This is a genomic window from Micromonospora sp. I033 (assembly GCF_053890995.1).
The window spans coordinates 1-43149 of sequence record NZ_JBSSLX010000030.1 but is presented as its reverse complement, the minus strand read 5'-3'; the positions used below and the strand labels follow the sequence as shown (position 1 = coordinate 43149).

Below are 43149 nucleotides of genomic sequence, written 5' to 3'. Positions count from 1 at the left end.
GAGTCGGTGGCGGCTCCCGGTGCCACCGGCGGCGCGGTCAGCGTGGTCACCGACCTCGGCCGGCGCTGGGTGCTGGCCGGCGCCGAGGTGCCCGGCATGCTCGGCTACGCCGGCGTGCACCCGGTCCGGCTGCCGGCGGGCCTGGTCAGCCTGGTGCCGGCCGGCAGCCCGCTCGACCCGGCCGCCGCCCGCACGGTGGCCGCCCCGGCCTGATCCCGCACTCCGGCGCGGTGCCGGGAGGGATCAGGCGGCCGGCTTGCGGAGCACGGTCACCGCGAACTCCGCGTCGTCGTGCCAGGGGCGCAGGTCCCAGGTGGCGAAGCGGTGTTCGAGGCGCAGCCCGGCGGCCACCGCGTCGGCGTCCAGCTCGGTGACCGGATAGCCGCGGTCGGTGCCGAAGCCGACCACCACCAGGCCGTCCGGCCGGACGTGCGCGGCGATCCGGGTCAGCACCGCGCGCTCGGTGCCGGGGGCGACGAACACCATCACGTTGCCGGCCACCACGGCCGCGTCGAACGGCTCCGGTTCCCCCTGCGCGGCCAGGTCCAGCTCGGCCAGGTCGGCCACGAGGAAGCGCGGGCCGGGGTGATCGGCGCGGGCGGCGTCGACGAGCACCGGGTCGGCGTCAACGCCCACCACGGTGTGGCCGCGGGCGGCCAGCGCGGCAGCCACCCGGCCGGTGCCGCAGCCGGCGTCCAGGAGGCGCGCGCCCGGCGGGACGAGCGTGTCCACCAGCCGGGCCTCGCCGGCCAGGTCCGCCCCCTCGGCGGCGAGCCGGCGGAACCGGTCGACGTACCACTGCGAGTGGCCCGGCCTGGTCTCGGTCACCCAACGGGTCGGCTTGCCCATGCCGCCACGTTAGCTGATCTTGCGCGGCCCGGGCCGGGGAACCTCAGCCGAGGACGAGGAAGGCGCCGGTGGCGAGCGGGGCGCCGGTGACGACGCCGGCCACCACCTGCGGCCAGGTGTGGTCCCGCAGCACCACCCGGGACCAGCCGACCGCGGCCACCAGCAGCCAGCCGACGTGCAGCGCCGGGCCGAACAGCAGCACCAGCACGGCCGTGGTGGCGGCCGCCACCGCCGCGTGGATGCTCAGCTTCCACCAGTGGTTCACCAGGGTGCAGGCCGCCCCGACCACGAAGATCACCACGATCACGGCGAAGAGTTCGGCGGGCGCGCGCAGCGCGGCCAGCAGGGCCGTCCCGACCGCCACCGAGGCCAGGCCGGTCAGCAGCGGTCGGGCCCGCTGGGTGCGGTCGCCGACGTGCCGGTCGGTGAGCCGGCCGCGGCGTACCCCGTGGAGGATCACGCCGACCGGGATCACCGCGCAGAACACGAGCGCCGTGCCGGCCCAGAGCAGGAACTGCTGCGGGGACCTGCTGACCCGGGCGGCCGCCACCAGCGGCAGGGCGGTCACCAGGACGCCCGGCGCGAGCACCTCGGTGATCAGCCGGGCCAGCCGCCCGTTGGCCGTCCGTTCCCGAGTCGCCCGCACCGGGCCATCCTGGTGGAGCCGTCCGCCAAGGTCAATCAGCCCTTCTCCGCGCCGCTCGTCAGGCCCTCGGTGAGCAGCCGCTCGCTGGCGAAGAAGAGCACCACGATCGGCAGGGTGAGGATCACCGAGCCGGCCATGAGCACCGTCTTCGGCACCTCGACGCCGTCGGAGAGCAGCGACAGGCCCAGCGAGACGGTCCACCGGTTGGGCCGGTCGACCAGGAAGAGCAGCGCGAAGAGGAACTCGTTCCAGGCGATCATGAAGTCGTAGAGGGCGACCGCCATGACCGACGGCGCGGCGAGCGGCAGGCTGACCCGGCGGATGATGCCGAGCCGGCCGGCGCCGTCGATCGCCGCGGACTCCTCCAGGCTGACCGGGATGGTCTCGAAGTAGTTCTTCAGCATGTAGACCGAGACCGGCAGGGTCTGCGAGATGTAGACCAGCACCAGCCCGACCAGCGACCCGCGCAGCCCGGCCCGGGTGAAGACCACGAAGAGCGGGATCGCGATGACGATCGACGGGAACAGGTAGACCGCCAGGAACAGCGCGCTGACCTGCCGCCGGCCGAAGAACCGCAGCCGGGACACCGCGTACGCGCCGGGGATGGCGATCACCAGGGTGAGCGCCGTGGCGGCCAGCGCCACGATGCCGCTGTTGCGGATGAAGGCGAGGAAGCCCTGCCCGCCGTCCTCGACGGACTTGAGCACCTCGGCGTAGGTGGCGAAGGTCAGCTCGCCGAACGGCACGAGCAGCGAGCCGGGGTCGAGCAGCAGCCGCTCGATGGGGCGTACCGAGAGCACCAGCATGTACCAGAACGGCAGCAGGGTGACCACCAGGAAGCCGGCGATCACCAGCCGGCGCAGCCAGCGCAGGCTCACCGTCTCGATCCGGTCCCGGTCCATCACGCCTCCTCCCGTCGGCCGCTGAAGAAGCGCAGGTAGATCGCGACGAAGACGATCAGCACCACGGCCAGCACGACCGCCTGTGCGGCCGCCGCGCCGATGTCGGTCCGCGCCGTGAGGAACTGGTAGACCCGGACGCTGACCACCTCGGTGCCGGCCGAGCCGCCGGTGAGCAGGTAGACGTCGTCGAACTTGTTGAAGGTCATGATGAACCGGAGCACGCCGATCAGGGCGATCACCGGCATGAGCTGGGGCAGCAGGATGTGCCGGAAGCGCTGGGTCGGGGTGGCGCCGTCGACCCGGGCGGCCTCCTCCAGCTCGCCGGGCACGGCCTGGAGCCGGGCCAGCAGGAACAGGAAGGCGAACGGGAAGTAGCGCCACGCCTCGAACGCGATGACCGTCCAGAGCGCGGTGGAGTCCTGGGACAGGAACGGGATCGGCGCGTCCCAGCCGAGGAACCGCCGGCCCCAGTCGTTGACGAAGCCGATCTGCGGGTCGAGCATCACCTGCCAGACGAACGTCATGGCGACCACCGGCGCCACGTACGGCAGCAGCATGGAGGCGCGGACGACGGTGCGGCCCCGGAACGGCCGGCGGACCACCAGCGCCGCCACCAGGCCGACCAGGATGGATCCGACGGTCCCACCGGCGCTGTAGACGACGGTGGTCCAGAGCGTGTCGGCGAAGCCGGGGGTGTGCAGCACCCGGTCGACGTTGTCCAGGGTCAGCTCGCCGAAGAGACCGGTCCGGCGCAGGGTCGCCAGGCGTACCCGCTGGAAGGCCAGCACCACGGTCCAGACGATGGGGATGCCGATCACCGCGACCACGACGAGCAGGGTCGGGGTGACCAGCGCGAGCCCGGCGCGGGACTCGCGGCGGCGCAGGGTGAGCGGGCGTCGTCCGCCGGGCCGGCGCGGTGGTGGTCAATTCACGCCCTTGGCGATCGCGTCGACGTCCTTCTTCGCCCGCTCGGCGGCGGCCCGGGCGTCGGACTTCCCGCCGATCACGTCGGCGAGCGCCTTGGGCACCGGCAGCTCGCCGAGGATCGCGCCGACCAGCTTCCCCTGGCCCTGGGTCAGCCCCCAGCGCTGGAAGGTGTCCGGGCTCTTGCGCAGGGTGGCGAGCACGTCCTCGCCGTAGACCGCCGACAGCGGCTGCTTGCGGTCCACCCCGGCCTGGCTGGTGTTCCAGGCGGTGAGGAACTTCTGCTTGTCCTCCCCGGTGCCGGTACGCACCGGGAAGCGCCCCTCGGGGGACATGCCGAACCAGCGCGGGTAGCCGTCGGAGAGCATGTACTCCACGAAGGACGACGCCGAGTCGCTCGCTCCGTCGAGCACCGCCCAGGAGCTGATCTCGCCGTACTGGGCCGGCTCGGCGCCGTTCGGGCCCTTGATGGCGGTGACGAAGCCGCTGTTCTTCGCCAGCCAGGCCGGGTCGGACTGGCACTGCGGGCAGGTCGGCTTGGCGTCGTTGCGCAGCCCGGCCAACTCGTCGAGGATGAACGGCGACCAGATCAGCATGGCCGCCTTGCCGGCGAAGTAGGTGGCCCGGGTGGTGTCCACGTCCTGCGCGCCCTTGACCGAGTTGTTCCGCATCAGGTCGCCGTAGAAGCGGAACGCCTCGACGCACTCGGGTGAGTCGAGCGCGACCTTGCCGGCGTCGTCGGTGAGCTGGCAGTTGTTGGCCAGCGCGAGGTGTTCGAAGGTCTGCTGGGTGAAGACGTCGCCGGGCGCGGTCGCCGCGGTGATGCCGGCGACGCCGCCGGTGTTCAGCTTCGCCGCCGCGGCGGCGATCTTCTCGTACGTGTCGGGGGCGGGCAGGCCGGCGGCGGTGAACAGATCCTTGCGGTAGACCAGCAGCTGGCCCCACCCGTCGCTGGGGACGGCGAGCTGCCGACCGTCCTCGCCGGTCAGTTCGAGGGCGCGGGGGGAGAAGGTGTCCCGGCCGAGCTTCTCGACGATCCGCTTGTTGGCGTCCGGCTCCAGCAGGTCGTTGCCGGCCAGGGTGCGCACGCCGGCCAGGGAGACCGAGCCGACCACGTCGGGCAGGTCGCCGGCGGCGGCGCTGGAGGCGATGAGGGAGGGGAACTGGTCCTCGTTGACGGTGACCAGGTTGACCTTGACGCCCGTCTTGGCGGTGTAGTCGGCGATGATCGCCTTGGTGGCGTTCACCCGGTCCGCCACGTCTTCCAGGCTCCACACGGTTATCTGGGAACTGTCGGATTTCGGCTCGTCGTCACCGCAGGCCACCAGGGTTGTCCCGGCAAGTGCCATGATCAGGGTGGAGACGAGGATCCGCATCGAGGGTGATGGCATCGGTGGCACTCCTCTCGAAGGGTACATCAGGGATTTAACGCCCTCGATTGATCGTTTACAAGACATTTACCAATATTTCGGTTTAGAATTGGGCCCGGCACTTTCCTCGGAGCGACGCCATGGGCAATTGGGTTGTCTCTCTGGCCGGGCCCCGGCGCGTGAGCCTGGAGCCCTGCCCCCCGGACCCGCTCGGCCCGGGCCAGGTCCGTGTCCGCACCTGCTACTCCGGCATCTCCGCCGGCACCGAGCTGACCCTCTACCGGGGCAGCAACCCCCGACTCAGCAAGGACTGGGACGACGCCACCCGGATGTTCGTGCCCCGGCAGGCCGCGCCCGCGTACCCGGTGGTGGGCTTCGGCTACGAGGAGGTCGGCGAGGTCGTCGAGGTCGCACCCGACGTCGCCGACCGCCTCCCCGGCCAGGTGGTCTGGGGCATCTGGGGGCACCGCGCGGAGGCCGTGCTGCCGGCCGGCGCGGTCACCCCGCTCGCCCCCGGGCTCGCCCCCCTGGCCGCCGTCTTCGCCCGCCCCGGCGCCATCGCGCTGACCGCCGTGCTCGCCGGCGACCTGCACCTCGGCGACTGGGTCGGTGTCTTCGGCCAGGGGGTCATCGGGCTGCTCGGCACCCGCCTGGCCGTCCTCTCCGGAGCCCGGGTGGTGGCCGTCGACCGGGTGCCGGACCGGCTCGCACACGCCACCCGGCTGGGCGCGCGCCGGGTGGTCGACGCCGCCGTCGACTCCGCCGCCGCCGCGCTGCACGCGGCCACCGGCGGCCGCGGCGCGGACGTCTGCCTGGAGCTGTCCGGGTCGTACCCGGCGCTGCACGAGGCGATCCGCGCCACCGCCCACGCCGGCCGCGTCGTGGCCGCCGGCTTCTACCAGGGGTACGCCCACGGGCTGGGACTCGGCGAGGAGTTCCACCACAACCGGATCCAGCTGGTGGCGGCGCAGATCTCCGGGGCCGCCCCGGCACCCGGCACGGCCGGCCGGTGGACCGGGACCCGGATCGCCCACACCTTCATGGAGCTGGTGGCCGAGGGCAGCGTCGACCCGCTGCCGCTGGTGAGCCACGTCGTCGACGCGGGCGCGGTGGCCGACGCGCTGGCGTTGCTCGACCGCGGTGACGGTGACGTCCTCCAAGTCGTGCTGAGGTTCTGACGATGACCATCCCAATCGCCTGCCAGGAGCAGTTGCTCCCCGGCGCCGGCCTGTCCGAGAAGTACGCCCTCGCCGTCTCGCTCGGCTTCCAGGGCATCGAGCTGCGCGGCCGGGGCGACCTGGCCCTCGCCCGGCGGCTGCCGGAGCTGCGCCGGGCCCGCGCCGAGGGCGTGGTCATGCCGACCGTCTGCGTCGAGATGGACCACTTCATCGGCGACTTCGACCCCGAGCGGTCCCGGGACGCGGTGCGCAACCTGCGCTCCCAGCTCTCGGTGATCGCCGAGCTGGGCGGGATCGGCGCCATGACCCCGGCCGCCTGGGGGATGTTCTCCCGCCGGCTGCCGCCGTTCGAGCCGCCCCGCCCGCCCGAGGGTGACCGGCAGGTGCTGGTCGACGCCCTGGGCGAGCTGGGCGAGCACGCCCGCGCCGAGGGGGTCACCCTCTTCCTGGAACCCCTGAACCGGTACGAGGACCACATGGTCAACCGGCTCGACGAGGCGGTCGCCCTGTGCCGCGCCGTCGGCCTGCCCTCGGTCCGGGTGGTCGCCGACACCTACCACATGAACATCGAGGAGGACGACGTCCACGCCGCGCTCCGCGCGGCCGCGCCGTACCTGGGGCACGTGCAGGTCAGCGACTCCAACCGGTACCAGCCGGGGGCCGGGCACCTCGACTGGCCGGCGCTGCTGGCCACTCTGGAGGAGATCGGCTACCCGGGCTGGCTGGCGCTGGAGTGCCGGCTGCGCGGCGAGCCGGTCGTCGCCCTGCGCCAGGCCGCCACCGTCCTCGCCCAGGCCCGGCCGCGGTGGGCGGCGGCGTGAGCATCCCCGGCGGCGCGGCCGGTGTCCGGGCCGGCCGCGCCGACGCCGAGCGGGCCGCCCGGCTGCGCCGGCTGGCGCTGACCACGCTGGACGCCAACTGGGAGCACGACCACACCGTCCCGTCCCGCACCCTCTACCCGCACCAGTGGAGCTGGGACTCCGCGTTCATCGCGATAGGGCTGGTGCACGCCCGCCCCGACCGGGCCTGGCGGGAGCTGCGCACCCTGTTCGCCGCGCAGTGGGCCGACGGGCGGGTGCCGCACATCGTGTTCAACCCCGCGCTGCGGGTCGGCGCGTACTTCCCCGGGCCCGAGTTCTGGGACTCGGCCCGGGCCGAGGGCGCTCCGGCGGCGGCCACCTCGGGCATCATCCAGCCGCCGGTGCACGCCCCGGCCGCCTGGCTGGTGCACCGCCGCGCCCCCTCCGAGCCGTCGGTGGCGGCGCTGCGCTGGCTCTATCCGCGGCTGGTCGCCCAGCAGCGCTACCTGACCGGCCGGCGGGACGTCGGCGGGGGCGGGCTGGCCGCCATCGTGCACCCGTGGGAGTCCGGCCTGGACAACAGCCCCGCCTGGGACGCCCCGCTGGCCGCGGTGCCGGCCGACGAGGCGGTGATGCGCGCGTACCGCCGGCACGACACCGCGCACGCCGCCGCGGCGCACCGCCCCACCGACCTGGACTACGCGCGCTACGTCGCGCTCGTGGCCGCCTACCGGGCGGACCGCTACCGGGACGAGAGGTTGCGTGACCGGCACCCGTTCCTGGTGGAGTGCCCGCTGGTCAACGCGGCGCTCGGGGTCTCCGAGCAGGCCCTCGCCCGGATCGCCGCCGTGGTCGGCGCCGACCCGGGGCCGCACCGGGACCGCGCGGCCCGGATCACGCAGGCCCTGGTCGAGCGGCTCTTCGACCCGGTCAGCGGGACCTTCCGCCCGCGTGACGTCCGGGCCGACCGGCTCGTCCCGGCCCGTACGGTGCTCGGGCTGATGCCGCTGATCCTGCCCGACCTGCCGCCGGAGCAGGTGCGGGCGGTGCTGGCCGAGGCGTGCTCGCCCCGGTTCGGCCTGGCCGCCCGGATGGACCGCCCGCTGCCCACCCACGACCGCACCGCGCCGGACTTCGAGCCGTTGCGCTACTGGCGCGGCCCGAGCTGGCTGAACACCGGCTGGCTGCTGTGGCGGGGGCTGCGCAGCCACCGCCGCGCCGACCTGGCCGCCGGGCTGCGCCGGTCCATGCTGGACCTGGTGGACACGGCCGGCTGCCACGAGTACTTCCACCCGGACACCGGGGCCGGGCTCGGCTCACCGGCGTTCAGCTGGACCGCCGCCCTGGTGCTGGACGCCCTCGCCGAGGAGTGAGCCGCCGGAGGTGCCGAGTCAGCCCGCCGGCACCGTCGCCGGGTCGGCGGGTGCGGCCGGAGCCGGCACGGTCGCCGCGTCCGCGGGTGGCTCGGGCGTCAGCAGCTCGGCCGGCACCGGCTCGACCTCGACCCGGCAGTCGTGGAACGTCGGTGCCTCGCCCAGGTCGGTGTCGCGCACCGCGGTGACCGCGTTGACGGTGGCCCGGCCCGGGCTCAACCGCGCCCAGTAGGCCTTGTAGGTGAAGGCCAGCCCCGGCCGGGTCGCCTCGTCCACCGCCACCGCCGCAAGGAACGCGCCCCGGTCGTTGCGCACGCGTACCGCGTCGCCGTCGGCGAGGCCGCGTGCCGCCGCGTCGTCCGGGTGCAGGTGCACCCGGGGCGGCCCGGTGCGCCGGGTGTGCCAGGGCAGCGAGGCGAAGGTGGAGTTCATGAGGAACCGGCCGGCCGGGGCGAGCAGCACCAGCGGGAACCGGCGGGCCAGCTCGGCGTCGGCCGCCTCCACCGGCGGGGTGTGGCCGGGCAGCGGGTCCACCCCGAGCCGGGCCAGCGCCGGGTCGTGCAGCCGGGCCCGGCCGTCCGGGGTGCGGAACCCGCCCGCGGCGAACGGGGCGGCGCCGACCGGCACCCCGGTGGTCCGGGCGTACGTGCGCTCGCGCAGCTCCTCGAAGCTGACCGGCGTGCCGGCCAGCAGCTGCCGGGCCAGATCCTCGTCGGTGTCGGCGAACCGGGGGTGGTCGATGCCGAGCGCGGCGGCGATCCGCCGGAAGATCTCCGTGTTCGGCAGCGCCTCCCCGGGCGCCCGGGTGACCGGCAGGTTCAGCGTCGTGTAGTGGTGGCCGTAGGAGGAGTGCAGGTCGAGGTGCTCCGGCTGCATGGTGGCCGGCAGCACCACGTCGGCGTGGTCGCAGGTGTCGGTCCAGCGCTGCTCCAGCACGACGGTGAACAGGTCGGGCCGGCGCAGGCCGGCGAGGAGCCGGTTCTGGTCCGGGGCGGTGGCCGCCGGGTTGGCGTTGAACACCACCAGCGAGGTCACCGGCGGGTCGGCCTCCCCGGTGAGCACGGTCGCCAGCCGGCTCATGTTCACCGACCGGGCCGGCGGGGCCGGCATGCCGGGCGGCCGCACCACCGGGTCCTCCTCGATCGGGTGGTGCCCGCTGGTCGACACCAGGGCGCCGCCGCCCGGATAGCGGAAGTCGCCGGTGACCAGCGGGAGCGCACAGATCGCCCGGATCGCCTGGCCGGCGCCGCGGTGCCGTTGCAGGCCCAGGCCGACCCGGACGGCGGTGGGCCGGGTGGCGGCGATCCGGTCGCCGAGCCGGCGGACCACCTCGACGGGCAGGCCGCACTCGGCGGCGGCCCGCTCCAGCGGCCACTCGTCGAGCCGGGCGGCCAGCTCGGGCCAGCCCGTGGTGTGCGCGGCCAGCCACTCCTCGTCGGCCGCCCCAACGTCGCGCACGTGCCGCATCAGGCCGAGGGCCAGGGCCGCGTCGGTGCCGGGCAGCGGCGCGACGTGCTCGTCGCTGCGGGCCGCGGTGTCGGTGCGCAGCGGGTCGATGGTGACCACGTACGCGCCGCGCTCCCGGGCCTGCTGCACGAACGGCCACAGGTGCAGGTTGGTGGCGAGCGGGTTGGCGCCCCAGAGCACGATGAGCTTCGCCGCCACGATCGACTCCGGCTCGAAGCCGACCGAGCCGCCGTAGATCGAGCGCAGGGCCGCCCGGGCCGCGCCGGTGCAGATGGTGGTGTCCAGCCGGGACGCGCCCAGATACGCGAAGAGCCGCTGGCCCATCGTCCAGCCCTGCACGTGCCCCATGGTGCCGGCGAAGTAGTAGGGCAGCACCGCCTCGGGGCCGTCCCGCTCGATGCTGGCGCGCAGCCCGGCGGCCACCCGGTCGACCGCCTCCGCCCAGTTCGCCGGCCGGTAGGCGACCCGCCCGACGCCCTTCGGGCCGGTGCGTACGTAGGGCGTGGTCAGGCGGTCGGGGCCGTTGACCGCGTCGAGGTAGCGGTTGACCTTGCCGCAGAGCGCGCCCCGGGTGAACGGGTGTTCGCGGTCGCCGCGCAGCGCGACGGCCCGGCCGTCCTCCACGGTGAGCTGCCAGACGCAGGTGTCCGGGCAGTCCAGCGGGCAGGCGCCGGGGTGGGTGGTGCGGGCCATGCGGCGAGCCTACCGAGCCGGGGCACCCGCCCGGTTCCCGCCGAGGCCGGAGGACGGATCAGAGGATCGGCCGCCAGTCCGGCCCGTCGGGTCGTCCGGTCGAGGTAAGCGCGGCCAGCATCACGTCCTCGACCTGCTGGGGCGTCAGGTGCTCCCGGCGGTCGGCGCCTGGTACGTAGGCGCCCCACGCCCGCCCGTCCGGCTCCTGCATCACGACCCCGACCGGGTCGCGCTGGTCGCTCACCGCGGCGATCACTCCCCACGGCCGGCGGATGTGCACCTGCTGCCGGAGATCCGGGTCGAGGTCCCGCAACCACCGCCGGACGGTCTCCCGGTCGTCCAGCCCGACCGTCTCGGTCGTGGTGTGGAAGAGGTGGTGGGTGCTCAGCCGCTCGACGACGTCCTGCCCCGGCGCTGGCGGGCCGAACAGGTTCCGCAGCCATCCCATGCCGGCTCCTCGTCTCGCCCCGCGACCCGCCGTTCTCGACCGACGGCCGTCCGGCGGAGAGTGCCCCGTCGGCGGGTGGCGGCAAACCGCCGCCGCCGGACCTAGAGTGGGGCGTCACCACGAGCCCGAGGAGCATCGTGTCCGAGATCGACAAGGTCGCCTGGATCCGGATCGAGGACGGGCGGGTGCTCAGCACCCGGTCCCGGGGCAGAGCGGTCTGGTACCTGCCCGGCGGCAAGCGGGAGCCCGGCGAGACCGATCTGGCGACCCTGGTCCGGGAGATCGCCGAGGAGCTGGCCGTCGCGGTGCTGCCCGGGTCGGCCGTGCCCGTGGGCGTGTTCACCGCCCAGGCCGACGGTCACCCGGCGGGCACGCTGGTGCGGATGACCTGTTACGCCGCCGACTACCGGGGCACGCTGCGGCCGGCCAGCGAGATCGCCGAGCTGGCCTGGCTCGGCTACGCCGACCGCGACCGCGTCTCACCGGTGGACCGGCTCATCTTCGACCATTTCCGCTCGCTCGGCGCGCTCCGCTGATCTCCGCTCGGCCGGGCGGCGGCCGGGTCAGCGCGCTGCCGCCGTTTGCCGCCGCCGGAGGCGGGTAACCGCGCGCGACGCTCCGGGGTCGGACACCCGGCGGCGGCCGGCGACGACAGGAGTGCGGCTGTGCGGTTTCCCCGATTCGTCGAGGCGGTGTCCCGCCGTGCCGAGCTGCCCACCGAGCAGGCCGCCACGATCTCCCGGGCGGTGCTGCAGACCCTCGCCGAGCGGATCACCGCCACCGAGGCGGCCGACCTGGCCGCGCAGTTGCCGGACGACGTCGCCAGCTACCTCGCCGCGCCGGGCGCTGGCGGCACGACCGGCGGCGCGGTCAGCTTCCTGTACCGGGTCGCGGAGCGGGCCGGGGTGGATCCGGCGGTGGCCGAGGTGGGTGCCCGCGCGGTGCTCGGCACTCTGCGCGAGACGGTCACGGTCGGGGAGTTCCAGGATCTCGTCGCGCAGCTCCCCAAGGGATTCGACGCGATGGTCGACCCGATCCCGCGCCCACCGTACGATGTGTAGAGAGCTCCCCGAAATCCCGGGTTGAGCTGCGGCAAAGGGGCCGTGACGGTGAAGATTCCACGGTCCGGAAGTATTTTCACCGTAAAATAACTCGCGAGTAGACGCTTACGCGGTAAATCGTCTACGCGCTAGAGGGATGATCGGACGATTTCCTCCGTCCGAGATTCCACCTGCCGTCATCCCTTCGGCCTGACCTGCATCAATGCCCTCCCCATCGAGAGATTGAGCTTTATTCTGACTCCAATGTGAAGTCCTGGGGGGGATCATGATCACATTCGCTGAACGCTGCGCGCCTGTCATCCATGGGGAACCATCGATCCGCTGACATGGCACAGCCGATGATCATCAATCGTTTCGGTGAGGTCGCGGCGCGTCACGGTGACCGTCCGGCCCTGCTCGGTGAGACCCACGAGGTCGGTTACGCCGAGCTGGCCGGGGCGGCCGGGGGGCACGCGGCCGCGCTCATCGCCGCCGGCGTCCGACCCGGCGACCGGATCGCCCTGCTCACCGCGCACGGCGCCCCGACCGTCGCGGCGCTGCTCGGCGCCCTGGCCGCCGGGTGCGCGTACGTGCCGCTGGACCCGGGCTTCCCGGTCGACCGGCTGCGCCACATGCTCGCCGCCGCCGGGGTCACCGCCGTCGCCTGCGCCGCCGAGCACCGCGAGCTGGCCCGGGAACTCGCCGACGGGCGGAGCGTGGTGCCGCTGGACCACGTGCCGCCCGCCCCGTTGCGGCCCGTCCCGGTCGACCCGGACGCCCTGGCGTACGTGCTGTTCACCTCGGGCTCCACCGGGGTGCCCAAGGCCGTCGGGCAGACCCACCGCAACCTGGCGCACGTCGTCGACAACCAGATCGCCGCGCTCGCCGTCGGGCCGACCGACCGGCTCAGCCTGCTCGCCTCGTTCAGCTTCGACGCCGCCATCCCCGACCTCTATCCCGCGCTGCTCACCGGCGCCGCGGTGGTCCCGGTCGACCTGCGCCGGCAGGGGCTCGCCCACGCCGTCGAGCAGCTCGACCGGCACCGGGCCACGGTGCTGCACTGCACGCCCACCGTCTACCGCCACCTGCTGGACACCCTCGACGGCCGGCGCCTCGACGCCGTCCGGGTGGTGCTGCTCGGCGGCGAGCAGGCCACGTACGCCGACGCGGCCCGCGGCCGGGACCGGTTCGCCCCCGACTGCCGGCTGGTCAACGGCTACGGCGCCACCGAGATGACCTTCGTGGCCCGGCACGCCCTGCCGATGGCCGACGTGGACCCGGCCGCCACCGGCCCGCTGCCGATCGGCACCGCGTTCCCCGGCTACCAGGTGGACCTCGCCCCGGACACCGGCGAGCTGGTGGTCCGCAGCCGGCACCTCGCCCCCGGCTACCTCAACCAGGACAGCGACCGGTTCACCGTGGACGCCGACGGGGTGCGGTCCTACCGCACCGGCGACCTCGGCCGGCGCCTGCCGGGCGGCGAGCTGGTCTGCCTCGGCCGGCTCGACCGGCAGGTCAAGGTGCGGGGGCACCGGGTCGAGCTGACCGAGATCGAGGCCGTGCTCGCCGCCCAGCCCGGTGTGGCCGCGGCACGCGCCATCGCCCGCGCCGGCGAGCTGCTGGCGTACGCCCGCCCGGCCGGCGCCCGTCCCGACCCGGCCGCGCTGCGCGCCGCGCTGGCCGCCGCGCTGCCCGGGTACGCGCTGCCCCGCGCCGTGGTGCTGCTCGACGAGTTCCCGCTCACCGTCACCGGCAAGGTCGACGAGCGGGCGCTGCCCGACCCCGCGGTCGAGGTGCCGGCCGGGGAGGCTCCCGCCACCGACACCGAGCGGGCCGTGCACGACATCTGGTGCGCCGTGCTCGGCCGCCCGGCGGTCGGCCGCACCGCCAGCTTCTTCGACGTCGGCGGGCAGTCCCTGCTGCTGGGTCAGGTGCAGCAGCGGCTCGCCGAGCGGTTCGGCGTACGCCTTCCGCTGCTGCGCCTCTTCGACCACCCCACGGTGGCCGCGCAGGCGGCGCTGCTCGACGCCCCGCCCGAGGCGGTCCGCGCCCCGGTGCTGCCCGCGCCGGCCGCGCCCGCCGCGGCGGCCCGCGAGTACACCGGCGACGAGATCGCCGTGGTCGGCCTCGCCGGCCGCTTCCCCGGCGCGCCGGACGTGGCCACCTTCTGGTGGAACCTGTGCACCGGGGTGGACTCGATCCACGAGCACACCGACGAGGAGCTGGCCGCCCTCGGCGTCGGGCCGGGGCTGCGCGCGGACCCCCGGCACGTGCGGGCCGTCGGCCGGCTCGACGGGGTCGCCGACTTCGACGCCGGGTTCTTCTCCTTCGCCGCCGACGAGGCCGCCCGGACCGACCCGCAGCACCGGCTCTTCCTGGAGGCCGCCTGGGAGGCCCTGGAGGACGCCGGGCACGACCCGGAGCGCTTCCCGGGCCTGGTCGGGGTCTACTCGGCCACGTCCGCCAACCGCTACTTCCTGTTCCACCTCATGGACAACCCGGCCGTCGTCGGCGACGTCGACCCGGACGACTGGGAGGCCCGGCTGATCGGCCGGCAGTTCCCCGACCACCTGCCCGGGCAGGTCGCCTACCGGCTCGGGCTGACCGGGCCCGCACTGGCCGTGCAGAGCGCCTGCTCCAGCTCGCTGGTCGCGGTCTGCCTCGCGGCGCAGAGCCTCGCCGACTACCAGTGCGACCTCGCCCTGGCCGGCGGGGTGACCGTCACCTGGCCCCGCCACCGGCACACCCCGGGCGGGCTGGCCTCCCCGGACGGCCGGTGCCGCGCCTTCGACGAGGGCGCCAACGGCTCCGGCTTCGGCTCCGGCGTCGGGGTGGTCGCGCTGCGCCGGCTCGCCGACGCGCAGGCCGACGGCGACCGGATCTACGCGATCCTGCCCGGCTGGGCGGTCACCAACGACGGCGCCGAACGCGCCGGTTTCGCCGTGCCCGGCCCGGCCGGGCAGGCCGCCGCGGTGGCCAACGCGCTGGCCACCGCGGAGGTCGCGCCCGGCGAGGTCGGCCTCGTCGAGGGGCACGGCAGCGGCACGCCGCTGGGCGACGCCATCGAGGTCGCCGCGCTGCACGAGGTGTACGCCGGCGCCGCCCCCGCCGAGAGCTGCGCGCTCGGCTCGGTGAAGACCAACATCGGCCACCTCGACGCCGCCGCCGGGATCGCCGGGCTGATCAAGGCGGTGCTCGCCGTGCGGCACGGGGTGATCCCGCCGAACCTGCACTTCACCCGCCCGCACCCGGAGATCGACCTGGCCGCCGGCCCGTTCTACGTGCCCACCAAGGCGCGGGACTGGCCCGAGGGGCCGCGCCGGGTGGCCGGCGTCAGCGCCTTCGGGCTCGGCGGCACCAACGCGCACGTCGTGGTGGAGCAGCCGCCGCCGGCCGACCCGGCCGACCCGGCCGGCGACGGGTCGTGGCCGCTGCCGGTCTCCGCGCGCACCCCGGCGGCGTTGCGGGCCGCGCTGGCCCGGCTGCGGGCCCACCTGGGCGGCGACGCCCCGGCCCTGCCCGAGGTGGCCGCCACCCTGGCGCTGGGCCGGCGGGCCTTCGCCCACCGGGCCGCGGTGGTCGCCGCCGACCTGCCCAGCGCACTCGCCGGACTGGACGCGCTGCTCCACACCGACGCCCGGATCGCGGGTGCGGATGGCCCGCTGCGCGAACTGGCGGCCGACTGGGTCGCCGGGCGGGACGTCGACTGGGACGTCCTGCACCCCGAGGGCACGGTCCGGCGCACCGGCCTGCCCACCTACCCGTTCCAGCGCCGGCGGTACTGGATCGACCCCGTCCAGAAAGGTCCGCGGTGAACTGGTTCGTCTCCGCCGGAAGCCGACCCCAGGCGCCGGTGCGGTTGTTCTGCCTGCCCTACGCCGGTGCCGGCGCGAGCGCGTTCCGGCGCTGGCAGGAGGGGATCGGTCCGGACGTCGAGGTGCTGCCGGTGCAGCTGCCCGGCCGGGAGAACCGGATCAACGAGGATCCGCGCTTCGACGTCGCCGAGGTGGCCGACGCCGTCGCCGCCCGGGCCGACCGACCGTACGCCCTCTACGGCCACTCGATGGGCGGCCGGCTCGGCTTCGAGGTGGTCCGCGAGCTGCGCCGGACCGGCCGGCCGCTGCCGCTGCGGCTCTACGTCGGCGGCGCCCGCGCCCCGCACGTCACCGCGCCCGGCGTCTTCGACGGGCTGTCCCGCGCCGACGACGAGGAGCTGCTGCGCCGGCTGAACGACGGCGGCGGCCTCCCCGCCGAGCTGTTCGACCACCCGGAGCTGGTGGAGCTGCTGCTGCCGCTGCTGCGGGCCGACTTCGGCCGGGTGGACGACTACCGGTACGTGCCCGGCGAGCCGCTGCCGGTGCCGATCGTCGCGTTCAGCGGCCGGGACGACCGGGCCGTCACCCACGAGCAGAACGCCGCCTGGGCCGAGCACACCGCCGCCGGGTTCACCCTGCACGAGCTGGCCGGCGGCCACTTCTTCCTGCACGACCGGCTCACCGACCTGCTCGCGCTGATCCGCGCCGACCTGACCGGGGCGGTCGGCGCCGGGACCACCCGCGCCGACGTGCCGGCCACGGGCACGGCCCCGGTGCGCGCCGCCGGCCGCGGGACCGCCGGCAGCGCGCACCGGGTGCCGCTCGGCGACACCGCCTGGTCGGTGTGGCGCGACGCCATCCTGCGGACCACCGGCTTCCCGGCCGACGGCCTGGACCTGTTCACCGCGCCCCGGGCCGCCGCGGCCGCCGACGAGCTGCTCGCCGCCGGCACCGGCGAGGACCGGTTCGACAAGGAGTTCGACGAGGCCGCCCGCGCCGCCGCCCAGCGGCTCAGCGAGCTGGCCGCCGACCCGCTGCTGCGCGAGGCGGTCACCTGGCAGAACCGGGGCGCCCTGGTGGCGTTGGACGGGCTGGCCCGGGGCGGCGCGGACGCGCCCCGCAACGTGCGGCGCCGGGACCGGGAGCGGGCGCTGCTCAAGTACTGGCAGCGCTACGGCGGCAAGAACGAGACGGTCGGCTTCTTCGGCCCGAGCTGCTGGGTGACCGTCGACCCCGACCAGCCGGAGACGGCCCGGATCCGCCCCGGCGCCGGGCTCACCCGCCGGCGCTGGGTCTGGTTCGAGTCCTGGGCGCTGGCCGCGTACGCCGAGCGGATCGGCGCCGACCTGGCCGTCCGCCGGTGGTGGCCGCCGGTGCTGCGCCCGCACCTCGCGGTCCGCGACCGGACCGTGCTGCGCCCCGGCCGGCCGCCGGTGGTGCTCACCCCGGTGGAGGCGGCGCTGCTCGCCGCCGCCGACGGCCACCGCTGCGCCGCCGACCTGGTGGCCGATCCGGCCATCGGGCTGCGCCGCCCCGAGGACGGGTACGCGCTGCTCGACCGGCTGGTGGAGCGGGAGCTGGTCAGCTGGGACGCGGCCCTGCCGGTCAGCCCGGACGCCGAGCGGGTGCTGCGGGAGCGGATCGCGGCCATCGGCGACGAGGCCGCCCGCACCACCGCCCGGGCCGGGTTCGACCAACTCTGCACCGCCCGCGACGCGGTGGCCGGGGCGGCCGGCGACCCGGATCGGCTGAGGGCCGCCCTGGACGCCCTCGACGCCACCTTCACCGAGCTGACCGGCGTCCCGGCCGTCCGCCGCGCCGGCCAGATGTACGCCGGCCGGACCATCTGCTACGAGGACAGCGCCCGCGACCTGGACGTGGTCTTCGGCGCGCCGCTGCTGGCCGAGCTCGCCGCCCCGCTGGACGTGCTGCTGCGCGCCGCCCGGTGGATGGCGAACGCCCTCGCCGAGGCGTACGACGAGGTGTTGCGGGGGCTCCACGAGGAGCTGCGCGCCGAGGCCGGCGGCGGTCCGGTGGCCCTGGCGGACCTGTGGTTCCTGGCCCAGGGCCTGTTCTGGGGCGGGGGCGAGCGGCCGGTCGACGCGGTCGCCGCCGACTTCGCCGCCCGCTGGGCCGGGCTGTTCGGGCTGGACGCGCTGCCGCCCGGCGCCACCGACGTGCGGCTACGGGTGGCCGACCTGGCCGACCGGGTCGACGCGGTGTTCCCCGGCACCCGGCCGACCTGGTCCAACGCCGTCATGCACAGCCCCGACCTGCAGATCTGCGCCACCGACGCGGCGGCGCTGGCCCGGGGCGAGTACACCGTGGTGCTCGGCGAGCTGCACGCCGCCTGGTCCTCGTTCGACTGCGCGGTCTTCACCCCGTCGCACCCGGAGGTGGAGCGGCTGCGCGCCGCGCTGGCCGCGGACATGGGCGAGCGGCGGATCCGGCTGCTCTTCCCGAGCGAGTGGCCCCGCCGGACCAGCCGTACCTCGGAGTCGCTGACCGGGCCCACGGACCGGCACCTGGCCTTCCAGGACGCGCCGGGCGCGGAGCCGGCCCGGGTGCTGCCCACCGTGGACCTCACCGTCACCGACGTCGACGGCCGGCTCGTCGCCACCGCCTCCGACGGGCAACGCTGGCCGCTCACCGAGGTCTTCGCGGAGCTGTTCAGCGCGCACGCGGTCGACGGCTTCAAGCTGGTGGCCGCCGCGCCGTACACCCCCCGGATCACGCTGGACCGGCTGGTGGTGGCCCGGCAGACCTGGCGGACCACGGTGGGGGAGAGCGGCCTGGCCCTGGCCACCGGTGAGCGGCAGCGCTTCCTGGCCGTCCGGGACTGGCGGCGCCGGCTCGGCCTGCCCGAGCAGGTCTACGTCAAGCTCGGCACCGAGACCAAGCCCTGCTTCGTGGACCTGGCCAGCCCGGCCTTCGCCAACATGTTCTGCGCCATGGTCCGGGCCGCCCGGGTCGACGGCGGCGACGGCGTCTCGCTCACGGTCAGCGAGATGCTGCCCACCACCGACCAGGCGTGGGTGCCCGACGGCGCCGGCCGTCGCTACTTCAGCGAGCTGCGGCTGCACATCGTGGACACCCAGGGGACGGAGAACCGATGAGCCACCTGCTGCCACTGGGGGAGACCGGCTGGTCGGTCTGGCGGGACGTGGTGCTGCGCACCGCCGGGTTCCCGGCGGACGGGCTCGACCGGTTCGCCGCGCCGGAGGCGGCCGCGGTCGCCGACGCGGTGCTGGCCGGCACGGGCAGCCCGGAACTGCTCAACAAGACGCTGCGCGAGGCGTTCGCCGGATCCAGCGCCGTGGTCAACGAGATCGCCGCCGACCCGCTGCTGCGCGAGGCGGTCACCTGGCAGAACCCGGACATGCTTATCGCGCTCGACGGCCTGCTGCGCACCGATCCCGAGGTGCGCAACGTCCGCCGGCGCAAGCGCGAGCTGAGCCTGCTGCGCTACTGGCAGCGCTACTGCGGCAAGGCGGAGACGATCGGCTTCTTCGGCCCGGTCTGCTGGGGGACCTTCGACCCGGACGAGCCGGGGGTCCGGTTGTCGCCCGGCCCGGCGCTGGTCGACCGCCGGCAGGTGGTCTTCGAGGCGTGGGCGCTGATCGCGTATGCCGACCGGCTGGGTGACGACCTGGCGGTACGCCGCTGGTGGGCGCCCGCGCTGCAGCCCCACCTGACCGTCGAGGGGCGCCAGCTGCGCTGGCCGCTGCACCCGCCGATCGCGCTGACCCCGACGGAGGCCCGGCTGCTCGCCGCCTGCGACGGGCGGACCCCCGCCGTCGAGCTGGCCGAGCGGATGCGCGCCGACGGCGCCGTGCACCAGGCCGACGACGTCTACCTGCTGCTCGACCGGTGGGTCGACCGGGGTCAGCTCAGCTGGAGCGCCAACCTGCCGGTCAGCCCGGAGGCCGAGCAGGTGCTCGCCGAGCGGATCGCCGCGATCGGCGACGAGGACGTCCGGGCCCGCGTGGCGGCCGACTTCGACCGCCTCCGCGCGGCCCGGGACGCGGTCGCGGCCGCCGCCGGCGACCCCGACCGGCTCGGTGCCGCCCTGGCCGCCCTCAACACCGAGTTCACCGCCGTCACCGGCCGCCCGGCCACCCGCCACAGCGGCCAGATGTACGTCGGCCGCACCGTCTGCTACGAGGAGACCGGCCGGGACCTGGAGTTCATCGTCGGCGCGGCCGTCCTGGACGCGCTGGCCGCCCCGCTGGCCGTGATGCTCCAGACCGCCCGCTGGTTCACCGCGGAGGTCGGCGCCGGCTGCGAGGAGGTCCTCGGGGAGCTGCACGACGAGCTGGCCGCCGACGGCCGGGTGCGGCTGGCCGACGTCTGGTCGCTGGCCCAGGGGACCCTGGTGGCCCCCGACGGCCCGATCGCCCGGGCCGGCGCCGCGTTCACCCGGCGCTGGGCGGAGCTGTGCGGCCTGCGTGACCTGCCCGCCGGCCAGACGGAGCTGCGGCTGCGCGCCGAGGACCTGGCCGAGCCGGTCCGGCGACTCTTCCCCGCGACGCGGCCCGGCTGGCCGTCGGCCCGGCTGCACAACCCGGACGTGCAGCTCGCCGCGGCCTCACCCGAGGCGGTCGCGCGCGGCGAGTTCCTGCTTGTCCTCGGCGAGCTGCACCCGGCCCACCCCGCCTACGACAGTGCCGTGCTCAGTCCGTTCCACCCCGACCCGCCGGCGCTGCGGGCGGCCTTCGACACCGACCTCGGCCCCGCCCGGCTGCGGATGCTCTGGCCGGAGAGCTACCCCCGGCGGACCACCCGCACCACGTACGCCCTGACCGGGCCCGCGGACCGCCAGCTCGGCATCGACACCGCCCACGGCGCCGACGTCGACCGGCTGGTGCCGGCCACCGCGGTCACCGTCGAGCGGGACGGCGACCGGCTCGTCGCGGTCTTCCCGGACGGCCGGCGCTGGTCCCTCATGGAGGTCTTCGCCAGCCTGCTCGACGCGCTGCTGCTGGACGCCTTCAAGCTGCTGGACCCGGCCCCGCACATGCCCCGGATCACCATCGACCGGGTGGTGGTGGCCCGGCGCACCTGGCGCACCACGGCGGGCGAGTGCGGCCTGGCCGGCCACGCCGACGAGACCGCGCGCTACCTGGCGGTGCGCCGGTGGCGGGCCGCCGCCGGCCTGCCCGAGCGGGTGTTCGTCAAGGTCGGCACCGAGATCAAGCCCTGCTACGTCGACCTGACCGGCCCGCTGTACGCGCAGTCGCTCTGCGCCATGGTGGACGCCGCCCACCGGACCGGCCCGGACGTACCGGTCGTGGTCAGCGAGCTGCTGCCCGCCCCGACGGAGGCCTGGGTGACCGACGCGCAGGGCCGCGGCTACGTCAACGAACTGCGCCTCCAGATCACCGACCCAGCCGAGCACCGGGGAGACCACGGGTGACCGACATCCTGACCGTCAGCGCCGCGTACGGGGCGGAGCTGCCCTGGCCGGACGCGACCCTGGCCGACCTGATCGCCGCGCAGGCCGCCCGCACGCCCGACGCGGTGGCGGTACGCCAGTGGGACACCCGGCTCACCTACCGGCAGCTCGTCGACCGGGCCGCCGGGCTGGCCGCCGCGCTGCGCGAGCGCGGCATCGGCCCCGGCGACCGGGTCGGGGTCTGCGGTGCGCGCACCCCCGACCTGGTGGTCACCGTGGTCGGCGTGCTGCTGGCCGGGGCCGCGTACGTGCCGCTGGAGCCGGGCGGCCCTCGGGAGCGGCTGCGCGAGATCGCCCGGGACGCGGGGGTCCGGGTGGTGGCCGGCGACGCCGCGGCGGCCGAGTTCGGCGAGGAGCCCGGCGTCGAGGCGGTCGGACTGCCCGGCCCCGCGCCGGTCCAACCCTGCCCGGCCCGCCCGGGCGACCCGGCGTACGTGCTGTTCACCTCCGGCTCCACGGGTCGGCCCAAGGGGGTGCTCACCACCCACCGCAACGCCGTCGAGTTCGTCACCGGCGTCGCCGCGCTGACCGGCGCCGACGCCTCGGTACGCAGCCTCGGCATCGCCTCGCTCGGCTTCGACGCGGCCACCATGGACCTGTTCGTGCCGCTGCTGCTCGGCGGCGCGGTGCAGCTGCTCGGCGCCGACGACCGGGCCGACCCGGTCCGGCTGGCCCGGTTCGTCGCCGCCCACGAGGTGACGTGGGGCTTCATCACCCCCACCGTGCTCGCGCTGCTCGACCCGGCGGAGCTGCCGTCCTGGCGGGTGCTGCTCTGCGGCGGTGAGGCCGTCCCGGCCGAGCTGGTCGCCCGCTGGGCCCCCGGTCGGCGCTTCCTCAACGGCTACGGCCCCACCGAGACCACGGTGCTGGCGGTCAGCGGCGACCTCACCGCGACCGACACCGACCCGGTGCCGATCGGCCGGCCCCTGCCCAACCACCGGGCGTACGTGGTGGACGCCGCGCTGCGCCCGGTGTCGCCGGGGGAGACGGGCGAGCTGCTGGTCGGTGGCCCCGGCCTGGCCGACGGCTACCTCAACCGGCCCGGACTGACCGCCGAGCGGTTCGTCCCCGATCCGTTCGGCGACCGGCCGGGTGAGCGGCTGTACCGCACCGGCGACCTGGTCCGCCAGGCGCCGGACGGCCGGATCGTCTACCTGGGCCGGGCCGACCGGCAGGTCAAGGTGCGCGGCCAGCGGATCGAGCTGGGCGAGGTCGAGGCCGTGCTGGCCGGGCACCCCGGCGTCGACCGGGTCGCCGTGGAGGCCGTGCCCGGCCCGGCCGGCACCGAGCTGGTCGCCTTCCTCACCCCCGCCGACGCGCCCGACGACGCGGCGCTGCGCGCGTACGCCGGGCCCCGGCTGACCACCGCGATGCTGCCGGCCCGCACGGTGCGGCTGGCCGCGCTGCCGGTCAGCCCGACCAGCGGCAAGCTGGACCGGCCGGCGCTGCGCGCCCTCGCCGCGGCCGCGCCGGCGGTGGCCGAGGAGGTCGACGGCGGCGACCCGGTCGAGACGGCGGTCCGGCGGCTGTGGGCCCGGCTGCTCGGCGGGGCCCCCGGCCCGGACAGCGACTTCCTGGCCGCCGGCGGCAACTCGATCGCCGCCATGCGGCTGGTCGCCGCGCTCCGCGCCGAGCTGAACCGGCAGGTCGACACCCGGGTGCTCTTCACCGACCGGACCTTCGCCGCGCTGGTCGACCGGGTGCGGGCCGCCGCGCCCGCCGACGGCGACGGGCTGACCACCGGCAACCCGCCCACGCTCTCCCCGCCGCAGCGGCGGCTCTGGTTCATGGACCAGCTCGCCCCGTCCGGCGCGCCCTACAACATCGCGGTCGCGCACCGGCTGCGCGGGCCGCTGGACACCGCCGCGCTCGGTGCCGCGCTGCGCGCCGTGGCCGAGCGGCACGACGTGCTGCGCTGGCGGATCCCGCAGACCGGCGGAGTGCCGTACGCGGTCCGGGAGGAGCCGACCGACGTGGCCGTGCCGGTGGTCGACCTGACCGGCGCCGCCGACGCCGAGGCGGAGCTGGCCACCATGCTCGCCGCCGGCGCCGGGCACGCCTTCGACCTGGCCACCGGGCCGCCCTGGCAGGTGACCGTCTACCGGCTCGCCGCCGACACCCACGTGCTCGCCCTGACCGTGCACCACGCGGTCTTCGACGGCTGGTCCGAGGCGCTGCTCTACGACGAGCTGGCCGGCGCGTACGCCCGGGCGCTCGCCGGCGCCCCGCCGGCCCGGCCGCCGCTGCCCGCCGGCTACGCCGACTACGCGGTCTGGCGGGCGGAGCGGGACCGCCGCCGGGGCGACGCCGACCTGGCCTGGTGGACCGACCACCTGGCCGGCGCGCCGACCGTGCTGGACCTGCCCCGCGACCGGCCCCGCCCGGCCGTGCAGACCTATGCCGGCGTGGAGGCCGCGGTGCGGCTCACCGAGGCGGCCGACCGGGCGGTGCGCGAGCTGGCCGCCCGGCGGGGCACCACCGTGGCGGCCGTCCTGCTGGCCGGCTTCGGCGAGCTGCTGCGCCGGCTCACCGGCGGCGACGACCACGTGCTCGGCGCGATCGTCGCCGACCGGCGGCTGGCCGCCTTCGACGACGTCATCGGCTTCTTCATCGACACCGTGCCGGTGCGGGTCCGCACCGGCGGGGCGACCTTCGCCGGGCTGGTCGACCGGTGCGCCGCCGAGCTGCGCGCGGTCACCGAGCACCCCGGTGCGCCGCTGGAACGGATCGTCGAGGCCCTCGGCGTCGGCCGGGACACCGCCCGCGCCCCGCTCGTGCAGGTGCTGTTCAACGTGCTCAACTTCGTCCCGCCCCGGCTCGCGCTGTCCGGCCTGGCCGTCGAGCCGGTGCCGGTACCGAAACCCGGGTCGCCCTTCGACATCACGGTTTACGTGGTGGAGCGGGAGGGGCGGGCCGGCGTCGAGGTGGTGCACAACCCGGACCTGTTCGACGCGGACCGGATCGAGGCGCTCCTGGCCGACCTGGCCGCCCTGGTCGGCGCGCTCGCGGCCGACCCGGACGCGCCCGCCGACGAGGTCGCCGCCGAGCTGCCCCGCCCGGCGGTACGGGTCCCGGCGCTCGGTGCGATGACCGTGGCCGCCGCCGAGCCGGCCCGGGCCCCGCTGCCCGCCGGCCCGGACGCGCTCACCGACACCGAGGAGCTGATCGCCGGCATCTGGCGGGACGTGCTCGGCCGGGACCGGGTCGGGGTTGCCGACAACTTCTTCGACATCGGCGGCCACTCGATGGCCCTCGCCGCGGTGCACGCCCGGCTCACCGAGGCCACCGGCCGCTCCCTCACCATGCTCGACCTGTTCCGCCACCCGACCGTGCGGGCCCTCGCCGCCAGCCTCGACGGCGCCGCCGACCGGCCGGAGCTGGCCCGTGCCGCGCTGCGGGCCGCCGCCCGGCGGGGCCGGGCCCGACGTACCCCACCCCGACGACCGAACCAGCCGTGACGCCGCAACCCCTCCCCGACGCACCGCGTGAGCTAAGGACAACCCGGATGCAGAACGACATTCCCGCCACCGACGACGGCATCGACCCGATCGCGATCGTCGGACTCGCCGCCCGCCTACCCGGCGCGGCCGACGTCGACGAGTTCTGGCGCAACCTGGTCGACGGCGTCGAGTCGGTGACCGAACTGACCCGCGAGGAGCAGCTCGCCCGCGGCGCCACCCCGGAGGAGGTCGACGACCCCGGCTGGGTGAGCCGGGCCCCGCTGGTCGACGGCTACGACGAGTTCGACGCCGGCCTGTTCGGGATGACCGCCCGCGAGGCCGAGATCACCGATCCGCAGCACCGCCTGTTCCTGGAGACCTGCTACACCGCGCTCCAGGACGCCGGCTACGACCCGGCCCGCTACGACGGCGCGGTCGGCGTCTACGCCGGCACCGGCGGCAACACCTACCTGCACCGCAACGTGCTGCGCAACAAGCGGGTCGGCGGCAGCCCGCACGGCGCGGTCTCCCTGGCCACCGGCAACTCGCCGAACTACGTGGCCACCAACGTCTCCTACCGGCTCGACCTGCGCGGGCCCAGCCTCACCGTGCACACCGCCTGCTCCACATCGCTGGTGGCGTTCCACCTGGCCTGCGAGGCGCTGCGCAACGGCGAGTGCGACATGGCCCTGGCCGGTGGCGTGAACATCGAGCTGCCGCACGTCGGCTACCTCGGCATGGACGGCTTCACCTCGCCGGACGGCCGCTGCCGCCCGTTCGACGCCGGGGCCAACGGCACGGTGTGGGGCAGCGGCGTCGGGGTCACCCTGCTCAAGCGCCTCTCCGACGCGATCGCCGACGGCGACACCATCCGCGCCGTGGTGCTCGGCAACGCCATCAACAACGACGGCGCCGGGAAGGTCGGCTTCACCGCTCCCAGCATCGACGGGCAGATGGAGGCGGTCGCCCAGGCGGTCGGCCTGGCCGGCATCGATCCGCGCACCATCAGTTACGTCGAGGCGCACGGCACCGGCACCGCGCTCGGCGACCCGATCGAGATCGCCGCCCTCTCCGCGGTGTACACGAAGGACACCGACGACCGGGGCTGGTGCGGCATCGGCTCGGTGAAGTCCAACATCGGCCACCTCAGCCAGCCCTCCGGCATCGTCAGCGTGATCAAGACGGTGCTCGCCATGGAGCACGGCCTCATCCCGCCGACCATCAACTACGAGACCCCGAACCCGGCCATCGACTTCGCCGACACCCCGTTCTACGTGGCGAACACGCTGACCAAGTGGGACACCGACGGCGGGCCGCGGCGCGCCGGGGTCAGCTCGTTCGGCATCGGCGGCACCAACGCGCACGTCGTGCTGGAGGAGGCCCCGGCCGGGTACCGGACCGAGCGGCGGGTCCGCCCGGCGCACCTGCTCCAGGTCTCGGCGAAGACCCCGACCGCCCTGGACACCGCGGTCAAGCGGCTCGCCGAGCACCTGGAGAACGGCACCGCGGGCGACGGTCTGCTCGCCGACGTCGCGCACACCCTGCGCGTCGGCCGCCAGCAGTACGCGCACCGCGCCGCCGTGGTCGCCACCGACCTGCCGACCGCGGCGGCCGCCCTGCGCGACAAGCGCAAGGGCCACCGCGGCGTCCTCGACGGCCCCGCCCCCCGGGTCGCCCTCCTGTTCAGCGGCCAGGGGTCGCAGTACGCCGGCATGGGCGCCGAGCTCTACGCCGAGGACCGGGCCTTCGCGGCCACCGTGGACGAGTGCGCCGAGCTGCTCCGCCCCGAGCTGGGCCTGGACATCCGGGACCTGATCCTCGGCCGCGACCCGGAGGCGGGGGAGAAGCTCACCCAGACCCGCTACACCCAGCCCGCCCTGTTCACGATCGAGTACGCCCTCGCCACCGCCTGGCAGCGGGCCGGGGTCGCGCCGGCCGCGATGATCGGCCACTCCATCGGCGAGTACGTCGCCGCCACCGTGGCCGGGGTGCTCACCCTGCCCGACGCGCTGAAGGTCGTGGCCGCCCGGGGCCGGCTCATGCACTCGCTGCCGGCCGGCTCGATGCTCGCCGTGACGCTGGACGAGTCGGCGGTCGCCGACCGGCTGCCCGAGGGCCTGTCCGTTGCCACCGTCAACGGCCCGGGCACCTGCGTGGTGGCCGGCGAGACCGCGCTGGTCGAGGAGTTCGCCGCGGGCCTGGGCGGGAAGAACAAGTCCAAGCTGCTGCGCACCTCGCACGCCTTCCACTCGCCGATGATGGACCCGATCCTCGACGAGTTCACCGCGCTGATGGCGAGCGTGCCGCTGCGCCCGCCGGCCGTGCCGTTCCTGTCCAACGTGACCGGCACCTGGATCACCGGCGAGCAGGCCACCGACCCGGCGTACTGGGCGGCGCACCTGCGCCGGCCGGTCCGCTTCGGCGCCTGCGTGGCCACGCTGCTCGCCGAGGGCACCTGGGCGCTTGTCGAGTGCGGCCCCGGCCGGCAGCTCGCGAACCTGGCCCGGATGCAGGTCGCCAAGGCGTCCGAGGCGCAGCGGAAGCTGACCCCGCTGGGCAGCCTGCCCGGGCCGGGTGAGCCCACCGGCGACCTGGCCACCCTGCTCGGCAGCGCCGGGGCGCTCTGGTGCGCCGGGGTGCCGGTGACCCTGGCCGTCGACCCCGACGCCCGGCGGGTGCCGCTGCCCACGTACCCGTTCGAGCGGCGCCGCTACTGGGTCGACCCGGATCCGGTGGAGCAGGCGGCGGCCCCGGTCGAGACCGGGCCCCGGCCGCTGCCGGAGTGGTTCGCGGTGCCGGTGTGGCGGCAGGCCGCCCCGGCGCGGACCGTCGTCCCGCTGGGCCGATGCCTGGTGCTGGCCGACGGCCCGCGCGGCGAGGCGCTCGTCGCCGCGCTGCGCGCCGCCGGCGACGACCCGGTCGAGGTACGCGCCGGCGACGCCTTCGCCGCCACCGCCAGCGGCTTCCGGCTGCGCCCCGGCGTCCGGGAGGACCACGAGGCGCTGGTCGCCGCGCTCGGCGCCGACCTGCCCCGCCGCATCGTGCACGCGTACGCCCTCGACGGCGAGCCGGCCGGCACCGACATCGCCGCCGCCTGGGCCGCCCAGAACCGGGGCTTCTTCAGCGCGCTGCACCTGGTGCAGGCGCTCGCCGGCGCCGGGCTGACCGCCGACGACGAGGGGATCCGCCTCGACCTGGTCACCGCCGGCATCGGTGACGTCCGCGGCGACGACCTGGTCCGGCCCGAGCACACCACCCTGGCCGGCCTGGCCCGGGTGCTCCCGGTCGAGCTGCCCGGGCTCGGCGTCCGGCTGGTCGACGCGGACACCACCGCGCGCGGGGTCGCCGCGCTCGCGGCCGAGCTGCGCGGCCCGGTCGACCCGGCGCACCCCGAGGTGGCGCTGCGCCGCGACCGGCGCTGGGTGGCCGACTACGAGCAGGTCACCGTGGACGCCGAGGGCGAACCGGGCGTGCTGCGCGAGGCGGGCCGCTACCTGATCACCGGCGGTCTCGGCGGCATCGGCGTCACCCTGGCCGAGGACTTCGCCCGCCGGGCCCACGCCAAGCTGGTGCTGCTGGCCCGCTCCGGCCTGCCCGAGCGGGACCGCTGGGACGAGCACTTGGCGGTGCACGGCGGCGCCGACCGGGCCGGCCGGGCCATCGCGGCGATCCGCCGGATGGAGGCGGCCGGGGCCGAGGTGCTGGTCCTCGCCGCCGACGTCACCGACCCGGACGACCTGCGCCGCGTCCGCGAGGCCGCCGAGACGCGGTTCGGCGGGCTGGACGGCATCGTGCACGCCGCCGGCCTGCCCGGCGGCGGCATGGCCGAGATCAAGGAGCGGGCCGAGGCGGAGCGGGTGCTCGCCCCGAAGCTCGCCGGTACCCTCGCTCTCGCCCAGGTCTTCGGCGACCTGCCGCTGGACTTCGTGGCGCTCTGTTCCTCGATCACCGCGGTGATCGGCGGCTTCGGCCAGGTCGACTACTGCGCGGCGAACTCCTTCCTGGACGCCTGGGCGCGCTCCGGCGCCGGCTTCCGCGCCCCGGTGGTGTCGCAGAACTGGGGCGGCTGGGCCGAGGTGGGCATGGCCGTGGAGACCAGCGCGCCGGCGGCCTTCCGGGCCGCCGGCCGGGACACCGTCACCGGCCCGGTGGACCACCCGGTGCTCACCACGAAGGTGGTGGGCCCGGAGGGCACCGTGCTGCACGGCCTCGTCTCCGCGGCCACCCACTGGCTGCTCGACGAGCACCGGATCGGCGGGGTGCCGGTGGTGCCGGGCACCGCCCACCTGGAGTCGGTACGGGCCGCGGTGGCCGCCGCGCTGCCCGCGCCCGGGCCGGACGCCGCCGTGGAACTGCGCGACGTGGTCTTCCTGGAGCCGTTCCCGGTGCCGGACGGCACGGTCGCCCAGTACCGGGTGGAGCTGACCCCCGCCGAGGACGGCGTCGACTTCACCGTGGCGAGCCTGGCCGCCGGCCAGCTCCGCACCCACGTGCGCGGCGCCGCCGGCTGGACCACCGAGCCCGCCCCGCCGGCCGGTACGCCCACCGTCGCCGGCCGCCGGGTCGACGACGACGCCTCGTTCGGCCGGGGCCGCACCAGCATGCTCACCTTCGGCCCCCGCTGGGCGGCGCTGGCCGAGCACCACCTGGCGGAGGGGGAGGAGCTGGCCCGGGTCGAGGCGCCCGCCGACGTGCTGGGCGACCTGCCCTCCTGGGGGCTGCACCCGGCGCTGCTGGACGTGGCCACCGCGTTCGGCCGCGGCCAGGGCTCCGGCACCTACCTGCCGCTGTCGTACGGCCGGATCGTGGTGCGCGGGGCGCTGCCGGCGACCTTCCACAGCCACCTGCGGCACCGGCCCGGTGCCACCGACGAGGTGGTGGCGGCCGACCTGTCGCTGCGCGACACCGAGGGCCGGGAACTGGTCGCGATCAGCGACTTCGTGCTGCGCAAGGTGGACCAGGGCGCGGTCACCGGCGGCCTCACCGACGCGCCGGCCGTCCCGGCCGCGCCGGCCCCGGTCACCGAGGACATCCGGCCGGTCGACGGGGCCGAGGCGTTCCGCCGCAGCCTCACCGCCGGCCTGGGCGCGCAGGTGGTCATCGCCACCCGCACCGTCGCCGACATCCGGCGGCGCTCGGCCCGGGTGACCACGGACAGCCTGGAGGCGGAGACCGACGCACCGGCCACCGCGGCGGCCGGCGCCGGCGGGGGCTCGGCCGCGCCCTCGACCGAGCTGGAGAAGACCATCGCCCAGGTGTGGCGGGACGGCCTCGGCGTGACCGAGGTCGGCGTGGACGACGACTTCTTCGCCCTCGGCGGCAACTCGCTGGTCGCGGTGCAGCTGATCGCCGCGATGCGCAAGGCCACCGGGGTCCGGCTGCCCATGCGCAGCCTCTTCGAGACCCCCACGGTCGCCGGGCTGGCCGCCCGGATCGAGGAGCTGCGAGTCAGCCAGCCCGCCGACGAACCGGCCGCGCCGGCGGCGATCCCGGCCATCCCGCGGCTGCCCCGCGCCTGACCACGAGAACAAGGAGACACCGCATCATGAGCGACACGATCGCCACGCTGCCGGTGGTCGTCGAGAACGACGGCCGGGCCCTGACCGACCTGATCGCGGCCCGCCGCGCCGAGCTGCGGGCCACCCTCGTCGAGCACGGCGGGCTGCTGTTCCGCGGCTTCGACGTCGGCGGGGTGGACGGCTTCGACGGGGTGGTCCGCGCCCTGTCCGGCGAGCCGCTGACCTACACCGAACGTTCCTCGCCCCGGCACTCCATCAAGGGCCGGGTGTACACCTCGACCGACTACCCGCCGGACGAGGAGATCTTCCTGCACAACGAGAACTCCTACCAGGCGCGCTGGCCGCTGACGCTGTTCTTCTACTGCATCACCGCGCCGGAGACCCGGGGCGCCACCCCGCTCGCCGACGTGCGCCGGGTGTACGAGCTGATCGACCCCGCGGTGCGCGAGGAGTTCGTCCGGCGGCGCTGGATGCTGGTGCGCAACTTCCACGGCGACTTCGGCACCCGCTGGCAGGAGGTGTTCAACACCGAGAACCGGTCGGAGGTCGAGGCGTACGCGGCGGCCAACGGGATCACGGTCGAGTGGGTCGGCAAGGACGGCCTGCGCACCCGGGCGGTGCGGGACGTGGTGCACCACCGGCCCGGCTCGACCACCCCGCGCTGGTTCAACCACGCCACGTTCTTCCACGTGAGCACCCTGCCGAAGGACTACCAGGACGGGTTGCTCGCCATGTTCGGCGCCGACGGGCTGCCGTCGAACACCTACTACGGCGACGGCGGCGAGATCCCCGCCGACGTCATGGACCACCTGCGCGCCGCCTACCGGGCGGCCACGGTCCGCTTCGACTACCAGCGCGACGACGTGCTGGTGGTGGACAACATGACCGCCGCGCACGGCCGGGAGCCGTTCACCGGCCCCCGCAAGATCGCCGTGGCGATGGCCGAGCCGTACACCCCCGACACCCCTGGAGCGAACTGAGATGGCCGAATCCCGATTCCTGGTCGTCCGCAACGACGAGGAGCAGTACTCGATCTGGTCGGCCGACCGGGACCTCCCCGCGGGCTGGCACGACACCGGCTTCGCCGGCACCCGCGAGGAGTGCCTGGCCCACATCGACACGGTCTGGACCGACATGCGTCCCCGCTCCGTCCGCGAGGCCCACTCATGAGTCAGGAGTGGACCTTCCCGGCCTCCTTCGCTCAGGAGCGGGTGTGGATGGCCAACCAGCTCGACGCCGGCTCGCCGGTGTTCAACGTGTCCATCCCGTGGCGGTTCCCGGCCGGCGTCGACGCCGACACGGCCAGCGACGTGGTCAACCGGGTGGTGGCCCGGCACGAGGCGCTCCGCACCCACCTGCGGGTCGACGACGGCGCGCTGATGCAGGTGGTCCGGGCCCACGAGCCGGCCCCGCTGCCCACCACCGACCTGGGTCACCTGCCCGAGTCCGAGCGGCGGGCCGCGTTCGAGGCGATCCGGGCCGAGCTGGCCCGCACCCCCATCCCGCTGGACACCCCGCCGCTCTGGCGGGCCCGGCTGATCCGCCTCGACGGCACCTGGGCGCTCGTGTTCGTGGTGCACCACGCCGTCTTCGACAGCCATTCGGCGGTGCTGTTCCACACCGAGCTCGCCGCGTTCTCCGCGGTCGCGCAGACGGGCGCCGAGCCCGCCGTGCCCGAGCTGCCCATCCAGTACGCCGACTTCGCGGTCTGGCAGCGCGACCAGCTCACCGGGGCGGAGCTGGACCGGCAACTCGCCTTCTGGACCGGTCACCTGGCCGGCGCGCCGCCGGTGACCAACCTGCCGCTGGACCGGCCGCGCCCCGCGCAGCTCGGCTTCGCCGGCGACGAGGTGCGCTTCGACCTGCCCGACGGGCTCCTCGACCGCATCGGCAAGCTGGCGGCCGGCGCGGCGGCCACGCCGTACATGGTGCTGCTGGCCGGCTTCGCGGCGCTGCTGTCCCGGATCTCCGGCGACACCGACGTGGTGGTCGGCGTCTCCACCGCGGGCCGGGAGAACCCCGAGGTGGCACCGCTGATCGGCATGTTCGTCAACCCGGTGGCGCTGCGCTGCGACGTCTCCGGCGACCCGAGCTTCGCCGCGCTGCTCGGCCGGGTCCGCGGCGGCCTGGTCGACGCCATGGAGCACGGGCACACCCCGTTCCAGAAGATCGTCGAGGCGGTCGACCCGGAACGAGACCCGTCGGTGCAGCCGATCTTCCAGACCGCGCTGAACTACATCCCGGACTCCGGCCTCGACCCGGTCGAGCTGGGCACCACCAAGGACGACCTGGCCTTCGACATCACGGCCGGGGAGTGCCGCCTGGTCTACCGGACCGCGCTGTTCGACCGGGCCACCGCCGAGACGGTGGTGCGGCGGTACGTCCGGCTGCTCACCGCCGCCGTGGCCGACCCGGAGCGCACGGTGGCCGCGCTGCCGCTGCTCACCGACGACGAGCGTGACCTGGTGCTGGGCGCCTGGAACGACACCGCGCGGGAGGTGCCGCCGGCCACCGTGGTCGACGAGGTGCAGCGGCAGGCCGCCGCCACCCCGGACGCCACCGCGCTGGTCTGCGACGGCGTGCCGCTGAGCTACGCCGAGCTGAACACCGCCGCGAACCGGCTGGCCCGGCTGCTGGTGGCCCGCGGCGCCGGCCCGGAGACCCGGGTCGCGCTCGCCCTGCCCCGCTCCTGCGAGCTGGTGGTGGCGATGCTCGCGGTGCTGAAGTCCGGCGCCGCGTACGTGCCGGTGGACACCGGCTACCCGGCCGGGCGGATCGCCTACCTGCTGGAGGACGCCGCCCCGGCCCTGGTGGTGGCCACCCCGGACACCGCCGCCCTGGTGCCCGGCGACGCGCTGGTGCTCGACGGCGAGCTCGGCGCGGACCAGCCGGACGGCGACCTGACCGACGCCGACCGGCGGGCCCCGCTGCGCCCCGAGCACCCCGCGTACGTCCTCTACACCTCCGGCTCGACCGGGCGTCCCAAGGGCGTGGTGGTGGAGCACCGGGCGGTGACCGCCTACCTGGCCTGGGCCCGGCACACCTACCCGGGGCTGGCCGGCACCGCGCTGCTGCACTCGCCGGTCTCCTTCGACCTCACCGTCACCGGCCTGCTCGGCACGCTCACCGCCGGCGGCGCGGTCCGGCTCGCCGCGATCGACGAGCCGGCCGCCCGGGCCGGTGGCCGGCCGTCCTTCCTGAAGGTCACCCCGAGCCACCTGCCGCTGCTCGACGGCGAGCTGTCGCCCTCCGCCGACCTGGTGATCGGCGGCGAGGCGCTCACCGGCGAGCAGCTCGCCGGCTGGCGGGCCGCCCACCCCGACGTGGCGGTGGTCAACGAGTACGGCCCGACCGAGGCCACCGTGGGCTGCGTGGCCGCCCGGATCGCCCCGGGCGAGCCGGTCCCGCCGGGTTCGGTGCCGATCGGCACGCCCACCTGGAACACCCGGGCGCTGCTGCTCGACGCCGCACTCCAGCCGGTGCCACCGGGCGTGGTCGGCGAGCTGTACGTCACCGGCGCGCAGCTCGCCCGCGGCTACCACCGCCGCCCCGGCCTCACCGCCGAGCGCTTCCTGCCCTGCCCCGACGGCCCGCCCGGCGCCCGGATGTACGCCACGGGCGACCTGGCCCGCTGGCGGCCCGACGGCACCCTGGACTACCTGGGCCGCCGGGACGACCAGGTCAAGGTGCGCGGCATGCGGATCGAGCTGGGCGAGGTGGAGGCCGCCCTGCTGGCCCACCCGGACGTCCGGGCGGCCGCCGCCGCGGTGCGCACCGACACCGGCGAGCCGACCCTGGTCGGCTACCTGGTGGGCCCCGCCCACGAGGAGTCGGTCCGCGCCGAACTGGTCCGCGAGCTGCCCGCGCACCTGGTGCCGGCGGCCCTGGTCCGGCTCGACGCGCTGCCGCTGACGCCGAACGGCAAGCTGGACCGGGCCGCACTGCCCGCCCCGGCCGCCGCCGCCCCGGCCGAGGACGCCTACGTCGCGCCGCGCACCGAGGCCGAGTCCCTGGTCGCCGAGGTGTACGCCGAGATCCTCCAGGTGGAGAAGGTCGGCGCCCTGGACGACTTCTTCACCCTCGGCGGCAACTCGCTGCGCGGCATGCGGGCGATGGCCCGGATCCGCGCCGAGGTGGACGTCGACCTGCCCATGCGGGCGCTGTTCAGCAGCCCCGTGGTGGCGGACCTGGCCGCCCAGATCGAGCAGCGGATCGCCGCGGAACTCGACGGGCTCTCCGACAGCGAGGTCGCCGCGCTGCTCGCGGCGGAAGAGGAAAGCAGCTGATGACCGACCTGAAGGATCCGGCCCGCGAGGCGGCCCGGCAGGCGCTGATCGCCAAGCGGCTGCGCGCCCGCCAGGCCGCCCCGGCGGCCCGGATCACCCCCCGGCCCGCCGGCGCCGAGGTGCCGCTGTCCTACGCCCAGGAGCGGGTCTGGTTCATGGACCAGCTCGCCCCCGGGGAGGCGGCGTACCACATCGCGGTGCCGCTGCGGGTGCGCGGACCGCTCGACGTCGAGGCGCTGCGCGCGGCCCTGGCCGCGCTCAGCGCCCGGCACGAGTCGCAGCGCACCCGCTTCCCGGCCGACGCCGACGGGCGCCCGACCGTGGTGGTGGCGGACTCGGTCGAGGTGCCCCTGACCATCGTGGACGCAGCCGACGAGGCCGGGGCCCAGGCGCTCGTCGACGCGGCCGCCGCCGAGCCGTTCGACCTGGCCAACGGCCCGCTGCTGCGCGCCCTGCTGATCCGGCTGAACGTCGACGACCACGTGCTCTTCCTCGGCCAGCACCACATCGTCGGCGACGGCTGGTCGGTGGACGTGCTGCTGCGCGACCTCATCACCCTCTACCGGGGCGGCGAGCCGCCCGCCCTGCCGGTCCAGTACGGCGACTTCGCCGTCTGGGAGGCGGCCGAGCTGGACGGCCCGCAGGCCCGGGCGCACGTCGACTACTGGAAGCAGCGCCTCGCCGGGATCACCCCCCTCGAACTCCCGCTGGACCGGCCCCGCCCGGCCACCCAGACCTACCGGGGCGACTTCGTCGAGTTCCAGCTCGACCCGGCGGAAACCGAGGCGCTCAACGCGCTCACCCGGGCGAGCGGCGGCACGTTGTTCATGACGCTGCTCGCCGCGTACCAGGTGCTGCTGGCCCGGCACGCCGGCCAGGACGACTTCGCGGTCGGCGCCTCGGTGGCCGGCCGCTCCGCGCCCGAGCTGGAGAACGTGGTCGGCATGTTCATCAACATGCTGCCGCTCCGCGCCGAGTTGGCCGGCGACCCCACCTTCACTGAGCTGCTGGAGCGCACCCGACGCAGCGTGCTGGACGGCTTCGAGCACGCCGAGGTGCCGTTCGCCAAGGTCGTCCACGAGCTGGGGCTGCCCCGCGACGTGAGCCGCTCCCCGGTGTTCCAGACCATGTTCGTGCTGCAGAACTACGAGATGGGCCGGTTCCGCGGGGTGTCCCGCAGCGACGAGGTCAGCTTCGAGTGGACCCCCATGGAGCTGCGCGCTACCCGGTTCGACTTCGAGCTGCACGCGGTGGAGACCGTCGACGGGCTCTGGGGCAAGCTGGTCTTCAACACCGACCTGTTCACCCGGGACACCGTCGAGCGGATGGCCCGGCGGTGGACCACCCTGCTGGCCGCCATCGTGGCCGCGCCGGAGACCCCGGTGTCCCGGCTGGCGCTGCTCCCCGCCGACGAGCGGACGCTGCTGGGCGGGTGGAACGACACCGTCGCGGACTTCCCGCGTACCCAGACCCTGCACGGCCCGATCGAGGAGCACGCCGCCGCCACCCCGGACGCGGTCGCCGTCACCATCGAGGGACGCAGCCTCACCTACGCCGAGCTGAACGCGGCGGCCAACCGGATCGCGCACCGGCTGCGCGCCGACGGCGTCGGCCCGGAGACCCTGGTCGGTGTCTGCGCGGAACGCTCCGTCGAGCTGGTCGCCGGCCTGCTCGGCGTGCTCAAGGCCGGCGGCGCCTACCTGCCGCTGGACCCGGAGTACCCGGCGGACCGGCTCGCCTTCATGGTGACCGACGCCGACGCGCCCGTGGTGCTGGTCCAGGAGCACCTGCGTGACGTGCTGCCGACCACCGCCGCCACCGTGCTCGCCCTCGACGACGCCACGGTCTGGGCCGACCAGCCGGCCACCGACCCGACGCCCACCGCCGGCCCCGAGCACCTGGCGTACGTCATCTACACCTCCGGCTCCACCGGCCGGCCCAAGGGCGTGCCGAACACCCACCGCGGCATCGTCAACCGGCTCGACTGGATGCAGAAGACGTACGGCCTCGGTGCCGACGACGCGGTGCTCCAGAAGACCCCGGCCAGCTTCGACGTCTCGGTCTGGGAGTTCTTCTGGCCGCTGCGCACCGGCGCCCGGCTGGTGCTCGCCAAGCCCGGCGGGCACAAGGACGCCGGCTACCTGCGCGACCTGCTGGTCGCCGAGCGGATCACCACCGCCCACTTCGTGCCGTCGATGCTCACCGTCTTCCTCGCCGAGGAGGGCATCGAGGCGGCCACCGCGCTGCGCCGGGTGATCTGCTCCGGCGAGGAGCTGCCGCTGGCCTCCGCGCTCGACTTCACGGCCCGGCTGCCCTGGTGCGGCCTGCACAACCTGTACGGCCCGACCGAGGCGGCCATCGACGTCACGGCCTGGCACTGCGACCCGGCCCGGCTCGCGGAGGTGACCGGCGTGCCGATCGGCGCGCCCATCGCCAACCTGCGGCTGCACGTGCTCGACCCGGCCGGCGCGCAGTGCCCGGTCGGTGTGGCCGGGGAGCTGCACATCGGCGGGGTCGGGCTGGCCCGCGGCTACCACCGCCGGCCGGCGCTGACCGCCGAGAAGTTCGTCCCCGACCCCTGGTCGGGCGAGCCCGGCGCCCGGCTCTACCGCACCGGCGACCTGGCCCGGTGGGTCGTCGAGCCGGACGGGACCGGGGTCATCGAGTTCCTCGGCCGGATCGACCACCAGGTGAAGCTGCGCGGCCTGCGTATCGAGCTGGGCGAGATCGAGAGCGCGCTGCGCGAGCAGCCCGGGGTCACCGAGGCCACGGTGATCGTCCGCGAGGACAGCCCCGGCGACAAGCGGCTCACCGCCTACCTGGTCGGGCCGGCCGAGCACGCGGCGCTGAAGGCGGCGCTGAAGGACACGCTGCCGGAATACATGGTGCCGGCCGCGTTCGTCACCCTCGACGCGCTGCCGCTGACCCCGAACGGCAAGCTCGACCGCAGGGCGCTGCCCGCGCCCGTGGTCACCCGTGAGGCGTCGGTGGCGCTGGTCGAGCCGCGCGACGACACCGAGCGGGCGCTCGCCGCCATCTGGTCCGAGGTGCTCGGCGTCGACACGCTCGGCATCGACGACGACTTCTTCGACCTGGGCGGGCACTCCATGCTCGCCACCCAGGTGGTCGCGAAGATCCGCAAGGCGGAGCTGGGCGGCCGGGCGGTCGGCGTCATGGACCTGTTCCAGCAGCGGACCATCCGCGAGCTGGCCGCGTTCATCTCCGGCGACGCCGCCGAGGCCGGCCCGCGCCGGCTGCTCTACGAGCTGACCAAGCCGATCCCGGCCGCCCAGCGGGTGCTCACCTACGTCTGCGTCCCGTACGGCGGCGGCAGCGCCATCGTCTACCAGCCCCTCGCGGACGCCCTGCCGGCCGGGCACGCGCTGTGGTCGCTGGCCATCCCCGGCCACGACGTCGGCCTCAGCGAGGACGCGTTGCCCTTCGACGAGCTGACCACCCGGGTGGCCGAGGAGATCCTGGAACGGGTCGAGGGGCCGCTGGCCCTCTACGGGCACTGCGGCGTGGGCAGCGCCATCGTCGCCGAGGTGGCGCGCAAGGTCGAGGCGGCCGGGCGGGACCTCGACGCCGTCTACATCGGCGCGATGTTCCCGTTCGCCCGCCCCAAGGGCTTCTTCGCGGCCGCCCGCAACCGCCTCGAACAGCTGCGCAGCAACAAGCACTACGCCAGCTGGCTCAAGTCGATGGGTGTGGACACCGACGAGCTGGACCCGGAGCAGGCCGACCGGATCATCAGCAACATGCGGGCCGACTCGCGTGCCTCCGAGGAGTACTTCACCCGGCTGCTCGACCGGCAGGCGACGAAGCTGCGCGCCCCGATCATCTCGGTGGTCGGCTCCGAGGACCCGGTCACCGACTACTACCGCGAGCGGTACGCCGAGTGGCAGTTCCTCAGCGACACCCTCGGGCTTGTCGTCCTCGACCAGGCCGGGCACTTCTTCCTCAAGTACCGCGCCGAGGAGCTGGCCGAGATCGTCACCCGGGTGCACCCCGCCGTGGTCGCCGGGGACGTCACCGACCTCGGCCCCCAGGCCCGGGGCGAGGACGCCGGCTGGGCGGTGCTCGACCGGTTCCAGGTCGGCGCGGCCGACCGGCCGGCCGCGGCGACCGTCAAGCCGAGCATGGCCCGCTTCCTGTCGATCACCGTCGGGCAGCTCGTCTCCAGCACCGGGTCGGCGCTGACCGCGTTCGCCCTGCCGATCTGGCTGTTCAACCGGACCGGGTCGGTGGCCGACCTCGGCCTGCTCTGGGCGCTCGCGCTGATCTGCGGCGTGCTCATGCTGCCGGTGGCCGGCGCCATCGTGGACCGGGTCAGCCGGCGGCGGATCATGATGCTGGCCAGCTCGGTCGCCGGCTCCGTCCAGCTGGTCCTGGCCACCCTGCTCTGGACCGACAACCTGGTGCTCTGGCACATCTACCTGCTGGTCGCGCTCAGCTCGGTCGCCGGATCGTTCCAGCGGATCGCGTTCCAGTCGGCGGTGCCGCAGCTCGTGCCGAAGCGCTACCTCGGCCACGCCATGGGCATCACCCAGCTCTCCACCGGCGTGGCCACCCTGCTCATGCCGGTCTTCGCGGCCGGCCTGCTCGCCGCGATCGAGCTGAAGGGCATCCTGCTCATCGACGTGGCCAGCTACGTGGTCGCGGTGCTCACCCTGGCCGTGGTCCGCTTCCCCGACCTGCTCGGCTGGCGGCCCCGGGAGCGGCTGCTGGTCGCCATCGCCAACGGCCTGCGCTACTCCTGGCAGCACCGGGGCTTCCGGCTGATGCTCGGCTACTTCGCGCTGGGCAACATCTTCCTCGCGCCCGCGCTGGTGCTCGCCACCCCGCTGGTGCTCTCCTTCGGCAGCCCGACCCAGGTGGCCCAGGTGGCCCTCGCCGAGGCGGTCGGCGCGGTGGCCGGCGGCGTGCTCATGTCGCTCTGGGGCGGGCCGCGCCGCCGGCGGATGATCGGCGTCCTCATCGGTAACCTGGGCACCGCGATCGGCTGCGTGCTGATCGGCCTGGACGCCTCGGTGGCGATGATCTGCGTGGGCATGGCCTGGCTGGCCATGGCAATGACCACCGCGCAGTCGATCTACGCGACCATCGTCCAGGTCAAGGTGCCGCAGCGTTTCCACGGCCGGGTGTTCAGCCTCAACCAGACCATCGCCTGGTCCACCCTGCCCATCGGGTTCGCGCTGCTCGCGCCGGGCGCTACCGCCCTGTTCGAGCCGATGCTCGCCCCGGGCGGCGCGCTGGCCGGGTCGGTGGGCGCGGTGATCGGCACCGGACCGGGCCGCGGCATCGGCTTCGCGTACGTCTGCTTCGGGCTGATCCTGATCCTGATCACCCTCGGCGGCTTCGCGATCCGCCTGCTCCGCCGCTTCGACCTGGAGGTCGAGGACTCGCTCCCCGACGACCTGATCGGCGCGCAGGAGCGGGAACGGCGGCTCGCCGCGAAGCGCGAAGCGGCCGCCGAGCGGGAGAAGGTCGCCGCCTAGGCCGGTGGGGGCCTCCGGCGGCAACCGGAGGCCCCCACGCTCACCACTGCCGCGGCGGGTCCGCCAGCTCCTCCTCGGGCAGCTCCGCCGGCTCGGCCACCCACCCCGAGTAGACCGGCAGCCCGTGCCACGGCCCGCCGGCCGGGTCGGTGGCCACCGCCACCACCGCGTACGGATGCCCGAACCGCAGCTCCGCGACCCGCGCCACGCCCTCGGGCGGCATCCCGGTCGCGACGCCGAACGCGGTCACCGCGGCGGCCTCGAAGCCGTAGCGCCCGAACCGGGCCACCGCCGACTGCACCGCCTCGAACGGCGGCTCCGCCAGCCCGAGCAGCGCGCCCAGCGCCCGCGCCGCCCCGTCGAAGCCGAACCCGGCCGGGGTCAGGTCGTGCCGGCTCTCCGCGGACCAGCAGGGCAGCACCGCCGCCGCCCGCTCCTCCCGGCCGTCCCGGGCGAACGTCCGGGTCGGCTCCTCCCGCAGCGTCCACAGCGGCGTCTCGCCCAGCGGCAGGTCGAACAGCGACCGGCGGCCCGGCGTGACCCCGTCCGGGGCGGTGGCCGCCGCCGCGGCCAGCTTCTGCGCGGTGGCCAGCACGTCCGCCGCGGGCACCTCCGGGGCGGCGGCCACCGACACCACCAGCAGGCCGGCCCCGCCGTCCGCCGGCCGGGCCGGCGCCGCGTGCACCGCCACGTCGCCGGCCCGCTCGGTGGCCGCCACCCAGCAGCGGTGCCCCACCGGCGGCGTCCGCAGCACCCGTCGCAGCCGCCCCGCCCAGGCACTGCCGGCCCCGAGTTCCCCGGCGGACGCCACGTGGAACGGATCGGCCCAGGACACCCGGGTGGACAGCGCGCTGGCCAGGATCAGCAGGGTGTCCGGGGTGACGGCGACCGGGAACCGCTCGATCAGGCCGGCGGTGCGCTCCCGGGCCCAGGCGTCCAGCGCCGCCTGGTCGGGCAGCGGACCGCGTTCGGTGCGCTCCGGCAGGCCGGCCCGCCAGCCCGCCAACTGCTCGAAGGGTGTCCGCTCCCACAGTGCGGTGGCCGCGGCGACCAGCGGGTGCGGCTCGGCGAGCAGCGCGCGGGCCGCCGCGGCGGCGTCGTCCGCGTCGGTGCCGAGCGCGTCGGTGAGGGTCGCCCGGGCCTCGCCCGCGGCCGCCGGACCGGTCAGCGCGAGCAGCAGCCAGGCGCCCAGCGGCGAGGCGACGTGGTGGGCGTCGCCGGCGGCGCGATGCAGCCGCTCGGCGTAGTGGGCCAGGGGTGCGTCGAGAGGATTCACCGCTCCACTGTGCCCGCCGGCGCCGCCCACGGCACGCCGGTCAGGACCACAGCTCGAACGGCTCGTCGATCTCCTGGCCGGCCAGGAACGCCGGCAGCAGCTCCGGCAGCCGCCCCGGGTAGCAGCGTGGTTGCTCGGCGACCACGTCGGCCACCGGCCACCAGCGGAACCCGAAGTAGTCCTCCACCTCGTAGTCCAGCCGGTCCGCCTCGTCCACGTCCGGGCCCGGCCCGGGCAGCCGCACCGCCACCACCACCTCGTCCTGGAGGTGCCGCCGCTGCCGGTGCCGGAAGCTGGCCCGCCGCCGCCAGGTCGGCGCACCCACCTGGGCCGGAGCGACCACGATGCCGGCCTCCTCGCGCAGCTCCCGCACCGCCGCCTCCAGGTAGGTCTCTCCGGGGTCGAGCCCGCCGCCGGGCAGCTCCCACCAGGTGCCCAGCCGGGGATGGTCCGGGTCGCGGGTGTGGAACAGCAGCACCCGGTCGGCGACGTCCAGCACCACCAGCCGGACCGCCTCCCGTTCGAACAGCGGCAGGTCGTCGGGTAGCTCCGGGTCCACGGCTCTCCCTTCGTCAGGGCGGCGGCGACCGGCCGGGCCTGCGATGATGGCGATCATGTCGCAGCTGTTCGGCGAGGTGGCCGGCGCCTACTCCGAGGCCCGCCCAGGCTATCCGGCCGAGATCGTCGCGGCGATCCGCGCCTACCACGGCGGCACGCCCGAGCTGCTGGTCGAGGTGGGGGCCGGCACCGGGCTGGCCACCGCCACCCTCCTCGGTCTCGGGGCGCCGACCACCTGCGTCGAGCCGGATCCCCGGATGGCCCGGGTGCTGGCCGAGCGCTTCCCCCAGGTCGACGTGGTGACGGCGGCCTTCGAGGAGTGGAGCCCGCCGGCCGGCGGCGTGCCGGCGCTGGCCTGCGCCATGGCCTGGCACTGGCTCGACCCGGCCACCCGCAACCGCCGGGCGCACGACGCGCTGCGCCCCGGCGGCACCCTCGCCGTCCTCGGCCACCGCTACGGCTACGTCGACCCCGCCCAGGCGGCGGCCATCCGGGCCGCGTTCCAGTCGGCCGACCCGCGGGACCAGGGCGACCGGCCCGACGGCTGGTTCCGCGCCGACATCGCCGGCAGCGGTTTCTTCACCGACGTCCGGGCGCCGCTGTTCCGCCGGGACGTGCCGCTGGACACCGCGGCCTACCTGCGGCTGGTCGGCACCTTCTCGCCGCAGCTGCGCCGCCCGCCGGCCCTGCGCGAGCGGGTGCTCGCCGCGGTCGGCGCGGCGATCGACGGGTTCGGCGGCACCGTGGTGCTCGACCTGCGCACCACACTGGTCCTGGCCCGCCGCCCCGGCTGACCCGGTCGCGCCCGGGTCAGCCGGGAGGTGGCGGGTCCCGCTCCGTGACACCGCCTCGTGCGGCAACCCGGTGCCGCGGGAGCGGGCGGCCGAGTCAGCCGATCAGCGGGCGGCTGACGACGCTGTCGGTGCGGCCGCTCAGCTCCCGGTCCAGGGTCTCCTGCGCGTCGCGCATCGCCTCGGCGTACCGGGGTTCGGCGAGCCGCCGCATGCCCACCTCGGGTGCGACGTCCTCGACCACCGCGCTGATCCACCAGATGTTGCCGAACGGGTCGCGCACCCGGCCGCCCCGCTGACCGAAGGCATGGGTGGCCGGTGCGGTGACGACCCGGGCTCCGGCGGCGACCGCGCGCTCCATCGCGACGTCGGCGTCGGCGACGAAGACCCGCAGCAGCGACGGCATGGCCGGCCAGTCGGGTTGCCGGTCGAACGCGAGCAGGATGGTGTCGCCGACGCGGATCTCGGCGTGGCCGATGGTGCCGTCCTCCAGCCGTACCCGCGCGAGCTCGACCCCGTCGAACACCGCGGCGATGAAGTCCAGCAACTGCCCGGTGTCCGGCGTGACGATCCACGGCGCGGCGGTCGTGTACCCGGCGGGCGCGGTGCTGCTCATGGCGAATCTCCCTCGTGTCGTGGCGAACGGCGCCCACGGTAGAGCCCGTATAGGTCAGTTTCCGTCCTAATCGAGCGGCACAATGGCAGCCATGTCCGACGCGCGTGCCCGACTGCTGTCCCTGCTGTCGCTGTTGCAGACCCCCCGGCTGTGGTCGGGAAGCGAGCTGGCGCGGCGGCTCGGGGTGTCCGGCCGGACCGTGCGG

General features: G+C 75.5%; 26 protein-coding genes and 1 pseudogene. 17 read left to right on the top strand and 10 right to left on the bottom strand.

From position 1 onward, the window contains the following. Positions 1 to 213 (top strand): annotated as a pseudogene (locus ACW0Q9_RS08135) (type VII secretion protein EccB); the annotation flags it as partial. Positions 214 to 243: 30 nt separating this feature from the next. Here ACW0Q9_RS08135 and ACW0Q9_RS08130 read toward each other — a convergent pair. The 5 genes from ACW0Q9_RS08130 to ACW0Q9_RS08110 form a co-directional block, all read right to left on the bottom strand. Continuing rightward, positions 244 to 849 carry a class I SAM-dependent methyltransferase gene (locus ACW0Q9_RS08130; protein WP_456179412.1) on the bottom strand — a complete coding sequence of 202 codons (606 nt, stop codon included), beginning with the start codon at positions 847 to 849 and terminating at the stop codon, positions 244 to 246. 43 nt (positions 850 to 892) lie between these two features. Continuing rightward, complete coding sequence (locus tag ACW0Q9_RS08125; protein ID WP_456179411.1) at positions 893 to 1495, bottom strand: phosphatase PAP2 family protein; 603 nt, start codon at positions 1493 to 1495, stop codon at positions 893 to 895. A gap of 35 nt (positions 1496 to 1530) precedes the next feature. Further along, entirely contained in the window at positions 1531 to 2397 is an 867-nt protein-coding gene (locus tag ACW0Q9_RS08120) for a carbohydrate ABC transporter permease (protein ID WP_456179409.1), read from the bottom strand. Next, positions 2397 to 3224: a carbohydrate ABC transporter permease gene (locus tag ACW0Q9_RS08115; RefSeq protein ID WP_456179408.1), complete on the bottom strand. Its 828-nt coding sequence runs from the start codon at positions 3222 to 3224 to the stop codon at positions 2397 to 2399. Before ACW0Q9_RS08115 ends, ACW0Q9_RS08120 begins: the two co-directional genes overlap by 1 nt. Before the next feature lie 96 nt (positions 3225 to 3320). Further along, entirely contained in the window at positions 3321 to 4712 is a 1392-nt protein-coding gene (locus ACW0Q9_RS08110) for an ABC transporter substrate-binding protein (protein WP_456179407.1), read from the bottom strand. Between the two features lie 158 nt (positions 4713 to 4870). On the opposite strand from ACW0Q9_RS08110, the gene ACW0Q9_RS08105 reads away from it, so the two are divergent. The 3 genes from ACW0Q9_RS08105 to ACW0Q9_RS08095 are packed head-to-tail and all read left to right on the top strand — an operon-like array spanning position 4871 to position 8042. Continuing rightward, complete coding sequence (locus tag ACW0Q9_RS08105; protein ID WP_456179406.1) at positions 4871 to 5869, top strand: zinc-dependent alcohol dehydrogenase; 999 nt, start codon at positions 4871 to 4873, stop codon at positions 5867 to 5869. 2 nt (positions 5870 to 5871) lie between these two features. Beyond that, on the top strand, positions 5872 to 6690 hold the full coding sequence (locus ACW0Q9_RS08100) for a sugar phosphate isomerase/epimerase family protein (protein WP_456179405.1): 819 nt from the start codon (positions 5872 to 5874) through the stop codon (positions 6688 to 6690). Between the two features lie 2 nt (positions 6691 to 6692). Then, positions 6693 to 8042, top strand: coding sequence for an MGH1-like glycoside hydrolase domain-containing protein (locus ACW0Q9_RS08095; RefSeq protein WP_456179415.1), 1350 nt, complete (start codon positions 6693 to 6695; stop codon positions 8040 to 8042). A gap of 18 nt (positions 8043 to 8060) precedes the next feature. On the opposite strand, the gene ACW0Q9_RS08090 is transcribed toward ACW0Q9_RS08095, so the two are convergent. Together ACW0Q9_RS08090 and ACW0Q9_RS08085 are read right to left on the bottom strand one after the other, a co-directional pair. After that, complete coding sequence (locus tag ACW0Q9_RS08090; RefSeq protein WP_456179404.1) at positions 8061 to 10202, bottom strand: molybdopterin-containing oxidoreductase family protein; 2142 nt, start codon at positions 10200 to 10202, stop codon at positions 8061 to 8063. Positions 10203 to 10260: 58 nt separating this feature from the next. Continuing rightward, complete coding sequence (locus tag ACW0Q9_RS08085) at positions 10261 to 10650, bottom strand: hypothetical protein (RefSeq protein ID WP_456179403.1); 390 nt, start codon at positions 10648 to 10650, stop codon at positions 10261 to 10263. Between the two features lie 137 nt (positions 10651 to 10787). On the opposite strand from ACW0Q9_RS08085, the gene ACW0Q9_RS08080 reads away from it, so the two are divergent. The 11 genes from ACW0Q9_RS08080 to ACW0Q9_RS08030 all read left to right on the top strand — a co-directional run bounded on the left by ACW0Q9_RS08080 (position 10788) and on the right by ACW0Q9_RS08030 (position 39703). Next, positions 10788 to 11186 (top strand): NUDIX hydrolase, encoded by a 399-nt coding sequence (locus tag ACW0Q9_RS08080; protein WP_456179401.1) that lies wholly within the window; start codon positions 10788 to 10790, stop codon positions 11184 to 11186. 129 nt (positions 11187 to 11315) lie between these two features. Further along, positions 11316 to 11711 (top strand): DUF2267 domain-containing protein, encoded by a 396-nt coding sequence (locus tag ACW0Q9_RS08075; protein WP_456179400.1) that lies wholly within the window; start codon positions 11316 to 11318, stop codon positions 11709 to 11711. Between the two features lie 338 nt (positions 11712 to 12049). Next, entirely contained in the window at positions 12050 to 15505 is a 3456-nt protein-coding gene (locus ACW0Q9_RS08070; protein WP_456179398.1) for an AMP-binding protein, read from the top strand. Further along, entirely contained in the window at positions 15502 to 18621 is a 3120-nt protein-coding gene (locus tag ACW0Q9_RS08065) for a thioesterase domain-containing protein (RefSeq protein ID WP_456179396.1), read from the top strand. Before ACW0Q9_RS08070 ends, ACW0Q9_RS08065 begins: the two co-directional genes overlap by 4 nt. After that, positions 18618 to 20921, top strand: coding sequence for a lantibiotic dehydratase (locus ACW0Q9_RS08060; RefSeq protein ID WP_456179395.1), 2304 nt, complete (start codon positions 18618 to 18620; stop codon positions 20919 to 20921). Before ACW0Q9_RS08065 ends, ACW0Q9_RS08060 begins: the two co-directional genes overlap by 4 nt. Beyond that, on the top strand, positions 20918 to 24418 hold the full coding sequence (locus ACW0Q9_RS08055) for an amino acid adenylation domain-containing protein (protein ID WP_456179393.1): 3501 nt from the start codon (positions 20918 to 20920) through the stop codon (positions 24416 to 24418). Before ACW0Q9_RS08060 ends, ACW0Q9_RS08055 begins: the two co-directional genes overlap by 4 nt. Before the next feature lie 47 nt (positions 24419 to 24465). Continuing rightward, positions 24466 to 29919, top strand: coding sequence for a type I polyketide synthase (locus ACW0Q9_RS08050; protein WP_456179392.1), 5454 nt, complete (start codon positions 24466 to 24468; stop codon positions 29917 to 29919). 26 nt (positions 29920 to 29945) lie between these two features. Then, a complete protein-coding gene (locus tag ACW0Q9_RS08045; protein WP_456179390.1) occupies positions 29946 to 30899 on the top strand; it encodes a TauD/TfdA family dioxygenase in 954 nt (317 codons plus the stop codon). Between the two features lies 1 nt (position 30900). Then, the gene (locus tag ACW0Q9_RS08040) at positions 30901 to 31089 is read left to right on the top strand and encodes an MbtH family protein (RefSeq protein ID WP_456179388.1); all 189 of its coding nucleotides are present in this window, start codon (positions 30901 to 30903) and stop codon (positions 31087 to 31089) included. Next, complete coding sequence (locus ACW0Q9_RS08035; RefSeq protein WP_456179386.1) at positions 31086 to 34205, top strand: non-ribosomal peptide synthetase; 3120 nt, start codon at positions 31086 to 31088, stop codon at positions 34203 to 34205. The genes ACW0Q9_RS08040 and ACW0Q9_RS08035 overlap by 4 nt, the downstream gene beginning before the upstream one ends. After that, positions 34205 to 39703: an amino acid adenylation domain-containing protein gene (locus tag ACW0Q9_RS08030; RefSeq protein WP_456179384.1), complete on the top strand. Its 5499-nt coding sequence runs from the start codon at positions 34205 to 34207 to the stop codon at positions 39701 to 39703. The genes ACW0Q9_RS08035 and ACW0Q9_RS08030 overlap by 1 nt, the downstream gene beginning before the upstream one ends. 40 nt (positions 39704 to 39743) lie before the next feature. On the opposite strand, the gene ACW0Q9_RS08025 is transcribed toward ACW0Q9_RS08030, so the two are convergent. Both ACW0Q9_RS08025 and ACW0Q9_RS08020 read right to left on the bottom strand, forming a co-directional pair. Next, on the bottom strand, positions 39744 to 40979 hold the full coding sequence (locus ACW0Q9_RS08025; protein ID WP_456179383.1) for a hypothetical protein: 1236 nt from the start codon (positions 40977 to 40979) through the stop codon (positions 39744 to 39746). Positions 40980 to 41019: 40 nt separating this feature from the next. After that, a complete protein-coding gene (locus ACW0Q9_RS08020) occupies positions 41020 to 41538 on the bottom strand; it encodes an NUDIX hydrolase (protein WP_456179381.1) in 519 nt (172 codons plus the stop codon). Positions 41539 to 41593: 55 nt separating this feature from the next. On the opposite strand from ACW0Q9_RS08020, the gene ACW0Q9_RS08015 reads away from it, so the two are divergent. After that, complete coding sequence (locus tag ACW0Q9_RS08015) at positions 41594 to 42331, top strand: class I SAM-dependent methyltransferase (RefSeq protein WP_456179379.1); 738 nt, start codon at positions 41594 to 41596, stop codon at positions 42329 to 42331. A gap of 94 nt (positions 42332 to 42425) precedes the next feature. On the opposite strand, the gene ACW0Q9_RS08010 is transcribed toward ACW0Q9_RS08015, so the two are convergent. Next, the gene (locus tag ACW0Q9_RS08010; protein WP_456179378.1) at positions 42426 to 42944 is read right to left on the bottom strand and encodes a VOC family protein; all 519 of its coding nucleotides are present in this window, start codon (positions 42942 to 42944) and stop codon (positions 42426 to 42428) included. A 91-nt stretch (positions 42945 to 43035) separates the two neighbouring features. Here ACW0Q9_RS08010 and ACW0Q9_RS08005 point away from each other — a divergent pair. Further along, on the top strand, positions 43036 to 43149 hold a 114-nt coding region (locus tag ACW0Q9_RS08005; RefSeq protein ID WP_456179414.1), incomplete at its 3' end, for an HTH domain-containing protein.

Excerpts from the sequence above, each read along its gene's own strand:
- ACW0Q9_RS08130 (WP_456179412.1), bottom strand. The coding sequence starts at position 849 with ATGGGCAAGCCGACCCGTTGGGTGACCGAGACCAGGCCGGGCCACTCG.
- ACW0Q9_RS08120 (WP_456179409.1), bottom strand. The coding sequence starts at position 2,397 with ATGGACCGGGACCGGATCGAGACGGTGAGCCTGCGCTGGCTGCGCCGG.
- ACW0Q9_RS08110 (WP_456179407.1), bottom strand. The coding sequence starts at position 4,712 with ATGCCATCACCCTCGATGCGGATCCTCGTCTCCACCCTGATCATGGCA.
- ACW0Q9_RS08100 (WP_456179405.1), top strand. The coding sequence starts at position 5,872 with ATGACCATCCCAATCGCCTGCCAGGAGCAGTTGCTCCCCGGCGCCGGC.
- ACW0Q9_RS08090 (WP_456179404.1), bottom strand. The coding sequence starts at position 10,202 with ATGGCCCGCACCACCCACCCCGGCGCCTGCCCGCTGGACTGCCCGGAC.
- ACW0Q9_RS08085 (WP_456179403.1), bottom strand. The coding sequence starts at position 10,650 with ATGGGATGGCTGCGGAACCTGTTCGGCCCGCCAGCGCCGGGGCAGGAC.
- ACW0Q9_RS08070 (WP_456179398.1), top strand. The coding sequence starts at position 12,050 with ATGATCATCAATCGTTTCGGTGAGGTCGCGGCGCGTCACGGTGACCGT.
- ACW0Q9_RS08060 (WP_456179395.1), top strand. The coding sequence starts at position 18,618 with ATGAGCCACCTGCTGCCACTGGGGGAGACCGGCTGGTCGGTCTGGCGG.
- ACW0Q9_RS08050 (WP_456179392.1), top strand. The coding sequence starts at position 24,466 with ATGCAGAACGACATTCCCGCCACCGACGACGGCATCGACCCGATCGCG.
- ACW0Q9_RS08045 (WP_456179390.1), top strand. The coding sequence starts at position 29,946 with ATGAGCGACACGATCGCCACGCTGCCGGTGGTCGTCGAGAACGACGGC.
- ACW0Q9_RS08040 (WP_456179388.1), top strand. The coding sequence starts at position 30,901 with ATGGCCGAATCCCGATTCCTGGTCGTCCGCAACGACGAGGAGCAGTAC.
- ACW0Q9_RS08035 (WP_456179386.1), top strand. The coding sequence starts at position 31,086 with ATGAGTCAGGAGTGGACCTTCCCGGCCTCCTTCGCTCAGGAGCGGGTG.
- ACW0Q9_RS08030 (WP_456179384.1), top strand. The coding sequence starts at position 34,205 with ATGACCGACCTGAAGGATCCGGCCCGCGAGGCGGCCCGGCAGGCGCTG.
- ACW0Q9_RS08015 (WP_456179379.1), top strand. The coding sequence starts at position 41,594 with ATGTCGCAGCTGTTCGGCGAGGTGGCCGGCGCCTACTCCGAGGCCCGC.
- ACW0Q9_RS08010 (WP_456179378.1), bottom strand. The coding sequence starts at position 42,944 with ATGAGCAGCACCGCGCCCGCCGGGTACACGACCGCCGCGCCGTGGATC.